Annotated in this window: 52 protein-coding genes, 2 tRNA genes, 1 other RNA gene and 1 pseudogene (2 of these 56 running past the window's edge); 35 read left to right on the top strand and 21 right to left on the bottom strand. The window is 71.3% G+C overall.

What is annotated here, in order from left to right; all coding sequences use genetic code 11:
* On the bottom strand, nucleotides 1-112 hold the beginning of the coding sequence (locus AC3DE3_RS10875; RefSeq protein ID WP_488369961.1) for an aspartate-semialdehyde dehydrogenase. It extends 923 nt beyond the left edge of the window; only the first 112 of its 1,035 coding nucleotides appear in the window; it begins with the start codon at nucleotides 110-112; the stop codon falls past the left edge of the window.
* A 280-nt stretch (nucleotides 113-392) separates the two neighbouring features.
* On the opposite strand from AC3DE3_RS10875, the gene AC3DE3_RS10870 reads away from it, so the two are divergent.
* Entirely contained in the window at nucleotides 393-1,298 is a 906-nt protein-coding gene (locus AC3DE3_RS10870) for an endonuclease domain-containing protein (RefSeq protein WP_488369960.1), read from the top strand.
* 154 nt (nucleotides 1,299-1,452) lie between these two features.
* On the opposite strand, the gene AC3DE3_RS10865 is transcribed toward AC3DE3_RS10870, so the two are convergent.
* Nucleotides 1,453-2,715 carry an aspartate kinase gene (locus AC3DE3_RS10865; RefSeq protein ID WP_260486491.1) on the bottom strand — a complete coding sequence of 421 codons (1,263 nt, stop codon included), beginning with the start codon at nucleotides 2,713-2,715 and terminating at the stop codon, nucleotides 1,453-1,455.
* 71 nt (nucleotides 2,716-2,786) lie between these two features.
* Here AC3DE3_RS10865 and AC3DE3_RS10860 point away from each other — a divergent pair, with 71 nt between their 5' ends.
* The 5 genes from AC3DE3_RS10860 to AC3DE3_RS10840 all read left to right on the top strand — a co-directional run bounded on the left by AC3DE3_RS10860 (nucleotide 2,787) and on the right by AC3DE3_RS10840 (nucleotide 8,666).
* A complete protein-coding gene (locus AC3DE3_RS10860; RefSeq protein WP_260486490.1) occupies nucleotides 2,787-3,665 on the top strand; it encodes a DMT family transporter in 879 nt (292 codons plus the stop codon).
* Between the two features lie 160 nt (nucleotides 3,666-3,825).
* On the top strand, nucleotides 3,826-4,683 hold the full coding sequence (locus AC3DE3_RS10855; RefSeq protein ID WP_488369959.1) for a trypsin-like serine protease: 858 nt from the start codon (nucleotides 3,826-3,828) through the stop codon (nucleotides 4,681-4,683).
* Nucleotides 4,684-4,735: 52 nt separating this feature from the next.
* Nucleotides 4,736-5,167, top strand: a complete 432-nt coding sequence (locus AC3DE3_RS10850) for a GNAT family N-acetyltransferase (RefSeq protein WP_488369958.1) — start codon at nucleotides 4,736-4,738, stop codon at nucleotides 5,165-5,167.
* A 159-nt stretch (nucleotides 5,168-5,326) separates the two neighbouring features.
* Nucleotides 5,327-7,186: a 2-isopropylmalate synthase gene (leuA, locus tag AC3DE3_RS10845; RefSeq protein WP_488369957.1), complete on the top strand. Its 1,860-nt coding sequence runs from the start codon at nucleotides 5,327-5,329 to the stop codon at nucleotides 7,184-7,186.
* Nucleotides 7,187-7,565: 379 nt separating this feature from the next.
* Nucleotides 7,566-8,666 carry a peptidoglycan recognition protein family protein gene (locus AC3DE3_RS10840; RefSeq protein WP_488369956.1) on the top strand — a complete coding sequence of 367 codons (1,101 nt, stop codon included), beginning with the start codon at nucleotides 7,566-7,568 and terminating at the stop codon, nucleotides 8,664-8,666.
* 156 nt (nucleotides 8,667-8,822) lie between these two features.
* Here AC3DE3_RS10840 and AC3DE3_RS10835 read toward each other — a convergent pair whose 3' ends face one another.
* Together AC3DE3_RS10835 and AC3DE3_RS10830 are read right to left on the bottom strand one after the other, a co-directional pair.
* Complete coding sequence (locus tag AC3DE3_RS10835; protein ID WP_488369955.1) at nucleotides 8,823-9,254, bottom strand: phage holin family protein; 432 nt, start codon at nucleotides 9,252-9,254, stop codon at nucleotides 8,823-8,825.
* Nucleotides 9,255-9,261: 7 nt separating this feature from the next.
* The gene (locus AC3DE3_RS10830) at nucleotides 9,262-10,665 is read right to left on the bottom strand and encodes an aminotransferase class III-fold pyridoxal phosphate-dependent enzyme (RefSeq protein WP_488370043.1); all 1,404 of its coding nucleotides are present in this window, start codon (nucleotides 10,663-10,665) and stop codon (nucleotides 9,262-9,264) included.
* Between the two features lie 93 nt (nucleotides 10,666-10,758).
* On the opposite strand from AC3DE3_RS10830, the gene AC3DE3_RS10825 reads away from it, so the two are divergent.
* Nucleotides 10,759-12,153: an APC family permease gene (locus AC3DE3_RS10825; RefSeq protein ID WP_260486483.1), complete on the top strand. Its 1,395-nt coding sequence runs from the start codon at nucleotides 10,759-10,761 to the stop codon at nucleotides 12,151-12,153.
* Between the two features lie 24 nt (nucleotides 12,154-12,177).
* On the opposite strand, the gene AC3DE3_RS10820 is transcribed toward AC3DE3_RS10825, so the two are convergent.
* Nucleotides 12,178-13,119, bottom strand: coding sequence for an exonuclease domain-containing protein (locus AC3DE3_RS10820; RefSeq protein WP_488369954.1), 942 nt, complete (start codon nucleotides 13,117-13,119; stop codon nucleotides 12,178-12,180).
* A 156-nt stretch (nucleotides 13,120-13,275) separates the two neighbouring features.
* Between AC3DE3_RS10820 and AC3DE3_RS10815 the strand changes: the two genes are divergently transcribed.
* The 4 genes from AC3DE3_RS10815 (at nucleotide 13,276) to AC3DE3_RS10800 (ending at nucleotide 17,803) form a co-directional block, all read left to right on the top strand.
* A complete protein-coding gene (locus tag AC3DE3_RS10815; protein ID WP_488369953.1) occupies nucleotides 13,276-14,349 on the top strand; it encodes a serine hydrolase in 1,074 nt (357 codons plus the stop codon).
* 28 nt (nucleotides 14,350-14,377) lie between these two features.
* Nucleotides 14,378-15,688 (top strand): MurT ligase domain-containing protein, encoded by a 1,311-nt coding sequence (locus AC3DE3_RS10810; RefSeq protein WP_488369952.1) that lies wholly within the window; start codon nucleotides 14,378-14,380, stop codon nucleotides 15,686-15,688.
* Nucleotides 15,685-16,545 carry a type 1 glutamine amidotransferase gene (locus AC3DE3_RS10805; RefSeq protein WP_488369951.1) on the top strand — a complete coding sequence of 287 codons (861 nt, stop codon included), beginning with the start codon at nucleotides 15,685-15,687 and terminating at the stop codon, nucleotides 16,543-16,545. Before AC3DE3_RS10810 ends, AC3DE3_RS10805 begins: the two co-directional genes overlap by 4 nt.
* A gap of 328 nt (nucleotides 16,546-16,873) precedes the next feature.
* Nucleotides 16,874-17,803 carry an amidohydrolase family protein gene (locus tag AC3DE3_RS10800; protein ID WP_488369950.1) on the top strand — a complete coding sequence of 310 codons (930 nt, stop codon included), beginning with the start codon at nucleotides 16,874-16,876 and terminating at the stop codon, nucleotides 17,801-17,803.
* Nucleotides 17,804-17,998: 195 nt separating this feature from the next.
* Here the strand turns inward: AC3DE3_RS10800 and recR are convergent.
* From recR to ffs, 5 genes and pseudogenes are all read right to left on the bottom strand, one after another.
* Nucleotides 17,999-18,604, bottom strand: a pseudogene (gene recR, locus AC3DE3_RS10795) (recombination mediator RecR); the annotation flags it as partial.
* Nucleotides 18,605-18,716: 112 nt separating this feature from the next.
* Nucleotides 18,717-19,052 carry a YbaB/EbfC family nucleoid-associated protein gene (locus AC3DE3_RS10790; protein ID WP_260486477.1) on the bottom strand — a complete coding sequence of 112 codons (336 nt, stop codon included), beginning with the start codon at nucleotides 19,050-19,052 and terminating at the stop codon, nucleotides 18,717-18,719.
* 168 nt (nucleotides 19,053-19,220) lie between these two features.
* Nucleotides 19,221-21,899 (bottom strand): DNA polymerase III subunit gamma and tau, encoded by a 2,679-nt coding sequence (locus AC3DE3_RS10785; RefSeq protein ID WP_488369949.1) that lies wholly within the window; start codon nucleotides 21,897-21,899, stop codon nucleotides 19,221-19,223.
* A 524-nt stretch (nucleotides 21,900-22,423) separates the two neighbouring features.
* Entirely contained in the window at nucleotides 22,424-23,698 is a 1,275-nt protein-coding gene (locus AC3DE3_RS10780) for an aspartate aminotransferase type Ic (RefSeq protein ID WP_488369948.1), read from the bottom strand.
* Nucleotides 23,699-23,757: 59 nt separating this feature from the next.
* Nucleotides 23,758-23,852: signal recognition particle sRNA small type (ffs, locus tag AC3DE3_RS10775), an RNA gene on the bottom strand.
* A 119-nt stretch (nucleotides 23,853-23,971) separates the two neighbouring features.
* Here ffs and AC3DE3_RS10770 point away from each other — a divergent pair.
* The 16 genes from AC3DE3_RS10770 (at nucleotide 23,972) to nuoN (ending at nucleotide 41,275) form a co-directional block, all read left to right on the top strand.
* Nucleotides 23,972-24,059 (top strand) — tRNA-Ser (locus AC3DE3_RS10770).
* Between the two features lie 239 nt (nucleotides 24,060-24,298).
* Nucleotides 24,299-24,703, top strand: coding sequence for an Rv3143 family two-component system response regulator (locus AC3DE3_RS10765; protein WP_260486473.1), 405 nt, complete (start codon nucleotides 24,299-24,301; stop codon nucleotides 24,701-24,703).
* Between the two features lie 228 nt (nucleotides 24,704-24,931).
* Nucleotides 24,932-25,291, top strand: coding sequence for an NADH-quinone oxidoreductase subunit A (locus AC3DE3_RS10760; protein WP_067714630.1), 360 nt, complete (start codon nucleotides 24,932-24,934; stop codon nucleotides 25,289-25,291).
* Nucleotides 25,292-25,318: 27 nt separating this feature from the next.
* The gene (locus AC3DE3_RS10755) at nucleotides 25,319-25,873 is read left to right on the top strand and encodes a NuoB/complex I 20 kDa subunit family protein (protein ID WP_067714633.1); all 555 of its coding nucleotides are present in this window, start codon (nucleotides 25,319-25,321) and stop codon (nucleotides 25,871-25,873) included.
* Nucleotides 25,870-26,625, top strand: coding sequence for an NADH-quinone oxidoreductase subunit C (locus AC3DE3_RS10750; protein ID WP_488369947.1), 756 nt, complete (start codon nucleotides 25,870-25,872; stop codon nucleotides 26,623-26,625). The genes AC3DE3_RS10755 and AC3DE3_RS10750 overlap by 4 nt, the downstream gene beginning before the upstream one ends.
* On the top strand, nucleotides 26,622-27,932 hold the full coding sequence (gene nuoD, locus AC3DE3_RS10745; protein ID WP_260486471.1) for an NADH dehydrogenase (quinone) subunit D: 1,311 nt from the start codon (nucleotides 26,622-26,624) through the stop codon (nucleotides 27,930-27,932). The genes AC3DE3_RS10750 and nuoD overlap by 4 nt, the downstream gene beginning before the upstream one ends.
* Nucleotides 27,929-28,741 (top strand): NADH-quinone oxidoreductase subunit NuoE, encoded by an 813-nt coding sequence (gene nuoE / locus AC3DE3_RS10740; protein ID WP_488369946.1) that lies wholly within the window; start codon nucleotides 27,929-27,931, stop codon nucleotides 28,739-28,741. The genes nuoD and nuoE overlap by 4 nt, the downstream gene beginning before the upstream one ends.
* A 1-nt stretch (nucleotide 28,742) precedes the next feature.
* Nucleotides 28,743-30,158 (top strand): NADH-quinone oxidoreductase subunit NuoF, encoded by a 1,416-nt coding sequence (nuoF, locus tag AC3DE3_RS10735; protein WP_488369945.1) that lies wholly within the window; start codon nucleotides 28,743-28,745, stop codon nucleotides 30,156-30,158.
* Nucleotides 30,155-32,917, top strand: coding sequence for an NADH-quinone oxidoreductase subunit G (locus AC3DE3_RS10730; RefSeq protein WP_488369944.1), 2,763 nt, complete (start codon nucleotides 30,155-30,157; stop codon nucleotides 32,915-32,917). Before nuoF ends, AC3DE3_RS10730 begins: the two co-directional genes overlap by 4 nt.
* Nucleotides 32,918-32,976: 59 nt before the next feature.
* A complete protein-coding gene (nuoH, locus tag AC3DE3_RS10725) occupies nucleotides 32,977-34,353 on the top strand; it encodes an NADH-quinone oxidoreductase subunit NuoH (protein ID WP_488370042.1) in 1,377 nt (458 codons plus the stop codon).
* A gap of 16 nt (nucleotides 34,354-34,369) precedes the next feature.
* Entirely contained in the window at nucleotides 34,370-34,924 is a 555-nt protein-coding gene (nuoI, locus tag AC3DE3_RS10720) for an NADH-quinone oxidoreductase subunit NuoI (RefSeq protein ID WP_488370041.1), read from the top strand.
* Nucleotides 34,921-35,700 (top strand): NADH-quinone oxidoreductase subunit J, encoded by a 780-nt coding sequence (locus AC3DE3_RS10715; protein ID WP_488369943.1) that lies wholly within the window; start codon nucleotides 34,921-34,923, stop codon nucleotides 35,698-35,700. The genes nuoI and AC3DE3_RS10715 overlap by 4 nt, the downstream gene beginning before the upstream one ends.
* Nucleotides 35,697-35,996 carry an NADH-quinone oxidoreductase subunit NuoK gene (gene nuoK, locus AC3DE3_RS10710; protein WP_260486464.1) on the top strand — a complete coding sequence of 100 codons (300 nt, stop codon included), beginning with the start codon at nucleotides 35,697-35,699 and terminating at the stop codon, nucleotides 35,994-35,996. The genes AC3DE3_RS10715 and nuoK overlap by 4 nt, the downstream gene beginning before the upstream one ends.
* A 16-nt stretch (nucleotides 35,997-36,012) precedes the next feature.
* Nucleotides 36,013-38,007 carry an NADH-quinone oxidoreductase subunit L gene (gene nuoL / locus AC3DE3_RS10705; RefSeq protein ID WP_488369942.1) on the top strand — a complete coding sequence of 665 codons (1,995 nt, stop codon included), beginning with the start codon at nucleotides 36,013-36,015 and terminating at the stop codon, nucleotides 38,005-38,007.
* A complete protein-coding gene (locus AC3DE3_RS10700) occupies nucleotides 38,004-39,557 on the top strand; it encodes an NADH-quinone oxidoreductase subunit M (protein WP_488369941.1) in 1,554 nt (517 codons plus the stop codon). Before nuoL ends, AC3DE3_RS10700 begins: the two co-directional genes overlap by 4 nt.
* Entirely contained in the window at nucleotides 39,554-41,275 is a 1,722-nt protein-coding gene (nuoN, locus tag AC3DE3_RS10695; protein WP_488369940.1) for an NADH-quinone oxidoreductase subunit NuoN, read from the top strand. Before AC3DE3_RS10700 ends, nuoN begins: the two co-directional genes overlap by 4 nt.
* 179 nt (nucleotides 41,276-41,454) lie before the next feature.
* Here nuoN and AC3DE3_RS10690 read toward each other — a convergent pair whose 3' ends face one another.
* Nucleotides 41,455-41,811, bottom strand: coding sequence for a 4a-hydroxytetrahydrobiopterin dehydratase (locus AC3DE3_RS10690; RefSeq protein WP_260486459.1), 357 nt, complete (start codon nucleotides 41,809-41,811; stop codon nucleotides 41,455-41,457).
* A 95-nt stretch (nucleotides 41,812-41,906) separates the two neighbouring features.
* On the opposite strand from AC3DE3_RS10690, the gene gluQRS reads away from it, so the two are divergent.
* From gluQRS to AC3DE3_RS10675, 3 genes are all read left to right on the top strand, one after another.
* Nucleotides 41,907-42,830: a tRNA glutamyl-Q(34) synthetase GluQRS gene (gene gluQRS, locus AC3DE3_RS10685; RefSeq protein WP_488369939.1), complete on the top strand. Its 924-nt coding sequence runs from the start codon at nucleotides 41,907-41,909 to the stop codon at nucleotides 42,828-42,830.
* A 179-nt stretch (nucleotides 42,831-43,009) separates the two neighbouring features.
* Nucleotides 43,010-43,852: a queuosine precursor transporter gene (locus AC3DE3_RS10680; protein WP_488369938.1), complete on the top strand. Its 843-nt coding sequence runs from the start codon at nucleotides 43,010-43,012 to the stop codon at nucleotides 43,850-43,852.
* Entirely contained in the window at nucleotides 43,849-44,214 is a 366-nt protein-coding gene (locus AC3DE3_RS10675; RefSeq protein WP_488369937.1) for a CHY zinc finger protein, read from the top strand. Before AC3DE3_RS10680 ends, AC3DE3_RS10675 begins: the two co-directional genes overlap by 4 nt.
* A 37-nt stretch (nucleotides 44,215-44,251) precedes the next feature.
* Here AC3DE3_RS10675 and AC3DE3_RS10670 read toward each other — a convergent pair whose 3' ends face one another.
* Together AC3DE3_RS10670 and tgt are read right to left on the bottom strand one after the other, a co-directional pair.
* Nucleotides 44,252-44,902, bottom strand: coding sequence for a hypothetical protein (locus AC3DE3_RS10670; RefSeq protein ID WP_488369936.1), 651 nt, complete (start codon nucleotides 44,900-44,902; stop codon nucleotides 44,252-44,254).
* 37 nt (nucleotides 44,903-44,939) lie between these two features.
* Complete coding sequence (tgt, locus tag AC3DE3_RS10665; protein WP_488369935.1) at nucleotides 44,940-46,217, bottom strand: tRNA guanosine(34) transglycosylase Tgt; 1,278 nt, start codon at nucleotides 46,215-46,217, stop codon at nucleotides 44,940-44,942.
* Nucleotides 46,218-46,367: 150 nt separating this feature from the next.
* Between tgt and AC3DE3_RS10660 the strand changes: the two genes are divergently transcribed.
* Entirely contained in the window at nucleotides 46,368-46,973 is a 606-nt protein-coding gene (locus AC3DE3_RS10660) for a TetR/AcrR family transcriptional regulator (RefSeq protein WP_488369934.1), read from the top strand.
* A 278-nt stretch (nucleotides 46,974-47,251) separates the two neighbouring features.
* On the opposite strand, the gene AC3DE3_RS10655 is transcribed toward AC3DE3_RS10660, so the two are convergent.
* The 4 genes from AC3DE3_RS10655 to AC3DE3_RS10640 form a co-directional block, all read right to left on the bottom strand.
* A tRNA-Ser gene (locus tag AC3DE3_RS10655) sits at nucleotides 47,252-47,342 on the bottom strand.
* 73 nt (nucleotides 47,343-47,415) lie between these two features.
* Nucleotides 47,416-47,616 carry a CsbD family protein gene (locus AC3DE3_RS10650; RefSeq protein WP_260486453.1) on the bottom strand — a complete coding sequence of 67 codons (201 nt, stop codon included), beginning with the start codon at nucleotides 47,614-47,616 and terminating at the stop codon, nucleotides 47,416-47,418.
* A gap of 142 nt (nucleotides 47,617-47,758) precedes the next feature.
* Complete coding sequence (locus AC3DE3_RS10645; RefSeq protein WP_488370040.1) at nucleotides 47,759-48,238, bottom strand: nucleoside deaminase; 480 nt, start codon at nucleotides 48,236-48,238, stop codon at nucleotides 47,759-47,761.
* Between the two features lie 65 nt (nucleotides 48,239-48,303).
* Nucleotides 48,304-48,831, bottom strand: coding sequence for a tRNA adenosine deaminase-associated protein (locus AC3DE3_RS10640; protein ID WP_488369933.1), 528 nt, complete (start codon nucleotides 48,829-48,831; stop codon nucleotides 48,304-48,306).
* Between the two features lie 36 nt (nucleotides 48,832-48,867).
* Between AC3DE3_RS10640 and AC3DE3_RS10635 the strand changes: the two genes are divergently transcribed.
* On the top strand, nucleotides 48,868-49,824 hold the full coding sequence (locus AC3DE3_RS10635; protein WP_260486451.1) for a prephenate dehydrogenase: 957 nt from the start codon (nucleotides 48,868-48,870) through the stop codon (nucleotides 49,822-49,824).
* A 51-nt stretch (nucleotides 49,825-49,875) separates the two neighbouring features.
* Here the strand turns inward: AC3DE3_RS10635 and AC3DE3_RS10630 are convergent, their stop codons facing one another.
* The 3 genes from AC3DE3_RS10630 to AC3DE3_RS10620 all read right to left on the bottom strand — a co-directional run bounded on the left by AC3DE3_RS10630 (nucleotide 49,876) and on the right by AC3DE3_RS10620 (nucleotide 52,119).
* Complete coding sequence (locus tag AC3DE3_RS10630) at nucleotides 49,876-50,487, bottom strand: putative glycolipid-binding domain-containing protein (RefSeq protein WP_260486450.1); 612 nt, start codon at nucleotides 50,485-50,487, stop codon at nucleotides 49,876-49,878.
* Between the two features lie 95 nt (nucleotides 50,488-50,582).
* On the bottom strand, nucleotides 50,583-51,968 hold the full coding sequence (locus AC3DE3_RS10625) for a cytochrome P450 (RefSeq protein WP_488369932.1): 1,386 nt from the start codon (nucleotides 51,966-51,968) through the stop codon (nucleotides 50,583-50,585).
* Nucleotides 51,958-52,119: a hypothetical protein gene (locus AC3DE3_RS10620; protein WP_488369931.1), complete on the bottom strand. Its 162-nt coding sequence runs from the start codon at nucleotides 52,117-52,119 to the stop codon at nucleotides 51,958-51,960. Before AC3DE3_RS10620 ends, AC3DE3_RS10625 begins: the two co-directional genes overlap by 11 nt.
* Between AC3DE3_RS10620 and AC3DE3_RS10615 the strand changes: the two genes are divergently transcribed.
* The 3 genes from AC3DE3_RS10615 (at nucleotide 52,118) to AC3DE3_RS10605 (ending at nucleotide 54,184) form a co-directional block, all read left to right on the top strand.
* On the top strand, nucleotides 52,118-52,747 hold the full coding sequence (locus AC3DE3_RS10615; protein ID WP_488369929.1) for a hypothetical protein: 630 nt from the start codon (nucleotides 52,118-52,120) through the stop codon (nucleotides 52,745-52,747). The genes AC3DE3_RS10620 and AC3DE3_RS10615 overlap by 2 nt on opposite strands.
* Nucleotides 52,748-52,838: 91 nt before the next feature.
* Entirely contained in the window at nucleotides 52,839-53,561 is a 723-nt protein-coding gene (locus AC3DE3_RS10610) for a VIT1/CCC1 transporter family protein (RefSeq protein WP_488369928.1), read from the top strand.
* A gap of 83 nt (nucleotides 53,562-53,644) precedes the next feature.
* Nucleotides 53,645-54,184, top strand: coding sequence for a PGPGW domain-containing protein (locus tag AC3DE3_RS10605; protein WP_260486446.1), 540 nt, complete (start codon nucleotides 53,645-53,647; stop codon nucleotides 54,182-54,184).
* On the opposite strand, the gene AC3DE3_RS10600 is transcribed toward AC3DE3_RS10605, so the two are convergent.
* Nucleotides 54,171-56,242: the 3' portion of a glycoside hydrolase family 65 protein gene (locus tag AC3DE3_RS10600; RefSeq protein ID WP_260486445.1), read on the bottom strand. It continues 370 nt past the right edge of the window; 2,072 of the gene's 2,442 nt are visible here — the last part of the coding sequence; its start codon lies beyond the right edge, outside the window — the gene reads right to left on this strand; it ends in the stop codon at nucleotides 54,171-54,173. The genes AC3DE3_RS10605 and AC3DE3_RS10600 overlap by 14 nt on opposite strands.

Raw genomic sequence — 56,242 nt, 5'->3', positions numbered from 1 at the left:
GGGCGGACGCGAAGAAACGGACCTTGTCGGCCGGGAAGTCCCGCTCCTCCAGCAGGGCACGCATGACACGCCCCACCTGGCCCGTGGCTCCGACTACGGCGACAGTGGTCATCTCTGAGGTCAACTCCTGAAAGTCTTGTCCCGGCCCGCCGCGGACGGGTTCTCCGCCCTGCGCTCGACCGACCGGTGTGGGGACCCACTCTACCGAGGCCGACGGCGATGGACAGCGGCCCGCGTCACAGTGCGGGGAGCGGCCGGTCCCACTCTCGCCGACCAACGAGAAGTCTGTTCGGCTCACATCGGCCGAAAGGGAGGTGTGCGAAACACTCTTCTCGATGGGCCGGCGGGCCCGATGTTCCACAGGGCCGTCCGTCTCCACAGGCGACGTCGCGATGGCGGGATCGACGGCCGAGGTGGCCCTCGTCGTCGTCGACGCTTGGACCATGCGCCCCGACCAGACCCCGCGCCGCACGCGCGACCTCGTCCCGGAACGCGGGCGGCGTCTGCACTCCAGCGGCCTCGTCCGGCACCACCGCGGACTGTGGTTGCCCCGGACCGCCGATCGCAGCCACCCGCTCACCCGGATCACCGCGATCTCCGCGCTGTACCCGGACGCCGTCGCGACCGGCTGGCTGGCGGCAGACGCCCACGGCCACCCCTTCCCGCCGCGCGACTACCCCGACGAGTTCGCCGCCGGATCGACCCGGGTGCGGCGGACCGGGATGATCGGCCGCCAGTACCGGGTCCCGCCGGAACACGTGTGGCACCTGACCGGGACCGCGGGCGCCGGCCTGGCCGCGAGCCCCGCGTGGGCGTTGTTCGACATCGCGCGGCGAAGCACCCTGACAGACGCCGTCTGCGCACTGGATGCGGGTCCGTCGATCGGCGTCGACCCGGAGCGCGATGTCCGGCCACTCGCGATGGACCCCCGACGGATCCCCGGCAAACGGCAGGTCCTGGCCGCGCTCGACCTCTGCGACACCGGAGCCGCGTCGCCGTGGGAGACCCGGACCCGACTGTTTATGCTGGACCACGGTCTGACGGGATTCGAGACGCAGGTGCCCGCACCCGGGCTGCCGTACGTCCTCGACCTGGCGCGCCGTGAGCTGAAGATCGGTGTCGAGTACGACGGCGAGCACCACCGCGACCCGGCGCAGCACGCCAAGGACCTCACCCGCTGGAACCGACTCCGTCGCGCGGGATGGCTGGTCTACCCCCTCACCACGACCATGGTCACCAGCGACGCGCACGCGACCGCCGCGGACATCCGGGCCGGGGTCCGAGAGCGTGGAGGGTGAGCGCCCGGGGCAGAAGGGGCAGGCGGGGCGGGCGGTGCGCCGGGGCGGGCAGGACGCCGACGAAAAGACAGTTCCGCACCCACCGCTCTCGGGCGATGGGTGCGGAACTGTCTGATCGATGTGGGCGCCGGGGCGGGGCGCCCGAGGGGTCAGGTCAGCGGCCGGAGCCGGCGTAGACCTGCGCCTCCTCGTCGCCACCCAGCTCGAACGCCTTGTGGAGCGCGCGGACGCTGTCGGGCAGCTCCTCCTCGCGGACCAGCGCCGAGATGCGGATCTCGGAGGTGGAGATCAGCTCGATGTTGATGCCGGCCTCGGACAGCGACTCGCAGAACGTCGCGGTGACGCCCGGGTGGGACTTCATGCCGGCGCCGACGAGGGAGACCTTGCCGACGTTGTCGTCGTAGAGGACCTGGTCGATGCCCAGCTCGGCCTTCGCCTTGGACAGCACCTCGACCGCCTTCGCACCCACCTCACGGGGGCAGGTGAAGGTGATGTCGGTCTTGCCCTCGGCCTTGGAGACGTTCTGCAGGACCATGTCGATGTTGATCTCGGCGTCGGCCACCACGCGGAAGATCTTGGCCGCGTATCCGGGCTGGTCGGGGATGCCGACGACCGTGATCTTGGCCTCCGAGGCGTCGTGAGCGACTCCGGTCAGGACTGCGTCTTCCACGGGGATGTCCTCCACTTTTCCGGCCACGAGCGTGCCCGGGTTGGTCGAATACGAAGAGCGGACGCGCAGCGGCACGTGGTAGCGGCGTGCGAACTCCACACTGCGCAGGTTGAGGATCTTGGAGCCGACGGCCGCCATCTCCAGCATCTCCTCGTACGAGATGGTGTCGAGCTTGCGGGCGTCGGGCACGATCCGCGGATCGGCGGTGTAGATGCCGTCGACGTCCGAGTAGATCTCGCACACGTCCGCACCGAGCGCGGACGCCATCGCGACAGCCGTGGTGTCGGACCCACCGCGGCCGAGAGTCGTCACGTCGCGGGTCTCACGGGACACGCCCTGGAAGCCCGCGACGAGCGCGATCTTGCCCTGGTCCAGCGCCTCGCGGACGCGGCCCGGGGTGATGTCGATGATCCGGCTGTTGCCGTGCCGGGTCGTGGTGATGATGCCGGCCTGGGATCCGGTGAAGGAGTAGGCCTCCATCCCGAAGGAACTGATGGCCATCGCGAGCAGCGCGTTGGAGATGCGCTCACCCGAGGTGAGGAGCATGTCCATCTCACGCTGCGGAGGCGAGGGACAGACCTGATCGGCCAGATCGAGGAGCTCGTCGGTCGTGTCGCCCATGGCGGAGGCCACGACCACGACGTCGTTTCCCGCCTTCTTGGTCTCCACGATCCGTTCGGCCACCCGACGGATACGTTCTGCGGACTCCACGGAGGAGCCGCCGTACTTCTGCACTACGAGTGCCACGCGGTCACACCCTTCCGGTGTTGATCGGCTTAACGCAGACCTACTTTACGGGAGGTGTTTACTCATCAGTGATGAGTGAAACCTGGGCGGCAGTGATCCTCGCCCTCGCATCCGCCCTCAGCCAGGCTTTCGGAACCGTCATGCGGCACCGCTCGCCCCAGCGCGCGAAGGGTCGACACGAGGGCAACTTCAACGTGCTCGCCAGCCGGTACTGGTGGACCGGCATGCTCATCAGCCTCGCCGGATTCGCGTTCCAGGGATTCGCCCTCGCGTTCGGATCACTCATCCTCGTCCAGACGATCACCGTTCTCTCACTGACCTTCGCCCTCCCCCTCGGCGCCTGGGTCACCGGGCGTCGCGTCACCAAGACCGAACTCTTCTGGGGATACGTCCTCGCGGGATGCGTGATCGTGCTCGTCATCTACGGACGGCCCACCGGAGGAGACGCCCATCCGCCCTGGTGGCAATGGGCCCTGGCGTGCGCGGGAGGACTCCTCGTCGTCGTCGTCCTCCTCGGTCTCTCCCGTAACCGCAGCTCCAACGGCAACCGTGCCCTCCTGTTGGGCGTGGCCGGCGGCACCGCGTTCGCCTACGTCGCGCTCCTCACCAAGGGCGTCGCCGAGCGGTTCCACGACGGCGGGCTGCTCACCGTGGCCACGACCGGCGAGGTGTACGGCCTGGGCGTCGCCGCGGTCGCCGCACTGACCCTGCAACAGATGTCGTTCTCCGCCGGCGCCGTCCACCAGGCGGTGCCCGCGTCGACGGTCACCACCCCGGTCGTCTCGCTCGCGCTGGGCGTGGTGGTGCTGGGCGAGTGGTTCTCCGTCGACGGCGCCGAACAGACGATCCTGGGCGTGGCCCTGACCGTGATGGTGCTCGCCACGGTGCGGCTCGCGCACAAGGACTTCGACCCGGCGTCGTCGCCCCCGACCCCGACGGCCCGGGAGTAGCCCGCCGGGCGTCACGCGCCCGGGAGTAGCCCGCCGGGCGTCACGCGCCCGGGAGTGGCCCACGCGGCGTAACGCGCCCGGGCCCCGCCGCGACGTCCTCGGCATGAGGACCCATGCCGAGCGGCCCGAGAACTCGACCCCATCCCCTACGCTGAGCCCCATGCGTCTCACGCGCCACAACGGCACCAGCGGCCCCGCCTCTCCGGCCGGACCCTCCCGCCGACCGCGCCGCGGGCGTCCCGGCCGGCTCGCCGCAGCGCTCGGCGCGGCCGTGGGGACGGTCGCGGCCTCGCTCGCGGTCGCGGCCCCCACAGCGGGCGCGGTCGTGAACGGTGCCCCCTCCGGCCCCGCCCCGTGGGCCGTGCAGATCACCACCTTCGGCGGAGTGCTCGGCGCACCGTGCTCGGGCGTCGTCGTCCACCCGCGCTGGGTGGCCACCGCCGCCCACTGCGGCCCGACCAACCCCAACTCCTACACCCTCGGATTCGGGAACTGGGCCACCGTCCCCGGGGGGTTCACCGCGACCGCCTCCCTGGCGAGCCCGCCCGTCGTCGGCGCGTTCGGCTCACTCGACACCGGCAGCTTCGGCCGCCACACACCCGAGGCGGTGTACAAGGCCCCCGCCGGGGACTTCATGCTCCTCAAGCTCCGCCACCCCGCACCCTCGCCGTCCGTGCTGCGCGCCGGCGTCGACCCCGCCCCGGGAACCGTCCTGCGCTTCCACGGATTCGGCGAGACCACCCCCCGTGGCCTGCGCTCCCCGGAGTTGCGCACCGGCCTGACCCGCCTCGAGCGGATGGAGCCCCGCGCCGGCTCGCGCATCGGCCGCTCCCACACCACCCAGGGCGGATACGGACTCGGCGACTCCGGCGGACCCGTCTTCCAGGGCGACCGTCTGGTGGGCATCCACTCCGGCTCCGACCACGACCGCCGGCGACCCGACGGGACCAACCCGGCGCGGTACGAATCGATCCCCGCGCAGAACGGCTGGATCGACTGGATGATCGCCAACCGATGACCCGGGGCACGTGGCAGTGCCGAACCCCCGGGGTTTTTGCCACACTGGACAGATGACCCCGCCGGAGCTCGTCATCCGCCGCGCTTCGCGCGCAGATGTGAAGCTCGTGCTGTCCGCGGGAGACCTGCTCGCCAACCCGCCCACCGCGGAGTGGACCCAGGACTTCCTCGACCGCGGCTCCAACCTGCTCGTGCTGGCGCTGGACGGTGAGGTCCCGGTGGGGATGCTCGTGGCGGTCGAGACCGGACACCTCGGCGCCAGCCCCGACCTCTTCGTCTACGGCATCCGGGTCCGCGAGGACCTGCGCGGCATGGGCATCGCCCACCGGCTGGTGAGCAAGGCCGTGGAAGTGGCCGAGGAAGCCGGCTGCAGCAGGGTGTGGGGATCCATGCAGCTGCCCGAGGACCTCGAGCACGACCCACCGGTCGCGCCGCCCGAGGGCACCCCGGCCGAACCCTCCACCTTCGTCATTCCGATTCCGTGACGGCCCGCGGCGATGTGTATGATGGCCCGCATGCAGCGCGTGCTCCTTCTTGGGTGCCGCGGCGGGGCCCGCTGAGGCGGACCGGCTCCCCGTCGCGGGATCTCGTCGCGCCGGTCCGATCCCAGCCGATCGCCCCCCTAGGAAGTTGAGCCCCCCGCAATGAATCCCGCTGATGCCTTCGTCTCGTCGTCGTCGACCCTGACTCCCCCCTCCAAGCCCGGCCGTGCGGACCAGCCGTCGTGGAACAAACAGCGCGGCTCCTCGATGCCCGCGCACCGGTACCGGCCCTTCGCCGAGGAGGTCGAGGACGTCTCCCTGCCCGACCGCACCTGGCCGGACAAGACCATCACCCACGCCCCCCAGTGGTGCGCCGTGGACCTGCGCGACGGCAACCAGGCGCTGATCGACCCCATGAGCCCCGCGCGCAAGCGCCGCATGTTCGACCTGCTCGTCCGCATGGGCTACAAGGAGATCGAGGTTGGCTTCCCGTCCGCCTCACAGACGGACTACGACTTCGTCCGCGAGATCATCGAGGACGACGCGATCCCGGAAGACGTCACCATCCAGGTGCTGGTCCAGTGCCGCGAGGACCTCATCCGTCGCACGTTCGAGGCGTGCGAGGGCGCGTCCGACGTGATCGTGCACTTCTACAACTCCACGTCGATCCTGCAGCGCAAGGTGGTCTTCCGTAAGGACCGCGACGCCATCAAGAAGATCGCCACCGACGCCGCGGAGCTGGTCACCACCATCGCCAAGGACTACCCCGACACCAACTGGCGCTGGGAGTACTCGCCCGAGTCGTTCACCGGCACCGAGCTGGCGTTCTCCAAGGAGGTCTGCGACGCGGTCACCGACGTCGTGGGCGCCACCCCGGAGAACCCGATCATCCTCAACCTGCCGGCGACCGTCGAGATGGCCACGCCCAACGTGTACGCCGACCAGATCGAGTGGATGCACCGCAACCTGGCGCGGCGCGACTCGATCATCCTGTCGCTGCACCCGCACAACGACCGCGGCACCGGCGTGGCCGCCGCCGAGCTGGGTTACCAGGCCGGCGCCGACCGCATCGAGGGCTGCCTGTTCGGCAACGGCGAGCGCACCGGCAACGTCTGCCTGGTGACGCTGGGCATGAACATGCTCACCCGCGGCATCGACCCGCAGATCAACTTCTCGGACATGGACGAGATCCGCCGCACCGTCGAGTACGCCAACCAGCTGCGCGTCCCCGAGCGGCACCCCTACGGCGGCGACCTGGTCTTCACCGCGTTCTCCGGGTCGCACCAGGACGCCATCAACAAGGGCTTCGACGCCCTGCAGGCCGAGGCCGACGCCCGCGGCGAGGACATCACCGACATCACGTGGGAGGTCCCCTACCTGCCCGTCGACCCCAAGGACGAGGGCCGCACCTACGAGGCCGTCATCCGCGTGAACTCGCAGTCCGGCAAGGGCGGCGTCGCCTACATCATGAAGAGCGACTACGGCCTGCAGCTGCCCCGGCGCCTGCAGATGGAGTTCTCCGCCCTGGTCCAGTCGGTCACCGACTCCGAGGGCGGCGAGGTCACCCCCAAGGCGATGTGGGACATCTTCTCGACGGAGTACCTGGACCGCGTCTCGCCCATGGAGCGCATGTCGCAGCACCTCGTGCCCGCTGAGACCGACGACGGCGAGGACGCCATCGAGGCCGTCATCAAGTGGAAGGGCGAGACCCGCGAACTGTCGGGGTCCGGGAACGGACCCCTCGCCGCGTTCGTCACCGCCCTGAACGAGATGTTCGACGACGAGGTACGCATCCTCGACTACTCGGAGCACGCGATGACTTCCGGGGATGACGCGACCGCAGCCGCGTACGTCGAGGTGCAGTTCGGCAACCGGGTGTTCTGGGGTGTCGGCCGGGCCGGTTCCATCACCACCGCCTCCCTGCGGGCCGTGGTGTCCGCCGTGAACCGCGCGTACGCCGACGAGGCCGAGGGCGCCGAGGCCATCGGCTCGGTGGAGGGCGCCCGCACCTGGGCCCCCTGACGGCCGAGCCGGCCGGCTGACCGCCGAGTCGGCTGACCGCCGAGTCGGCTGGCTGACGGCCGAGTCGGCTGGCTGACGGCCATCGGTGGGCGCCCGGGTGGGCGACCACGACAGACGACGACAAGAGCGTTCCGCACACATCGCCCGAGAGGCGGGTGCGCGGAACGCTCTTCTCGTCGTGCCCGGGCCCGAATCGTGGCGCGGGACAGGGGCTCTGGGACGATCCGGCCCCCGAATCCCACCTCATCTGTCACATGTTCCCCAGGTATCACTCCGGTAACGATGGTCTCGATTCGGTTACGTCAAGCGCGTAATGTGGCGGCGGGCCGCGCCGATAGGTATGGCGTCTGCCTTTTCGCAACCTCAGTCTGGAGCCCATATGTCCGTGACCCGCCGTGGATTTCTCACTGCCGCCTCGGTCGGCGTGGGCGCCGCCGTCGCCTCCACCGTCCGGGGCCCCGTCGCCGGGGCCAACCCGTTCGCGACCGGCTCGCTCGGTGTAGCCCAGGACCTCATGCAGTCGATCTCCACCGGCAGCGGCATGATCCAGCCCAACGGCCCGCTCGGCTACGTGGGCGTGACGTTCCCCAGCGCCGAGGAGATCGCGGGCCGTATCCGGTTCGCGTTCCCCGACGGCTCGGTCGGCGACTGGCTCCCACTCGAGCGCCTGGACTCCGCCCCTGATGCCGGCAGCACGCCCGCGTCCGAGCTCGTGGCCGCGCCCGAGGGCGCCGTCGGATACGAGGTCGATGCCCCCGCGGGTGCGGAGTCGACCGTGTTCGACGACGGCCGCGGCACCCCGCGCAACTACAGCCTCGGCAGCGTGGGCAACTTCGGCCTGCCCATCATCCCGCGCGCGGCATGGGGTGCCGGTGACGTCGCGGGCTTCCGCTGGGCGCCCACCTACTTCCCGGCGCAGTCCATCACGATCCACCACACGGCCTCGGCGGTCGGCCCGGACCGTGCGGCCAGCGTCCGGGCGATCTACAACTACCACGCCAACACCCTGGGCTGGGGCGATGTCGGCTACCACCTGCTCATCGACCCCGAGGGCCGGATCTACCAGGGTCGCGGCGGCACGCCCGTCGGCAACCCGGTCTTCCAGGTCCCGCCGGTCGCCGGGATCGCTCCCCCGGTCGTCACCGGTGGCCACGTGGGCGGATTCAACAACGGCAACATCGGTATCAGCCTTCTCGGCGACTTCACCGGCGCCCCGCCGACCGCCCGCGCCGTGGGCGCGACCATCGACTGCGTCCGCGCGCTGTGCAATGCCACCGGCATCAACCCGCGTGGTGGCGTCACCTACCGCAACCCGCAGGGTGGGGCCACCCGGCCGATGATGGCCGTCTCCGGCCACCGCGACTGGGGCGGGACCGCCTGCCCGGGCAACTCGTTCTACCCGCAGATGCAGTTCATCCGCGACCAGGCCGCGCGGGGTTGGGCCCCGACCGCCGTCTCCTCGGCGGCCTTCGGCTCCTGACCCGAGCGGCCCGGCCGCCCCTCGGAGGCCTGCGCAGTCGCCGCGCCGCCGTCATCGAAAAGACCGTTCCGCACACCCGCCCTCGGGCGATGTGTGCGGAACGGTCTTTTCGACGTGCGGGGCGGGGCGGCTAGGAGCGGCCCGGGGCGCCGCCGGTCAGTCGCGGGCGCGGGACGGGACGAGCATCCCCAGCACCCAGTTCACCAGGCCGATCACGATCGCGCCGAAGAAGGCCGCCCAGAACCCGCTGACCACGTATTCGGCGCCGAACGGCTGGAACGTGGTGGTGATCCAGCCCGTGAGCATGAGCATCAGCGCGTTGACCACCAGCAGGAACAGGCCGAGGGTGAGGATCGTCAGCGGCAGCGACAGCAGCTGCACGATCGGTTTGATCACCGCGTTGACCAGCGTGAACACCACGGCGACGACGAGCAGCGCCGTGATGGTGGGAACGTTCACCTCGTTCTCGATGGCGCCGGCACCGGGGGCGGCGGCCCCGGAGATCTCGTGCAGGGTGATCCCCGGCACGATCAGCGTCGCCACCCACAGGGCGACGGCGTTGACGACCAGCCTCAGTACCAGCGCCATCGGCAGGTCAGCTCCTCACGTACGAGTCGGCCACGTCGAGCGCGCGGTCGAAGATGTCGAGGCCCTCGTTGGCCTCGTCCGGCGTGATGATGCACGGCGGCACCACGTGGAAACGGTTGTAGTTCATGAACAGCAGCAGACCGTCCTTCTTGGCCGCGGCGAACGTGCGCGCCATGGCCTCTGAGGACCCACCGTAGGGGGCGAGGGGCTCGCGTGTCTCGCGGTCGGCCACCATCTCGACGGCCCAGAACACGCCGAGGCCGCGGACCTCGCCGATCGACGGGTGCTTCTCCGCCAACTCCCGCAGGCGCGGGCCGATGACGTCCTCGCCGATCATGCGCGCGTTCTCGACGATCTTCTCGTCGCGCATGAGATTGATCGTCGCGACGACGGAGGCGCAGGCCAGCGGGTGCCCGGCGTAGGTGAGGCCACCGGTGTAGGGCGTCGTCTCGAAGGACGCGGCGATCCGGTCGTGCAGGATGACGCCGCCGAGCGGGACGTAGCCGGAGTTGGAGCCCTTGGCGAAGGTGATGAGGTCGGGCGCCCAGTCGTCGTCTCCGGAGCGGAAGTGGTCCAGCGCGAGCCACTCGCCGGTGCGGCCGAAGCCGGACATGACCTCGTCGCAGATCATGACGATCCCGTACTTGTCGCAGATCTCGCGCACGCCGCGCAGGTAGTCCGCGGGCGGCACCATGATGCCGACGGTGCCGGGCACCGACTCGATGATCAGGGCCGCGAAGTGGTCCGGGCCCTCGAGCCCGATGAGCGAGTCGAGGTGCTCGAGCGCCCGGTCGCATTCCTGCTTGTCATTCTCGGCGTAGAACTGCGAGCGGTAGAGGAACGGGGCGTGGAAGTGCACGGCGCCGGTGTTGCCCATGTCGTTGGCCCAGCGGCGGGTGTCACCGGTGAGGTTCATCGAGGTGGTGGTGGCGCCGTGGTAGCTGCGGAACGCCGAGAGGGTCTTGTGGCGGCCCGTGTGGCGGCGGGCCATGCGGATGGCGTGCTCCACGGCCTCGGTGCCGGCGTTGGTGAAGAAGACGCGGTTCATCCCGGCGGGCGCGACCTCGGCGACCAGGCGGGCGGCCTCGGCGCGGGCGGCGTTGGCGTGCGCCGGGTTGATGGTGCACAGCTCGGCGGCCTGGTCCTGGATGGCCTTCACGACCACGGGGTGCTGGTGACCGATGTTGGTGTTGACCAGCTGCGAGGTGAAGTCGAGCAGTCGGTTGTCGTCACCGTCGGTGAGGTAGCAGCCCTCGGCCGCGGTGACGACCATCGGGTCGGTCGAACCCCACGCGGACCACGGGGTCAGGACGTGGGCGCGTTCCTTCTCGTAGACCTCACGGGCTGCAGCGTTCTGGGGTGCGGGCACGGGGCGATACTCCTGTGGTCGACGGGCGATGGCCGCGCCCATCATCCCACGCACGCCTCTTCCCTCCGCGCCCACGCGGTGGGATGCTCATCACCTGCGTGAGGCGCCTCACGCGTCCCGGTGAAGGGGGCACGTATGTCCACCTCGTCAGAAGCCACAGGCCCGTCGGGCGTCCCGGCCGTCACCGGCCCGGACCGGACCACCGGTCAGCCGCCGCTGAAGCGGGTGCTGGGTCCCGGACTGCTGCTGTTGTTCATCGTCGGCGACATCCTCGGCACCGGCATCTACGCCCTCACCGGGAAGGTGGCCGGAGAGGTCGGCGGGGCCGTGTGGCTGCCGTTCCTCGTCGCGTTCGCCGTGGCGCTGCTCACCGCGGGCAGCTACCTCGAACTCGTCACCAAGTACCCGCGGGCCGGTGGCGCGGCCGTGTACACCCACCGCGCCTTCAGGGTGCACTTCCTCACCTTCCTCGTCACGTTCACGGTCATGGCCTCGGGTCTGACCTCGGCGTCGTCGGCGGCCATCGCGTTCGCGGGCAATCTCAACGAGGCGTTCGGCCTCGACATGGCGTCCGGGACCTGGCCGTTGATCGGCATCGCCCTGCTGTTCATGACCGCCCTCGCCGTCGTCAACCTCCGCGGCGTCGCCGAATCCGTGCGCCTCAACGTGGTGTTGACCTGTGTGGAGCTGTCCGGACTGCTCATCATCATCGCGATCGGCGCGTGGGCGATCAGCCAGGGTCAGGGCGACTTCTCCCGCGCCGGTCAGCTCACCGTGGGCGAGGGCCAGAGCCCGTTCCGCGCCGTCACCGCCGCCACCGCGTTGGCGTTCTTCGCGCTGGTCGGCTTCGAGGACTCGGTGAACATGGCCGAGGAGACCAGGAACCCGGTGAAGATCTTCCCCAGGGTCATGCTCATCGGGCTCACGCTCACCGGGGTGGTCTACATCCTCGTGGCGATCGCCTCGGTGACCCTGGTCAGCCCGGAGGACCTCGGCGAGGGCGAGACCCCCCTGCTCAAGGTGGTCGCGGCGGGCGCGCCCGCGTTCCCGGTGTGGGTCTTCGCGTTCATCACCATGTTCGCCGTGGCCAACTCCGCGCTGATCAACATGCTCATGGCCTCGCGCCTGCTGTACGGCATGGCCCACGAGCAGGTACTGCCCCCGGTCCTGGGCCGGGTACTGCGCGAACGCCGGACCCCCTGGGTGGCGATCCTGTTCACCACCGTGATCGCGTTCGGCCTCATCGCGTTCGCCGACCTCGCCACCCTGGGCGGGACCACCTCACTGCTGCTGCTCGCGGTGTTCACGGTGACCAACGTGGCGGTGCTGGTCCTGCGCCGCGACACCGCCGGGCACCGCCACTTCCGGGTGCCCACGGTGATCCCGGTCCTGGGGGCGGTGTGCTGCGCGTTCCTGGTCTCACCGCTGTCCGGGCGGGCGAGCGAGGACTACCGGGTCGCGGGCGTCCTGCTGGTGGTGGGCGTGGGGCTGTGGGCCGTGTACTGGGTCGTCCGCCGCGCACTCGACTGAGTCACCGCGCCCGGCGGCCCGCACCTAGAAGAGGGCCTCCTGGGCGCTGTCCACGGCCTGGGCTCCGGCGACGGGCCGACCGGGGGCGACGTCGGCGAGCATCTCCTCGAACCGCGCGTACGGCACCAACTCGAGACCCTTCTTGCGGGCGAACGCGGTCCGGCCGCGCACCGCGCCGGGCGCGTCGCACACCGCCAGGGACGTACGGGACGAGATGCGATCGGCCACGTAGAGGCCGGCGTCGACGACGAGGCCTACGATCTCCTCCGGGTCGCGGTCCACGTCCTGCGTGAAGACCACCTCCATGCCCTGCACCAGACCACCACCGCGCTTCAGACGTCCCGCCGGCCGCCACAGCCTCGGGGCGGCGAGCGCCTCGGCCCACACCGCGGGGACCAGGTAACCGGTCTCGGGATGGGCCACCATCGCGTCGAGTTCGCGCACCCTGGGCCGGACGTCCTTGCCCCGGGCCACCTCGAGCAGCCCGGCGAACACCCCGGCCAGCACCAGCGCGTCGTCGTGGGCGTCGTGCGCGGCCCGCTGCTCCACCCCGAAGTGCGCGGCGAGCGTCGAGAGCTTGAGGTCGGCGGTGGACAGGTGCAGCCGACCGGCGAAGTCCAGGGTGCACAGGAACCGCTCGAGCGGGGCGGCGAGTCCTGCGCGGCGGGCCTCGGCCGCGAGGAACGACGCGTCGAAGGCGGCGTTGTGGGCGACCACTGTCCGCCCGTCGAGCACCCGGTCCAACTCGGCGGCCACGTCCGGGAAGCGTGGTTTGCCCGCCAGCAGCGCCGGGGTGAGACCGTGCACGTGGACCGGCCCCGGGTCCACCCCCGGATTGAGCAGGGTCGCGAGCTCCTCGACCACCTCGCCGTCGTCGTCGATCACCACCGCCGCCACCGACAACACGCGGTCGACCGCCGGCGTCATCCCCGACGTCTCGACGTCCACAACCACCCACCCTGTCATGCCCACCATCGTCCCAGACCCCTCCGACAACCCGGCCGTCACCGTCGCAGGTCACGGTGTTCACACCGCCGATTCCCCCCACCCGGCCCGGAGGGTTAATGTCTACGCCGATCAACCAGTCCCGGCCGCGAGGTCCGGTCCGACCCAGGAGGCGACGTGCGGCGGTACCGGTCCGACACGCCTGCGGCGCGGCTGCGCGACGCCCCGGTCCGCGCGCGGCGCCGCACCCGCCGCCGGATCCGCGTGGCAGTCGGGTCCTACCTGGCGTTGTGCCTCGCCGCGCTGCTCGGGGTGGCCGTGACCGCGCCCGGCGCCACCGTCCGCCCCTCCGCCGCGGACGCGCCGGCACCCCGCGGCGCCACCGTGGCACCCACCACCGCCTCCGCACCGGACGGCCGGGTCGGGGACCCACTGCGGCTCGTCCGGCCCCTCCCGCGGGGGTGGGTCGAGATCGGTCCCCTGCTGGCCACGGCGGTGGACGACGCCGCCGACGCCGGCCTCGAGCTCGGGGTCTGCGTGCGGGCGATCGACTCCCCCGACGAGCGCGAGGTGTGTGCGGGCGACGGCGAGCCGCGTTACGCCGCGTCGGTGATCAAGATCGCCTACGCGGTGGGCGCGCTCGAGGCGTGGGAGGCGGACCCGTCGGCGCAGACCCCCTACGGCGACCTCGACGACCTGCTCGACGCTGCGCTCACCGTCTCGGACAACGACGCGGCCAACCTCCTGTACGACCTGTCGGTGGACGGCCCCGCGGCGCCCGAGGACACCGACCCCATCACCGCGCTCAACGACATCGCCGAGCGCGTGGGCCTGGCCGAGCAGTTCCACACCGGCGGCGCGTTCCGCTACGAGTGGACCGGCGACTGGAGCCGCGTCAGCGCCCGCGGCAGCGTCCGCTACCTGGCCGAACTCGTCCGCGCCGCCGACGGACGGGCACCCGAGGGCGAGGCGCTGACCTCGCCCGCCGTCGCCCGGATCGTGCTGGACACGCTGCTCGAGCAGGAACGACAGTGGAAGCTGCCCGACCGCCTGCCGTCGGGGACGGTCGCCAACAAGACCGGCGAGACCGACACCGAGTCGCACGACATCGCCGTGGTGAACACCGCCAGCGGCCGCTACGCGATCGCCGCGATCGGCACCTCGTCCGGGATGTTCAACGGCCCCGACGAGGTGATGGCCGAGCTCGGCCACGACGTGGTGACCGCCCTCGGCGGTGCGGCGCGGTTCTGAGGAGGCCGCGCTGCCTAGACTCTGCGACATGAGTTCCCGCGCGATCACCGCACTCACCCCCCGCGGCCGGGCCGCCGTGGCCGTCTCCCGCCTGGCGACCTGGGCGTCGCGGGTCTCGGGGCGCGGGTCGGGCGGGATGATCGGCGGTCTGGTGGCGCTGAAGCTCGACCCGGGTCTCATGCGCCAACTCGCGGCGGGCCGCCGGACCGTGCTCGTCACGGGGACCAACGGGAAGTCGACGACGACGAGGATGGTCGCCTCCGCCCTGTCGACCGTGGGCCGGGTCGCCTCGAACACCGGTGGCGACAACATGGACGCCGGGATCGTCTCCGCACTCGGGGCCGACCGGGTGGCCGGGTTGGCCGCCATCGAGGTGGACGAGCTCCACACCCCGGCGGTCGCGGAGAACACGGATCCCGAGGCGATCGTGCTGCTCAACCTCAGCCGCGATCAGCTGGACCGGGTCGGGGAGATCAACTCGATCGAGCGCCGGCTGCGCGCCGGGGTGGCCGCGCAGCCGCAGGCCACGGTGATCGCGAACTGCGACGATGTGATGATCACCTCCGTCGCCTACGACAACCCCCACGTGGTGTGGGTGGCCGCCGGATCGGCGTGGGCGGGCGACTCGGTGAGCTGCCCGCGCACCGGCGAGCCCATCTCCCGGACGGTCGACTCCACCGGGGCCGTGCGGTGGCGGTCGGAGGGCACGCTGCCCGACGGCCGGACGTTCGAACGCCCCGAGCCGGACTGGTGGGTCGACGACGAGGCCATCCACGGACCAGACGGGTTCACCGCCCCCATGCACCTGGCGATCCCCGGGCGGGCCAACCGGGGCAACGCCGCCCAGGCCGTCGCCGCCGCTGTGGCGATGGGCGCCGACCCCGCCGCCACCGTCCGGGCGGTCGAGCAGGTCGACGACGTGGCCGGCCGCTACTCGACCGTCGACGTGGACGGGCGGGCCGCGCATCTACTGCTGGCCAAGAACCCGGCGGGCTGGCAGGAGGCGCTGGGGATGATCGACACCTCCGCCGACGGCCTGGTGATCGCGGTCAACGGGCAGGTCGCCGACGGTGTGGACCTGTCGTGGTTGTGGGACGTCCGCTTCGAGAGCTTCGAGGGGGTGTCCGTGTACGCCGCGGGCGAGCGCGCCGCCGATCTCTCGGTGCGGCTGAGCTACGCCGGGGTCGAGCACCAGCTGGAGCCGGACCCGCTGGCCGCGATCCGGCGCTGCCCACCCGGACGCGTGGAGGTACTGGCCAACTACACCGCGTTCCGTGACCTCGGGCGCGCGATCGCCGCCGCCGGGCACCGTCCTGCGGCGGCCCTGAAGGAGCAGTGACGATGAGCGAGCAGCACGCCGGCGAGGGCAATCCGGATCCCCGCGACGCGGGTGCACGGCGCGAGGGTGCGTCGGCGTCCCCGCTCGACACGGTCGCGCCCGACTCGGCGCGGCCCACCGAGTCGACGGTGCGGATCGGCCTCGTCCTGCCGGACGTCATGGGTACCTACGGCGACGACGGCAACTCGTTGGTCCTGCGGCAGCGCCTGAGGTGGCGCGGATACGACGCCGAGATCGTGCGGATCACCCTCGAGGACGAGGTCCCCGACTCGTGCGACCTCTACACCGTGGGCGGCGGTGAGGACGCGGCCCAGAAGTTGGCGTCCCGGCACCTGTCCGGGTCGCCGGGGCTGCAGCGCGCGGTGGAGCGCGGCGCTCCGGTGCTCGCGATCTGCGCCGGGATGCAGGTGTTCGGCGAGTGGTTCGTCGTCTCCGACGGCTCCCGCGCGCCCGGCCTCGGCCTGCTGGACGTGACCACCACGCCGCAGGCCTCCCGCTCGATCGGCGAATTGGTGGTGTCGCCGCAGGTACCGGGCCTGACGCAGCCGCTGACCGGCTTCGAGAACCACATGGGCGCCACCGTGCTGGGCCCGGACGCCGCTCCCCTGGGCCGCGTGACCTCCGGGGTCGGCAACGGCGTCCCGGCCGGTCAACAGGTTCCGACCGGTGGGCTGGTCGAGGGCGTGGTGCAGGGGTCGATCATCGCCACCTACATGCACGGGCCGGCGCTGGCCCGCAATCCCGAGCTGGCCGACCTCCTGCTGTGCCGTGCGCTCGGTGTGGACTCGCTGCCGCCCGTCGACGTCCCGGCGGTCGAGCAGCTGCGCCGCGATCGGATCGCGGCCGCCCGGCGCTGAGCTGGCCCCACTCCCCTCGCCGCCGCCCGGCGTTGAGCCGACGCGCTCGGCACTGAGCCGGCCCCTCTGCCCTCGCCGACCCACCCTTCAACCCTCGATCCGCCCCTCGGATCGCGATCTGCCCTCGAGCTGCTCACGGACCGCCTCGACCTTCCTCGGTCCGACTCGATCCGCCCTCCGATTATTGATTCGCGCTGCGGGGCCCGAGGGCGGATCGCATACCGAGGGGCCGGTCTGTGGCCGCGAGGGCATTGAGCCCGGGGGTGGACGCGACCGGGGGCGCCCGTATCGTCCGGCTGCTCGACCCCGCTGACATACCCTCGGTCACATGTGTGAACACCACGGCACCGCCACCCTCACCGGGTCCGTGTCCCCTCCCGATCCCGCCATCGAGGCCGCGCAGGTCCGTGCCCTCTGGGAGCCCCTGGGACTACCGGGGATCCTCGACGTCCACACCCACTTCATGCCCTCGCGAGTGCTGGACAAGGTGTGGAACTACTTCGACGCCGCCGGCCCCAAGATCGGGCGCCCCTGGCCCATCACGTACCGGGAGGCCGAGGACGAGCGGGTCGAGCGCCTGCGCTCGTACGGGGTGTTGGCGTTCTCCTCGATGCTGTATCCGCATAAGCCCGAGATGGGCGCCTGGCTCAACGCGTGGGCCGCGGAGTTCGCCTCCCGACACCCGGATTGCCTGCACACGGCGACGTTCTACCCCGAGCCGACGGCGGGCGACTACGTACGCGACGCTGTCGAGGCCGGCGCGCAGGTGTTCAAGTCGCACATCCAGGTGGGCGAGTACGACCCGGGCGATCCCCTGCTCGACCCGGTGTGGGGGGCGCTCACCGAGGCGCAGGTGCCGACGGTGATCCACTGTGGGTCCGGCCCGGTGGCGGGCGAGTTCACCGGGCCCGAGCCGGTGGCCGCGGTGCTCGAGAGGTTCCCGGAGCTGCCGCTGATCGTCGCCCACATGGGCATGGGCGAGTACTCGGAGTTCCTCGACCTGGCCGAGCGATACGAGAACGTCTACCTCGACACGACGATGGCGTTCACCGACTTCGTCGAGGAGACGATGCCGTTCCCTCAGGGTGAGCGCGGGAGGCTGGCAGACCTGGGACACAAGGTCCTGTTGGGGACCGATTTCCCCAACATCCCGTACCCGTACGCCCATCAGCTCGAGGCCCTGGTCGGGCTCGGGATGGGCGACGACTGGCTACGGGCGGTGTGGCACGGAAACGCCGCGAGGCTGTTCGGCCTCTGACTCGGTACCCGGGTAGCCGATCTCCGGGGCCGGGGGCCCCGCATCCCGAGCGGGTGCGGCCAGCTCGGCCGCCTCAGCCGCCACCGTGGGCTCGGCGGTCACCGGGGGCTCAGCTGGCACCGCGGGCTCGGCGGGGTCGATCTGCTCGGGTCGCAGCACGCCGCCCGAGCGCGGGACCTGAGTGGTCCCGCCGGAGAGGATGCGGCGCCCGGACAAGGCACTGCCGAGGGTGAGCTCGTCGGCGAACTCCAGGTCCGCGCCCATGGGCAGACCGGAGGCCAGTCGGCTCACCACGAGGTCGGGGAACGGCCGCAGCAGGCGGGCCAGGTACGTGCTGGTGGCCTCGCCGGTGGTGTTGGGGTCGGTCGCGATGATGATCTCTGCAACCTCCTCGCCCTCGAAGTCGGCGCCCACGCGTCGCATCAGGCCGGCGATGCGCAGCTCGTTGGGCCCGATGCCGTTGATGGGGTCGAGAGCCCCTCCGAGAACGTGGTAGAGCCCGCGGAACTCGCGGGTGCGCTCGATCGCCTCGATGTCCTTGGGTTCCTCGACCACGCAGATGAGCGTGGGATCGCGGCGCGGGTCCGAGCAGATGCGGCAGCGCTCGGCGGCGGCGACGGTGCCGCAGACCTCGCAGTAGGTGACACCGTCGACGACTGCCTGAAGCGCGGAGCGGAGCCGTTCAACCGACTCGGGTTCTGCCTGCAGCAGGTGGAACGCCAGGCGCTGCGCAGACTTCGGACCGATGCCCGGCAGCTTGCCGAACTCGTCGATCAGGTTCTGAACCGGTCCCTCGTACATCGCGCTTTCCTGTGCTCTTGCTGGCCCGACGACGGCTGCGTCGACGGGTGGCGGGTCTCCGAGGTGAGCGGAACCCGGTGGCGGGACCCGGGGCGTGCCGGGTCCCGCGGGCTCACATGCCGAGGCCGCCCATCATGTCGCCGAGGCCGCCACCGGAGGCCAGAGGGCCGAGGCGGGACTCGGCGAGTTCCTGCACCTTGGTGTGGGCGTCGCCGAACGCTCCGACGATGAGGTCCTGCAGCGTCTCGATGTCCTCGGGGTCGACGACCTTCGGGTCGATCGTGACGCCGGTGACCTCACCGGTGCCGCGCATGGAGACGGTGACGAGGCCGCCGCCCGCCTGACCGTCGACGGTGCTCGCGGCGATCTGCTGCTGCGCCTCGGCGAGCTGTGCCTGCATCTGCTGTGCCTGCTGGAGCAGGGCGTTCATGTCGGGTCCGGGCTGCATGGCGGGGTCCTTTCGGCGGTGTGCGGGGCAGTGCTGAGTTCATCCTCGTTGTACGGGGTTCATACTCGTTGAACGGGCCTGAACCTGCCGGGGCGGCCCCGGTCGGTCACATCCCAGCGTAACCGTCCGGTAGGACACCGTGCCCCGGCGCGCGGCGGGCCGGGTGGGTCAGCGCTCGAGCGGACGGGCCCCGAGGTGCTCCTTGAGCAGGGCCAACGCGATGTCCTCACCGGTCCGGTGGTCGAGGTTCTGTGGACCGCTGCGTGCCTCGTCCACCATCTCCTCCTCGCTGACGGGCGGCGGGGGCGGGCTGTTCGGCTCGCCCGGTTCCGGCCCGGGCTCCTCCGGCGGGGGCGGGATGTCGTCGTCCCCACCGCCCGCGCGACCGCCGGCCCTGCCCTGCCCGACATCTGTCCCGCGGAGTCGGCGCTCCCAGCCCCGCGGCTCGCCCTGCTGGGGCGCGCCGGGGGCGTCAGTAGGGCCCGCGGCGGGCCCCCGACCGGGTGCCGGAGGTGCCCCGTCGGCGGGGTCCGGAGCGCCGCCCGCCGCAGCGGGCGCGCTGCCGGAGGTGCAGCGGATGGTCCAGTCACCGCCCACAACTTCGGCGATCGAGTCGGTGATCGCGGTGGCGTTGTGTGGCTGCGAGAGTCGCTTGGCCAGCGGCGCGTAGTCGTGCACCAGGTGGATCACCCGGCCGTCCACTCCCGCGACCGTCGCGCCGGCGAGCATGACCTCCACCGTGCGGGTGCGGGTGCGCACCGCGTCGCGGATGGCCGGCCAGGCACGGCGGATGTCCTCGGCCTCGATGCCGGGCGCTCCCGCCGCGGGGGCGGAGGCCGACCCGGGCTGCGGCGCCGGATCCAGCTCGGACGTCGCCTGCTCCGGAGCCGACGCCACCGGCGTGGGTGAGCGCTCGTCGCGCCAGGGGTCGTCGGTCTCCGCAGGTACCGACGCCGCCGGTGTAGACGGAGCCGGTGTAGAGGGAGCCGGTGTTGACGGAGCCGGTGTGGAGGCCGCCGGCCCCGGCTCGGTGGGAGCGGACGCGGCGGCGGGGCCCGCAGCGGGAGCGGACACAGGAGTGGCCGAATCGCCACTCGCCGGCCGCTGCTCTGACGCCGGCGGCTGACCCGGCCGGACTGGCTGCGGGTCCCGGGGGGCCTGGTCCGTCTGCGGAGACTGTCCTGCCTGCGGTGCCTGTCCCGCCTGCGGAGCCAATTCCTCCTGTGGAGGCTGTGTTGTCTGCCACGAACCCGACTCGGGAGTCCGGTTGGCCGCGATCTGCTCCGCGACGGACTGCGCGGGCACGGCCGGGGCCGCGGGGTCGGCCGCCACGGCGGGGCGGTTCGGTGCGGGCTGATCGGGCTGTGTGGGCTGATCGAGCTGCGCGGGCTGATCGGGCTGTGCGGGCCGCTCGGGCTGATCGGGCTGTGCGGGCCGCTCGGGCTGATCGGACTGTGCGGGCGCGCTCGGTACAGCAGGAGAGGGCTCGGGAGCCTGCGGCGTCGGCTGCTCTGCGGCCGGCGCGGACTGCTGCTGCGACCGGCGCACGAACTTCGGACGCCGGTCGGCCTGTCCCGGGTCCTGCGGTGCCGGTCCGCCGGCGGGGCCGGGGCGGGACTCGTCGTCGTCACCCTGGGGTGTTCCCCCCGGCGCGGCTCCACCATCGCCGACGGCGCCCGTCACGGCGGCCGGACGCACCGCGCCCGACTCGAGCGACTCGACCCGCTGCAGCAGCGCGATCATGGAGTCGTCGGCCGAAGGCAGCAGCAGTTTGGCGCAGAGGATCTCCAGCAGCAGCCGCGGCGAGGTCGCCCCCCGCATCGACCCCATGCCCTCGTGCACCATGTCGGCGCATCGTGCGAGCGTCGCGGGCCCGATGTTCTCGGCCTGGCGGCGCATGGTCTCGGCCTGCTCCACCGGCGCGTCGACGAGCCCACGCTCGATCGCCTGCGGGACGGACTGCACCATGATGAGGTCCCGCAGGCGCTGCAGCAGATCGGCGGCGAACCGGCGCGGATCGTGCCCCGCCTCGACCACCTTGTCGACGGTCCGGAACAGCGTGGCCCCGTCGCCGGCGGCCAGCGCGTCCACCGTGTCGTCGATGAGCGCGACCTCGGTGGCCCCGAGCAGGCTCACCGCGCGCGGATAGGTGATGCCCTCGTCGCCGGCGCCGGCCATGAGCTGGTCCAGCACACTGAGCGTGTCGCGCGGAGATCCCCCACCGGACCGGATGACCAGCGGGAACACGGTCGGCTCGACCTGCACACCCTCCTGCACACAGATCCGCTCGAGCAGCCCCCTCATCGACGTGGGCGTGAGCAGCCGGAACGGGTAGTGGTGCGTGCGCGAGCGGATGGTCGGCAGGACCTTCTCCGGCTCGGTGGTCGCGAAGATGAAGATGAGATGCTCCGGCGGCTCCTCCACGATCTTGAGCAGCGCGTTGAAGCCCGCGTTGGTGACCATGTGGGCCTCGTCGATGATGAGCACCCGATACCGCGACGACGCTGGCGCGAAGAAGGCCCGCTCGCGCAGGTCACGCGTGTCGTCGACGCCGCCGTGGCTGGCCGCGTCGAGCTCGGTGACGTCGAGGGTCCCGTTGCCGCCTGGCGCGAGCGCCACGCACGAGTCGCACTCCCCGCACGGGGTGGCGGTGGGGCCGTGCACGCAGTTGAGCGACCGGGCCAGGATGCGGGCGGACGAGGTCTTGCCGCAGCCGCGCGGGCCGGAGAAGAGGTAGGCGTGGTTGATACGACCGGAGGACAGCGCCACCGAGAGCGGGTCGGTGACGTGCTCCTGGCCCACGACCTCGGCGAAGGAGGCGGGGCGATACTTCCGATAGAGGGCCACGCCTAGAGGGTACCCAGGGGGTACGACGACGAGGACTTCCGCTCGCGTCCCGATCGCGCACGATCCGGGATGTGCCGAAATGACCGGAGGGGCCGCGGCATGCGCAGCCCCTCCCGACGTCCCTCGCACGCGGATCGGGCCCCCTCAGACCCCCGCAGCACGGTTCCCGAACCGATACCAGACACCGGCCCCTCACAGCCCCTCAGCTGTATCCGGTGTCCGCATCCCTCTGGCTCGGACATAAGGAATACAACCAGATGGCCCCGCCCCGGACAAGGCCGTTCTCATGTTGACACGTGCTCAACACACGGACTGAATTACATTTCTGCAGGTGGCAGGCATACCTAAGCTGCGGACGCGGAGAATCACATTATGAGAATGTGGCGGAGATCACGTCGCCACTGACCCGCAGGTCACCCGACGATTCCCGGACCAGCGTAGCCCGGACCGGAGCGCACTCCGTTAAGCGCTCAACTTAACGGGATCGGCGCAGTTGTTACACGTCGTGCGGGCCGGACGGGGCGTCAGCCGGCGAGCGCCGCCCGGCAGGCCGCCAGGAGGGCGCACAGACCCACGACGTCCATGGCGGTCTCGACCTCCGCCAGCGGCGGCAGCGTGGGCGCCAGCCGGATGTGACGGTCGTCGGGATCCTTGCCGTACGGGTACGCGGACCCGGCCGGGGTGAGGGCCACCCCGGCCTCCTTGGCCAGGCGGACGGTCTCGGTGGCGGTGCCGTCGACCACCTCGAGGTCGATGAAGTATCCGCCCTCGGGCCGGGTCCACCCGGCCACGTCGTACTCGCCCAGCCGGCGGGTCAGGGCGACGGCCGCGGCCTCGAACTTCGGCGCGATGACCTTGCGGTGGCGGAGCATGTGCTCGCGCACCCCGTCGGCATCACCGAAGAACCGCGCGTGCGCGAGCTGGTTGACCTTGTTCGGTCCGATGGAGCGCACGGAGGTGTGGCCGAGGTACCAGTCGAGATTGGCCCGCGAGGCCGAGAAGAACGACACGCCCGCCCCGGCGAAGGTGATCTTGGAGGTCGAGCAGACCTGCCAGAAGCGGTTGGGGTGCCCCGCCTCGGCGGCCAGTGTGTCCACGTCCGGGACCTTGGGGAAGTCCTCGGTGAGCGTGTGGACGACGTAGGCGTTGTCCCAGACGATCCGGAAGTCCGGGGCCGCGGTCGCCATGCGCGCGAGCCGGGACACGGTGTGGTCGTCGTACACCGCGCCGGTCGGGTTGGCGAAGATCGGGACGCACCACATGCCCTTGATGGACGGGTCGTTCGACACGAGACGCTCGACCTCGTCCATGTCCGGACCGGTCGGGCCCAACGGGACCGGGATCATCTCGATCCCCAGCGTCTCGGTGATGTTGAAGTGGCGGTCGTAACCGGGCACGGGGCACAGCCAGCGAAGGACGGGCTCGTCCTTCCACGGTCGCTGGGAATCGGGCGTGCCGAACAGCATGGAGAACGTCAGCAGGTCGTACATGATCGACAGGCTCGCGTTGTCCTGGGCGATCACGCGGTCGGCCTCGACGCCCAGCAGGTCGGCGACGATCGACCGCAGCTCGGGCAGGCCGGCGCCACCGCCGTAGTTGCGCACGTCGGTCTTGCCCGCCGTGTAGTCGCCCTCCCCCGGCAGCGACAGCAGTCGCTCGGACAGGTCCAACTGCTCGGGCGAGGGCTTTCCGCGGGTCAGGTCCAGGGCCAGACCCTTGTCGGCCAGCGCGTCGTACTCGGCGGCCAGTTGCGACTCGAGTCGGGCGAGTTCGTCGGCGGGGAGATCGGACAGCGCCACTGTGGCCTCCGGCGGGATCGACAACTTCGGTGTTGGTGCCCTAAGACATGTCCCAAGACATAAGGGGACCCCGCGCACCCGCCAGAGCCCGCTGACCCTTGCTGCCTTCCGGCCCTGGGGGAGTTCACAGGATGGACGCCGCGCGGGGTCCGGTTACGAGTCTAGCCGTGCCACCGCTCACGCCGCACCCCACCCACCGCCCGGACCCCCGACGCGGTCGCCCACGGCCCCGCGGTTTGCCTCCGCTTGCGCGTCCTGGGTATTCTCCTCCACGGAGGATTCGCCTAGTGGCCTATGGCGCTCGCCTGGAACGCGGGTTGGGGTTTATAGCCCCTCAGGGGTTCAAATCCCCTATCCTCCGCCGCAGACGCGGCCCGGAGCTCTCGAGCCCGGGCCGCGTCGCTCATTTCGGGCCAGCCTCGCCCGGAAACGCAGCCCCGCTCGGCGCCCCCGGCTTACGCGCCTCCTGTGTACGCCAGACGCCCACGTACGCGCCCTCTTTGGTCCATTCCGGCAGCGCAAGCCGGGCACCGCCGCGCAACCTCCGATTCTCGCCCATCCCGCCTCCTGCGGCCACCCGCCCTCGGTAGCATCGCGATCGTGACCGAGACCACAGGCCACGACGTCGCCCTGCGGGTGCTCGTCTACAGCCACGACGCCGCCACCCGCAGCCGCGTGGTGTCCGCTCTCGGCACCCGCCCGCACCCGGACCTGCCCCGGCTGACGTACCTCGAGGTCGCCACGGCCCCGGTCGCCCTCGAACACCTCGACGCCGGCGGGGTCGACCTGGCGATCCTCGACGGCGAGGCGACGCCCACCGGCGGACTCGGCATGGCCAAGCAGCTGCGGGACGAGCTCGACCACTGCCCACCGGTGCTGGTGCTCATCGGCCGGGCGGACGACCGCTGGCTCGCCGACTGGTCCCGCGCGGACGCCTCGGTTCCCCATCCGATCGATCCGCTGCGCCTGCGCGACGCCGTCACCGGACTCCTCGCCCCCGCCTGACGCCGACCCGACGCCTCACGAGCTGGACGGACACGCCGACTGCTCGAACCCCCGACATACGTCAACATGGTGTGAGTAGAGTCACACTCGCGGGCCGCACAATGAACGGCCCGCCGGGGAGGCGGTCGACCGGCACCCCACCAACGCCGGTCGCTCGAACCCCCTGCGGTTGCAGCAGAGGCCCGCCCACAGGCGGCTTCTCATCACAAGCGCGAGGAGTGACGCGTCGTGAACGAATACGTGCCGATCCTGGTCCTCGGGGCCCTGGCCGTCGCCTTCGCCGTCTTCTCCTCGGGCGTGTCCTCCTTCGCCGGGCCCAGCCGGTTCAACCGCGCCAAACTCGAGGCCTACGAGTGCGGCATCCAGCCCACGCCGCAGCCGGCGGGGGGCGGCCGTTTCCCGGTGAAGTACTACCTCACCGCGATGCTGTTCATCATCTTCGGCATCGAGATCCTCTTCCTCTATCCGTGGGCCGTCCACTTCGATCAGCTCGGCGTCTTCGGGCTGGCCGCGATGGCCCTGTTCGTGTTCAACGTCTCCGTCGCCTACGCCTACGAGTGGCGCCGCGGCGGACTGAGCTGGGACTGACCCGGAACGCCGGAAAGGAGCGCCGAGATGGGACTCGAGGAGAAGGTGCCGGCCGGTTTCCTGCTGACCACGGTCGAGCAGCTGGCGGGCTACATGCGCAAGGGGTCGCTGTGGCCGGCGACGTTCGGGCTGGCGTGCTGCGCGATCGAGATGATGTCCACCAGCGGCGGCCGCTACGACCTGGCCCGCTTCGGCACGGAGGTCTTCCGCGCCTCCCCCCGGCAGGCCGATCTCATGATCGTGGCGGGCCGGGTGTCGCAGAAGATGGCACCGGTCCTGCGGCAGGTGTACGACCAGATGGCCGAACCCAAGTGGGTGCTGTCGATGGGCGTGTGCGCGTCGTCGGGCGGGATGTTCAACAACTACGCGATCGTGCAGGGCGTCGACCACATCGTGCCCGTCGACATCTACCTGCCCGGATGTCCGCCGCGGCCGGAGATGCTCATGCACGCGATCATCACGCTGCACGACAAGATCCAGAACATGCCGCTGGGCGCCAACCGGGCCGAGGCGATCCGGGCCGCCGAGCAAGCCGCGCTCGACCAGCGTCCGCTCATCCCCGTCGAGGGGATGTTCCGGTGACAGACACGACCCCTGATCGCGACCGCACCCCCGACCCCGGCCGCACACCCGACGCGCCGAACACCCCCGACCGCACGGACAGCCCTGACGCGGACACCATCGGCGTGCGCCACGGCATGTTCGGGGTGCGGGGCTCCGGGGACACCTCCGGGTTCGGCGGCCTGGTGCGCCCGACGGAGATGCCCGGCAGCACCCCACCGCCCTATGAGGACGACGACGACGAGCTCCTCCGCGCGCTCGCCGCGGCCCTGCAGCAGCGGGGCGGACCGAGTTTTCAGGAGGCGGTGGAGAAGGTCGTGGTCCACTGCGGGCAACTCACCCTGCACGTGGGGCGGGAGCACCTACCGGCGGTGGCCCTGACCCTCCGGGATACCCCCGACCTGCGGTTCGAGATGTCGTTGGGCGCGAGCGGGGTGCACTACCCCGACGCCGCGGGCCGGGAGCTGCACGTGGTCTACCCGCTGCAGTCGATCACCCACAACCGACGCGTGATGCTCGAGACGTGGGCCCCGGACGCGGATCCGCACATCCCCACCCTGACCCGCGTGTATCCCACGACGGACTGGCACGAGCGGGAGACCTACGACTTCTTCGGCGTGATCTTCGACGGCCACCCGTCGCTGACGCGGATCGAGATGCCGGACGACTGGGAGGGCCACCCGCAGCGCAAGGACTACCCGCTGGGCGGGATCCCCGTGCAGTACAAGGGCGCCACCATCGCACCCCCGGACCAGCGGAGGGCGTACTCGTGAGCAGCCACCACGCGAACGGGGACCGCACGATCCTCACCGCCTCCGGGCAGGACTGGGACGCGATCAGCGAGGCCGCGCGCAACGCCGATGACGATCGCATCGTGGTCAACATGGGCCCGCAGCACCCGTCCACGCACGGTGTCCTGCGGCTGATCCTCGAGATCGAGGGCGAGACCGTCACGAAGGCCCAGTGCGGGATCGGTTACCTGCACACGGGGATCGAGAAGAACCTGGAATACCGCTACTGGACGCAGGGCGTCACGTTCGTCACCCGCATGGACTACCTGTCTCCGTTCTACAACGAGGTCGCCTTCTGCCTGGGCGTCGAGAAGCTGCTCGGGATCTCGGACCAGGTGCCGCCGAGGGCGTCGGTCATCCGGGTGATGCTCATGGAGCTCAACCGGATCTCCTCGCACATGGTGGCCCTCGCGACCGGCGCCCTGGAGCTGGGCGCGAGCACCCCGATGCTCTTCGGGTTCCGGGAGCGCGAGCTGGTCCTGGACGTGTTCGAGGTCATCACCGGCCTGCGGATGAACCACGCCTACATCCGGCCCGGAGGCGTGGTCCAGGACCTGCCCGACGACGCGGTGCCGAAGGTGCGCGAACTGCTCGAGGTGATGCCCGGGCGGATCCGCGAGATGGAGTTGCTGCTGCGCGAGAACCCCATCTGGAAGATGCGGCTGCAGGATGTGGGCTACCTGGACCTCACCGGGTGCATGGCCCTCGGCGTGACCGGCCCTGTCCTACGGGCGACGGGCCTGCCACACGACGTGCGCCGGTCCGACCCGTACTGCGGGTACGAGGACTACGAGTTCGACGTCATCACCGGCTCGGCGAGCGACTGCTACGACCGGTTCGTCATCCGGGTCGACGAGATGAAGGAGTCGCTGAAGATCGTCGAACAGTGCCTGGACCGGCTCGAACCCGGGCCGGTGATGGTCGACGACCCCAAGATCGCCTGGCCCGCCCAGCTCAAGGTGGGACCAGACGGACTGGGAAACTCCGCCGAGCACATCCGCAGGATCATGGACAGCTCCATGGAGGCGCTGATCCACCACTTCAAGCTCGTCACCGAGGGCTTTCCGGTCCCGCCGGGCCAGGTGTACGTGCCGGTTGAATCCCCGCGCGGCGAGCTGGGGGTGCACATGGTCTCCGACGGCGGGACCCGCCCGTACCGGGTGCACTACCGCGACCCGTCGTTCACCAATCTGCAGGCCGTGGCCGCGATGTGCGAGGGCGGGATGCTCTCCGATGTCATCGCCGCGGTCGCGAGCATCGACCCCGTGATGGGAGGGGTGGACCGATGAGCAGCGAGCCGGTGTTCCTGGAGTTCGGGCAGAAGCCCGACGAGCCGGGGGTGATCGTCCGGCCCGGGGCCCGGCGGCACTATCCCGACGCCGTCCTGGCGAGGCTGCGGGCCGACGCCGAGGTGATCATCGCCCGCTACCCGCAGGCCCGGTCGGCGTTGCTGCCACTCCTCCACCTCGTCCAGGCGGAGGACGGGCACCTCACGCCCGCCGGCATCGAGTTCTGCGCCCTCGCCGTCGGACTCACCTCCGCCGAGGTCATGGCCGTCGCCACGTTCTACTCGATGTACCGGCGCACGCCCACGGGCGACTACCTGGTCGGGGTGTGCACCAACACGCTGTGCGCGGTGATGGGCGGCGACGAGATCTACGCCGACCTGTGCGACCACCTGGGACTCGACGGGCCCGGCACCACCGACGACGGCCGCGTGACGCTGGAGCACATCGAGTGCAACGCGGCCTGCGACTACGCACCGGTGATGATGGTCAACTGGGAGTTCTTCGACGACCAGACCCCCGCCTCCGCCCGTCAGGTGGTGGACGACCTGCGGGCCGGCCGGACGGTGACCCCGACCCGCGGCGCACCGCTGTGCACGTTCCGCGAGACCTCCCGCATCCTCGCCGGTTTCCCCGATACCCGCCCCGGCGCGAACGACGGTGCCCCCGGCGACGCGACGCTGGTCGGGCTGCGGATCGCCCGCGACCACGACATGCACGCCCCCGCGGGGCCGGACGACTCCACCGAACCGGCCACCACTGAACCGGCCACCACTGAGCCGCCCACCACCTCACCGGACGAGGAGGCCTGACATGCCGCTCGCGCCGTACCTCAGCCGCTACTGGGACGCCCCCGGGAGCTGGACCCTCGAGACCTACCTGGAGAACGACGGCTACGTCGGGCTGCGCAACGCCCTGGCCACCGGGCCGGACGAGGTCATCTCCACCGTGCTCGACGCCGGCCTGCGCGGCCGCGGCGGCGCCGGGTTCCCCACCGGCCGCAAGTGGGGCTTCATCCCGCAGGAGACCGGCGCCGAGGGCGAGGCCGCCTCCGGCACCGAGGCCTCCGCGGCCGCCAAACCCCACTACCTGGTGGTCAACGCCGACGAGTCCGAGCCCGGGACCTGCAAGGACATGCCGCTCATGCTGGCCACCCCGCACGTGCTCATCGAGGGCATCATCATCGCCGCCTACGCCATCCGCGCCTCGCACGCGTTCATCTACCTGCGCGGTGAGGTCGTGCCCGTCCTGCGTCGATTGCAGACGGCGGTGGCCGAGGCGTACGAAGCCGGATACCTCGGTCGCGACATCCTCGGCAGCGGGGTCGACCTCGAACTGGTGGTCCACGCGGGCGCCGGCGCGTACATCTGCGGCGAGGAGACGGCCCTGCTCGACTCACTCGAGGGCCGCCGCGGCCAGCCGCGCCTGCGGCCGCCGTTCCCCGCCGTCGCCGGCCTCTACGCCTGTCCGACGGTGGTGAACAACGTCGAATCCATCGCCAGTGTCCCGTCGATCCTCCAGCACGGTCCCGAGTGGTTCCGGTCGATGGGCTCGGAGAAGTCCCCCGGCTTCACGCTCTACTCGTTGTCCGGGCACGTCACCCGGCCCGGCCAGTACGAGGCGCCGCTCGGCATCACCCTGCGCGAACTGCTCGACCTGGCCGGCGGGATCCGGGAGGGCCACACCCTCAAGTTCTGGACCCCCGGTGGTTCCTCGACCCCGCTGCTCACCGACGCCCAACTCGACATGCCGCTCGACTACGAGGGCTGCGCCGCCGAGGGCACCATGCTCGGCACCAAGGCGCTGCAGATCTTCGACGACACCACCTGCGTCGTGCGGGCGGTGCTGCGGTGGACGGAGTTCTACGCGCACGAGTCGTGCGGCAAGTGCACCCCCTGCCGCGAGGGCACGTTCTGGCTCGAACAGATCATGAGGCGGCTCGAGGACGGCACGGCGACCTCCGGCGACCTGGACCGACTGCTCGACATCTCCGACAACATCTTCGGCAAGTCGTTCTGCGCCCTCGGCGACGCCGCGGCGACCCCGATCATCTCGTCGATCCGACTCTTCCGCGACGAGTACCTGGCACACATCCCCGACGGCTGCCCGTTCGACCACAGCCGCTCCACCATCTTCGCGCGCACCGACCGTGCGGGGGCCGGCTCCCGGCGCCCGCCCGTGCGGCCGGCCCGCGGACCCTCATCGCGACCCGAGGAGGTGGCCCGATGACCTCGGCCCAGTCAGGCGTGCCCCGCGACGCCCGCGGCCCCGCCCAGGACCCGGAACACGACCGCGCCGATTCAGACCGCGCCAGTTCAGACCGCGCCGACGACCTCGTCACGCTCACCGTCGACGGCGTCGAGGTCTCCGTGCCGCCGGGCACGCTCATCATCCGCGCAGCCGAACGGATGGGCGTGCAGATCCCCCGCTTCTGCGACCATCCGCTGCTCGAGCCGGCCGGGGCGTGCCGCCAGTGCATCGTCGAGGTCGAGGGCGCCCCCAAACCCGTCACCTCGTGCACCACCCCGGTCACCCAGGACATGCAGGTGCGGACGCAGTTCACCTCCGCGGTCGCGGACAAGGCCCAGCGCGGGGTGATGGAGTTGCTGCTCATCAACCACCCGCTGGACTGCCCGGTGTGCGACAAGGGCGGCGAATGCCCGCTGCAGAACCAGGCCCTGTCCAGTGGCCACGGGCGCTCGCGGTTCACCGAGGTCAAGCGCACGTTCCCCAAACCGATCGCCATCTCATCGCAGGTACTGCTCGACCGCGAACGCTGCGTCATGTGCGCCCGGTGCACCCGCTTCTCCGAGCAGATCGCCGGGGACCCGTTCATCGACCTCTTCGAGCGCGGCGCCCAGCAGCAGGTAGGCGTCTACGGCGACGAGCCCTTCGAGTCCTACTTCTCCGGAAACACGGTCCAGATCTGCCCGGTCGGCGCCCTCACCGGTGCGCAGTACCGCTTCCGGGCCCGTCCCTTCGACCTGGTCTCCAGTCCGGCGGTCTGCGAGCACTGCGCAAGCGGTTGCGGGCAGCGCACCGACCACCGACGCGGGAAGGTCCTGCGCCGCCTCGCCGGCGACGACCCCGAGGTCAACGAGGAGTGGAACTGCGACAAGGGCCGGTGGGCGTTCACCTACGCGACCCAGCGCGACCGCATCACCACCCCGATGGTCCGCGGCGAGGGCGGCGGGCTTGTCCCGGTCGCGTGGTCCACAGCCCTGGCGACTGCTGCCCAGGGGCTGGCCGCGGCGCGCGGACGGGCCGGGGTCCTCACCGGGGGCAGGCTTACCGCCGAGGACGCCTACGCGTACGCCAAGTTCGCCCGCACGGTGCTCGGCACGAACGACGTCGACTTCCGCGCCCGCCGCCATTCGGCCGAGGAGGCGGATTTCCTGGCCGACCGGGTCGCCAGGCGCGGCCCGGGCGGAGGGTCGGAGCAGGGATCCGGCGGCGGGCCGGGTCAGGACAGCGTGCCGGGCCAGGGCGGCGAGGCCGTCACCTACGCCGATCTCGAGACCGCACCCGCGGTGCTTCTCGTGGGCTTCGACCCGGAGGAGGAGTCGCCGATCGTCTTCCTCCGCCTGCGGCGGGCCGCGCGCGACCACGGGCTGAAGGTCTTCTCGATCGCGCCCTTCGCCACCCCGGCCGTCCGCAAGACCCGCGCCGCCCTGCTGCCGACCGTCCCCGGGGCGGAGCCCGAGGTGCTGAACGCCCTCGCCGTCGTCCCTTCCGACCCCGGCGGCCCAGATCCCGGCGGCGCAGATCCCGACGGCGCAGACCCCGGCGGCGACGCGACTGCCAGCGGAACCGGGCCCTGCGCGACCATCGACCCCACCCGCGGCGCCCTGCCCTCGCTGCTGCGCGAGCCCGGCGCGATCATCCTCGTGGGCGAACGGCTCGGCGCGATCCCGGGCGGCCTGTCCGCCCTATGTGCGCTCGCGGACGCGACCGGCGCACGGCTGGCGTGGATTCCCCGGCGCGCGGGAGAGCGCGGGGCGCTCGAGACCGGGTGCCTGCCGGGACTGCTGCCCGGCGGCGCTCCCGTCACGGATGACGACGCCCGGCGGACCCTCGCCGAGCTGTGGCGCTGCGACGATCTGCCCACGACGCCCGGCCGGAGCACCGACGAGCAGCTGGCCGCGGCCGGATCGGGCGAGCTCGCGGCCCTGCTCATCGCCGGGGTCGAGGCCGCCGACCTGCCCGACCCGCGGGCCGCCCTGGCTGCGATCGACGCCGCCGGCTTCGTCGTGAGCCTCGAACTGCGGCGCAGCGAGATCACCGACCGCGCCGACGTCGTCCTGCCGGTCGCTGCAGTCGCCGAGAAGGCGGGCATGTTCGTGAACTGGGAGGGCCGGACCCGCCCCTTCGCCGCGGCCCTGACCGGTACCGACGCGCTGCCCGACCACCGGATCCTCAATGCCCTGGCGGAGGAGACCGGAGCATGGTTCGGCTTGGCGGACGTGGAGTCGGTGCGCCGCGAGATGCAGGCCGTCGGCCACGCACTCCGCCCCGCATCCGCGCACGCCGGCCCGCAGCCGCACGCCGGGATGGCGTCTCGCACCGACCGAAGCGCAGGCGAGACGCCCTCGTCAGGGGCGGCTGCGGATGGGAGGGCCTCGGCGGGGGCGGGCACGGGTGCGGCTGCGGGTCCGGAGCCCGGCGCCGGGCAGGCGGTCCTGGCCACGTGGCGGATGCTGCTCGACGACGGCCGAATGCAGGACGGGGAGCCGCACCTCGCCGGCACCGCCCGCCGCCCCGTGGCCCGCCTGTCGCCGGCGACCGCCCACGAACTCGGAGCCGTCGACGGCGACCCGGTGACCGTCTCCACCGACCGCGGGGCGATCTCCCTGCCGCTGGCCGTCACCGAGATGCCCGACCGCGTGGTGTGGGTGCCGCAGAACTCGCCCGGGTCCGCCGTGAACGCGACTCTCGCCGCCGGCGCGGGCGACGTCGTGTCCCTTGCGGCCGCGGAGGTGGCGTCATGACCGGGGTCGCGGTGACCGGAGTCGCGGCGAACGGACCCGCCGTGCTCGCCGCCGCGGACCTGTCGATTACCGGTGCCGACCTCGCGGCCTTCGGCACGGACCCGTGGTGGCTGGTCTTGGCCAAGGTCCTCGCCGTCTTCGTGTTCCTCGTGGTGACGGTGCTCGCGGCCATCTACCTCGAACGCAAGGTCCTCGCGTGGATGCAGATGCGCATCGGACCCAATCGCGTCGGCCCCGCGGGGATCCTGCAGAGCCTGGCCGACGGCGTGAAGATCGCGCTCAAGGAGGGACTCATCCCGGCGGGGGTCGACAAGCCGATCTTCCTGCTCGCGCCGGTCATCGCGGTGATCCCGGCGTTCATGGCGTTCGCGGTCATCCCCTTCGGCCCCGTGGTCTCCGTCTTCGGCCACTCCACGCCACTGCAGCTCACGGACCTGAACGTCGGCGTGCTCTACATCCTCGCCGTCACCTCGATCGGGGTGTACGGGATAGTGCTGGCCGGCTGGTCCTCCGGCTCGACCTACCCGCTGCTCGGTGGCCTGCGCTCCACCGCCCAGGTGATCAGCTACGAGATCGCCATGGCGCTGTCGTTCGTCGGGGTGTTCCTCTTCGCCGGCACCATGTCGACGTCGGGGATCGTCGCCGCCCAGTCCCGGGTGTGGTTCGTGTTCCTGCTGCTGCCCTCGTTCGTCATCTACGTCATCTCCATGGTCGGCGAGACCAACCGCGCCCCCTTCGACCTGCCCGAGGCCGAGGGCGAACTGGTGGGCGGGTTCCACACCGAGTACTCCTCGCTGCGCTTCGCGATGTTCATGCTGGCCGAGTACGTCAACATGACCACCGTCTCCGCGCTGGCGGCGACGCTGTTCCTCGGCGGCTGGCAGGCTCCGCTGCCGTTCTCGCTGATCGACGGCGCGGACTCCGGGTGGTGGGCGCTGCTGTGGTTCGTCGCCAAGGTGTGGACCTTCATGTTCCTGTTCATGTGGCTACGGGCGACCCTCCCGCGACTGCGCTACGACCAGTTCATGGCCTTCGGCTGGAAGGTGCTCATCCCCGTCTCCCTGGCCTGGGTGATGGCTGTGGCCACCATCCGGGTGATCGTGGGACCCGATTCGACGCTCCTCACGCCCGCCATGGTGATCGCGGGACTGGCCGCGGTGGCGGTCATCGTCGTCGTCCACCGGACCCGATCCCGGCGCGGCGGCCGGGCCACGCCCACCGACGGCGGCCCCCGTCCCGCGTCCGTCACTCGGGGCGCGCCCGTCGGCCCCACGTCCGTCGACCATGCGCCCTCCGACTCCGCTTCCTTCGACGCCGCGCCCTTCGACCCCACGGCCGGCGGGTTCCCCGTCCCGCCGCTCCCCCACCAGCGCGCCGCGCTGAGCCGCTCCACTTCTGCAGACTCGCCCCCGAGTCAGGAGGCCCGCCATGCCTAGGAAGTCACGGTCCCGGGTGCCCGGGTTCCTCGAACCACTCGCCGGGTTCGGCGTGACGTTCTCCACCATGTTCCGCAAGGCCCACACCGAGCAGTATCCGGAGGAGAAGGTCCCCACCGCGCCCCGCTACCACGGGCGACACCAACTCAACCGCTACGCCGACGGGCTGGAGAAGTGCATCGGCTGCGAACTGTGCGCATGGGCGTGCCCGGCGGACGCGATCTACGTCGAGGGCGCCGACAACACCGCCGAGGAGCGCTTCTCCCCCGGCGAACGCTACGGGCGGATCTACCAGATCAACTACCTGCGCTGCATCGGCTGCGGCCTGTGCGTGGAGGCCTGCCCGACCCGCGCGCTCACCATGACGAACGACTACGAGATGGCCGACGACAACCGCGCCGACTTCATCTACGAGAAGCACGATCTGCTGGGTCCGATGCTCGCCGGGATGGTGCCCGCCCCGCACGACATGTACCCGGGCGCCGACCACGCCGACTACTACCGCGGCGAGATCACCGGATCCGCGCCCGAGCAGGGTCGGCCGTACGAGCCCGGGGCGGGGGCCTCGTGAGCACCGGGGAATCCGTTCTGTTCTGGGTGCTGGCCATCATCGCCGTGGCGGGTGCTCTCGGCGTGGTCTCGGCGACCAAGGCCGTCTACTCGGCGCTGTGCCTGGCCGCGACCATGGTCTCGCTCGCCGTGCTGTACATCGCGCAGGGCGCCGTGTTCCTGGGCGTGGGCCAGATCGTCGTCTACACCGGCGCCGTGATGATGCTGTTCCTTTTCGTGGTGATGCTCATCGGCGTCGAGTCCTCGGACTCGCTGGTCGAGCGCATCCGCGGGCACCGGGTGGCGGCGATCGTCGCGGGTCTGGGGTTCGGCATCCTGCTGGCCACCGGGCTGGCCCGGGCGCAGCTGCCGCCGTTCGCCGGGTTCGCGCCGGGCTACTCCGACGTGCCGGCGCTGGCCGAGCTGCTGTTCTCCCGGCACGTGTGGGCGTTCGAGCTCACCGGGGTGCTGCTCATCATCGCCACCCTCGGCGCGATGGTCCTGGCGCACCGCGAGCGGTTCACCGGACGCCTCACCCAGCGGCAGATGTCGCAGCAGCGCTTCCTCGACTGGCAGGCCGACGACGCCGCCCGCGTGACCCCGCTGCCCAGCTCCGGCGTGTACGCGCGCCGCAACTCCGCCGACATGCCCGCCCGACTCCCCGACGGCACCGACGCCCCCGACTCCGTGAGCGAGGTGCTGCGTCGCCACGCCCGCGACACCGCAGCCCGCGACGCCGCAGCCAGGGACGAGCTAGAGGCCGGCGAGGGGCGCGGCGCGGACGGGAGGCGGTCATGAACCCGGAGTACTACCTGTACCTCTCGGCCGTGCTGTTCACCATCGGTGCGGCCGGGTTCCTGCTGCGGCGCAACGCGATCGTCGTGTTCATGTGCATCGAACTCATGCTCAACGCGACCAACCTCGCGCTGGTGGCGTTCGCGAGGATGCACGGCGACGTCACCGGCCAGCTCTTCGCCTTCTTCATCATGGTGGTGGCCGCCGCCGAGGTCGTGATCGGTCTCGCGATCATCATGGCCATCTACCGCTCCCGCCGATCGGCGTCCGTGGACGACGCCAGCCTGCTCAGGTATTAGGGGGACGACGACCGTGATGACGACGACGACAACGACCGCGGCCGCCCTCGCCCCCGCCGTCGCCGGGTCCGCGCTCTGGCTCATCCCCGCTCTGCCGCTGTTCGGCGCGGCGGTCCTGCTGCTGCTCGGTCGCCGCGCGGACGGGTGGGGCCACCTGCTCGGCTGCGCGACCGCGCTGGGCTCGTTCGCCGTGGCGGCATGGCAATTCGTCGCCATGACCGGCCGCGAGGCCGGGGACCGCGCCGCCGCCCAGACCCTGTTCACGTGGGTCTCGGTTGGCGATCTCACCGTGGACTTCGGTCTGCGTCTGGACGAGCTGTCCCTGGTGTTCGTCCTGCTCGTCACGGGCGTCGGCCTGCTCATCCACGTGTACTCGATCGGCTACATGGCGGCCGACCCGGCACGGCGGAAGTTCTTCGCGTACCTCAATCTGTTCCTCGCGGCGATGCTGGTGCTGGTGCTGGCGGACAACTTCCTGGGCCTCTACCTGGGCTGGGAGGGCGTGGGCCTGGTCTCGTACCTGCTCATCGGGTTCTGGCAGCACAAACCGTCCGCCGCCACCGCCGCCAAGAAGGCGTTCCTCGTCAACCGCGTCGGCGACATCGGGCTGGGCGTGGCGCTCATGGTCATGGTCACCCAGCTGGGCACACTGTCCTACGAGGGTGTGTTCTCCGCGATCGGAGGCGGGGCGGCCGGGGCCGGGTCCGGGGCCGACGGCGCGGCCGTGAGCCCCGGGCTCGTCACCGCGCTCGGCCTGCTGTTGCTGCTGGGCGCGTGCGCCAAGTCCGCCCAGGTGCCGCTGCAGTCCTGGCTCGGTGACGCGATGGAGGGCCCCACCCCGGTGTCGGCCCTCATCCACGCGGCCACCATGGTCACCGCGGGCGTGTACCTCATCACCCGTTCCAACCCCGTCTTCGACGCCGCCCCGGTGGCGCGGGCGGCGGTGATCGCGGTCGGCGCGGTGACGCTGCTGTTCGGCGCGGTGATCGGCTGCGCCAAGGACGACATCAAGAAGGTGCTCGCCGCCTCCACCATGAGTCAGGTCGGCTACATGGTCATGGCCGCCGGGTTCGGTCCCGCCGGATACGCGCTGGCGATCATGCACCTGCTCACCCACGGCTTCTTCAAGGCCGGGCTGTTCCTCGGCGCGGGCTCGGTGATGCACGGGATGAACGGCGAGGTCGACATGCGACGCTACGGCGCCCTACGCGCGGTCATGCCGATCACCTTTGCCACCTTCGGCCTCGGCTATCTGGCCATCATCGGCGTCCCGCCCTTCGCGGGTTTCTACTCCAAGGAGGGCATCATCTCCGCCGCCTTCGACGTGGGGAGCACCGCGGGTGCGGGTTCGGTCTCGGGGTCGCCGGTCGGCTACCTCCTGGGGGCGGTGGCCCTGCTCGGCGCGGGCCTGACCGCCTTCTACATGACCCGCGTGATGATCCTGACCTTCTTCGGGCCCGGACGCTGGGCCGACGACGCCCACCCCCACGAGTCGCCGGCGATCATGACGGCGCCGATGATCGCGATCGCCGTGGGATCGGTGTTCTCGGGCCTGCTGCTCGCCCTCGGCGGGCGCCTTCAGGACTGGCTCGCCCCGGTCGTCGGCGACCACCACCCGGACCACGTCCTGCCGGTGTGGCTGGTCACCGCCGCCTCACTCGTCGTGGTGGCCGCCGGCATCGCCCTCGCCGTGCACCGCTACGCCCGTAGCGAGATCCCGACCACCGCCCCCGACGGCTCCGCACTCACCAGGGCCGCCCGGCGCGACCTCTACGCCGACGACCTCAACGAGAGGGTGTTCATGAGGCCCGGCCGGGCCCTGGTGGCCGGCACCGAGGTGCTCGACAGGCGGGTCGTGGCCGGCGCCGCGACGGGCGTCGGCACCACCCTCGGGGAACTGTCCGCCCGGACGAGACTCCTGCAGTCCGGACTCACCCGCTCCTACGCGCTCTACATGCTGATCGGCGCCGTTCTGGTGCTGGCCGCGATGTTGGGTGGTGGCGCGCTGTGACCGGCCCCGGACTGCTCACCGCGCTGTGGCTCGTGCCCCTGGTCGGGGCCCTTCTCGTCGTCGTCCTCCCCACCAGCGCGCGCCGCGCGGCGAGACCCCTCGCACTGGGCACCTCGCTGATCGTCCTGGGGGTGGCGGTCGCACTGGCAGTCGGGTTCGACCCGGGCGGCGACACCCACCAGTTCGTCGAGTCGCGGCAGTGGATCCCCGCGTTCGGCGCGACGTACACGCTCGGGATCGACGGCGTGGCTCTCGTGCTGATGCTGCTCACCGCCGCACTCATGCCGCTGCTGCTGCTCGCCGGATGGCGCGACGCCGACGACTCCAGCGGCGCCACCTCGGACGGCCGGCGCGCACAGGCGTACCCCGCGCTCATGCTCGCGACGCAGGGCCTGGCGCTGGTGGCGTTCACCAGCCTCGACGTGCTGCTGTTCTACGTCGCGTTCGAGGCGATGCTCATCCCGCTGTACTTCCTCATCGGCGCGTTCGGGGACAGCGGCGCGGACCGGGCGCGGTCGGCCGTCCGGTTCCTTCTCTACAACCTGCTCGGCGGGCTGGTCATGCTCGCCGCGGTGCTCGGGCTCTACATGTACACCGACCGGGCCGGACTCGGGCCCGACGGCCGCGGCACGTTCGACTACCGCCTCATCACCGACGCCGTCGCCGACGGGCGACTGCAGATCCCGCCCGGCGCGATGCTGCTGCTGTTCGCCGGGTTCACACTCGCGTTCGCGATAAAGGCCCCCCTGTGGCCGTTCCACACGTGGCTGCCCGGCGCCGCCGTCACCGCGACCCCCGCCTCCGCCGTGCTCATGATGGCCGTGGTCGACAAGGTCGGCACCTTCGCTATGCTGCGCTACAGCCTGCCGCTGTTCCCCGAGGCCGCGGCCACCGCGACACCCGTGATGGTGACGCTGGCGGTGATCAGCATCGTCTACGGCGGCATCATGGCGATCGCGCAGACCGACCTGCTGCGGCTCATCGCGTACGCGTCCATCTCCCACTTCGGGTTCATCGTGCTGGGCGTCTTCGCGGCGACCGAGCAGTCCGCGGCGGGGTCGACGCTGTACATGGTCAACCACGGCATCGCCACAGCCGCGCTGTTCCTCGTGGCCGGTTTCCTCGTCCGACGACACCGGATCCGGGAGATCGGCTACTACGGCGGCGTGCAACAGGTGGCGCCCGTGCTCGCCGGGGTGTTCCTCATCGCCGGGCTCGCGACGCTCTCCCTTCCCGGTCTGGCCCCGTTCATCAGCGAGTTCCTGGTGTTCGTCGGCACCTTCGCGGTGTACCCGGTCGCGGCCGTGCTCTCCACGGCGACGTTCGTCCTGGCCGCCGTCTACATCCTGTGGACGTACCAGCGCGTCATGGGCGGGCCCGTCGCGCCGGGCCTGCGGCCCACGCCCGACCTGTCGACGCGCGAACGCGTGGTGCTGGCCCCGCTGATCCTGGCGCTGATCGTGCTGGGCTTCTACCCGCAGCCGGCGCTCGACGTGATCGACCCGGCGGTCGCCGCGACCGTCGCCCACGTGGAAGGTGCCACCCGATGAGCCCGGACATCGCCTACTCCTCGCTCCTGCCGCTGCTCCTCGTGCTCGGCACGGCGATCGTCTCCGTCCTGGTCGAGGCGTTCGCCCCCGCCCGGCACCGCTACGTCGTGCAGATGGTGCTGTACCTCGGCGGGCTCGTCGCGGCGCTGGTGACGGTGGTCCTGCTCGCCGGGACGCGGATCATCACCGCCGGCGGCGCCGTGGCCGTGGACGGTCCCACGCTGTTCCTGCAGGGGGCGACTGTCCTCGTGGCGATCGGGGCCGGACTGCTCATCAGTGAGCGCTCGCGAGCGGACACGGTGGCAGGCTCGGCCGGTGCGCGCGCGGGTGCTGGCGGGGCGGGCGCGGGCGGCGCCGGCTCGGCCGGTGCGCGCGCGGGTGCGTCCGGGGCATCGACTGCGTCGACCGAATCGGGCGCGGCGCCCGCTGCCCGTCGCCCCGTCCTCGCGGGCTTCGCCCCGCAGGCCGCGCTGGCCCCGGGCGGCGACGCCGAACGCGAGGCCGAGCGCGCCGGGGTCTCCCAGACCGAGGTGTTCCCGCTGGCCCTGTTCGCCACCGGCGGGCTCATGCTGTTCCCGGCGGCGAACGACCTCATCACCCTGTTCATCGCGCTCGAGGTGCTGTCCCTGCCGCTCTACGTGTTGTGCGGCATGGCGCGCCGTCGGCGGCTCCTCTCGCAGGAGGCCGCGGTGAAGTACTTCCTGCTCGGGTCGTTCTCCTCCGCGTTCTTCGCCTACGGGGCGGCGCTGATCTACGGCTACGCCGGGACCGTGGAGTTCCGCGGCATCGCGGCGGTCGTCGCTGCCGAGGGCGGCAGCTCGCTCGCGATGATCGGCGTGGCGATGATGTCGGTGGGCCTGCTGTTCAAGATCGGGGCGGTGCCGTTCCACACCTGGACCCCGGACGTCTACCAGGGCGCGCCCACCTCGATCACCGCGTTCATGGCCGCCGGGACCAAGCTCGCCGCGTTCGGTGCGATCCTGCGCTTCTTCCACACCGCCGTACCCCGCCTCGAAGCGGACTGGTCGCCCGTCCTCTGGGTGGTCGCGGCGCTGACGATGATCGTCGGCACGGTCGTCGGGGTCACCCAGAACGACGTCAAGCGCCTGCTGGCCTACTCCTCCGTCGCACACGCCGGATTCCTGCTCACCGGGGTGCTCGGCCCGCCGGGCGCAGGATCCGCCGCGGTGCTGTTCTACCTCGCGGCGTATGCCGTGAGCACCGTCGGCGTCTTCGCCGTGGCGGGGATGGTCCGTGCCCCGGACGGTGCCGAGGTGACCGACCTGCGGGCCTGGACCGGGCTCGGTCGTCGCCAGCCGCTCGTGGCGGGCGCGTTCGCGCTCCTGCTGCTCGCACTGGCTGGCATCCCGCTGACCAGCGGGTTCATCGCCAAATTCGCGGTGTTCTCCGCGGCGGTGGCCGGCGGCGCGGTGACCCTGGTGGTGATCGGCGTGCTCACGAGTGCGATCGCGGCCTCGTTCTACGTCCGCGTGATCGTGGTGATGTTCTTCCGCGACGCCGACCCCGTCGACGCCTCGGGGGCCGCGAGCTCGGGCGGGGTGGCCTTCGCCCACCGGCCCGTCACCTACGGCGTGGTGGCGGTGGCAGCCGTCGTGACCGTCCTGCTGGGGATCATGCCGCAGCCACTGCTGGATCTGGCCACCGCGGCGACCGCGTTCGCGGGCGTCGAGTTCGCGGGCGTCGAGTTCGTGGGGTAGCAGCCAATCGGCCGCCAGCCGGCCGCCAGCCTCCCCATCGAAAAGAGCGTTCCGCACATATCGAGCGAGAGCGCGCGTGCGGAAGTGTCTTCTCGATGCCTGCCTACCCGGCCACCCGGCCACCTACCTGGCCACCTGCCCACCCGGCCAGCCGAGCCGAACCGACCGGCGTGGGCCGTCTACTCCCCCAGCCCCAGCGGGGTGGCGTCGAACTCGCCGGACAGCGCCGAGACCGACCGTGCCAGTCGGAGGTCGCGCCGGGTGACTCCGTCGACGTCGTGGCTGCGCAGGTCGAGGGTGACCTCGTCGTAGCTCCACAGCAGGTCGGGATGATGGTTCTGCGAGTTGGCGGCCTGCCCGATCGCGGCGACCAGGTCGATGGCGGCCTGCGGCGTCTCGCACACGGCGGTGTAGGTCAGCGACCCCTCCGACAGGGCCCAGCCGGGCAGGTCGGCCAGACCTTCGGCGATCTGCTCCTCGGTCAGGCGGGTGGTGTCGTCGGCGTCGGGGCGTGCGTTGTCGGCATCTGCGCTCATGCCGTCCAGTCTGGCACCTCCCACCGCGGCCGGCACACGCCGCGCGCGACACGCGCGGCCGACGAGTCCTCCCGCCAGCGTCCTACCCTGGTGTGGTGGACACCCCCGCCAGTTCCCTCCCCCCCGGCGCCGGCCGGTACGCGCCCAGCCCGTCAGGTGACCTGCACCTGGGCAATCTGCGCACCGCGGTGGCGGCGTGGGTCCTGGCCCGCGATTCGGGTCGGGCGTTCCGGATGCGCGTGGACGACCTCGACACCGCCCGCGCCCGCCCCGGTGTGGCCGAGCGTCAACTCTCAGACCTGGCGGCGATCGGTATCGACTGGGACGGCGAGATCATGTGGGAGTCCGCTCGCGCGCACGCCTATGCCGCGGCGGCCGACCGGCTCGACGATCAGAGTCTGGTCTACGAGTGCTTCTGCTCGCGCCGAGAGATCGCGGAGGCCCCGCGCGCGCCGCACTCCCCGCCCGGGTCGTACCCGGGCACCTGCCGTGACCTGTCCGAGGCAGAGCGCGCGCGTCGTCGTGCGGCGCTCGGTCCGGGGCGGGTGCCGGCGCTGCGACTGCGCGCGACGGTCGACGAGTTGACGATCACCGACCGGGTCCACGGGCCGTACACGGGCGTCGTGGACGATGTGGTCCTGCGACGCGGCGACGGCGTGTGGGCGTACAACCTCGCCGTCGTCGTCGATGATGCCGAGCAGGGCGTCGACCAGGTCGTGCGCGGGGAGGACCTGCTGTCCTCCACTCCCCGCCAGGCACACCTCGCCGAGCTGCTGGGCCTGCCGCATCCGGAGTACGTGCACGTCCCGCTCGCGGTGAACGCCGCCGGTGAGCGCCTGGCCAAGCGGGACGGCGCGGTGACCCTGGCCGATCTGGCGCGGGAGGGGACGACGACGAGGGCCGCCGTCACCCGCATTGTGGCCTCGCTCGGTGGACCGGAGGACGCGGACTCGATCGAGGCGCTGCGTGGGGTGGTCACCACCGAGTCCCTGCGGTCCGGCCCCTGGGTGGTGGCCTGATCGGCCGACGCGCGCCCAGACCGGCCCGACCGCCTCATCGAAAAGAGCGTTCCGCGCAGACCCACTCGCACAACGCGTGCGAAAGCGACTTGTCGATCAACGGTGACGCGGCGCGACGCGGCCTATTCGGCAGGTAGGGATTCGGCATCGCCACGGGCGGGCGCGGATAATCGTCGCTCATGACCACGTCATCGCAGAATTCCGACCCGCTCGGGACTGGGCGGCCGGACGGGATCACTCCCGAGCCGGCGCGCAGCACCCCCTCCACCGCCTCCGCCGGTCTCCCTGGCCGCGCCGTCTTCGCCACGATCGCCAGCCCGTTCTACGGCTATCTCATCGCCTTGTTCGTCGGCGTGATGCTCATCAGCAACGTCACCGGGACCAAGGGCGTCCTCCTCTTCCCCGACCTGAGCTTCGAGCTCGGGTTCCTCTCGATGGACGGGCTCGTCACCGACGGCGCCTTCCTGCTCTTCCCGCTGGCCTACGTGCTCGGCGACGTGATCAGCGAGGTGTACGGGTTCCGGGCGATGCGCCGCGTCGTGCTCTCCGGTTTCGCCGTGTTGGCGCTGGCCGCACTGAGTTTCACCCTGACCGTGCAGTTGCCGCCGGCCGACTTCTACGAGAACCAGGACGCGTTCGAGGCCGTCGCCGGGGTCATCCCGCAGTTCTTCCTCGCCGGCCTGGTCGGGTACGTCGTGGGCGAGCTCCTCAACTCCTACGTCCTGGTGTGGATGAAGCGCCGCACCGGTGAGCGGAGCCTGTGGGCGCGGCTCCTGGGGTCGACCGTGGTCGGCCAGCTCGCGGACACGCTGGTGTTCTGCACGATCGCGGCTCCGGCGCTGGGCATGGTGCTCGGCTCGGGCGACTACTGGAACTACGTCGTCATCGGCTTCGTCTGGAAGACCCTCGTCGAGGCGGTCCTGCTGCCCGTCACCTATCTGGTGATCGCGTGGATCAAGAAGCGGGAGCCCAGCTATCAGGCCGCGCTGGCCGGCTCGTCCCTGCGACAATCGGCGGTATGACCTCCGCTGACCGGGGCGCAGACGACGGACGCGCCGCAGATCGACCCGCCGCGGTGACGGTGCGCGGCGCGACCGTCGACGACCAGACCCGGTGCGTGCACTACCGCGGCCCGCTGGACATCGTCGCGATCCGATTCCGCTGCTGCGGCGAGTTCTATCCCTGCTTCCGCTGCCACGCCGAGACCGTCGATCACCCGATCTCGGCGTGGCCGGCGGGCCGTTTCGACGAGCACGCCATCCTGTGCGGGGCCTGCCGTTCGACGCTCTCGATCAGCGATTACCTCGACGCCGACGCCTGCCCGTCGTGCGCCTCGCCGTTCAATCCGGGTTGCTCGCTGCACCATTCGATCTATTTCGAGTGACGAGCCCCGGTTCTTCGTCCCGCCGCGGCCCGGGTCCCTACAACGATGCGCCCGGGAATCCGTCGGCTTCATTCATGGTCTTGATCACCGTGAGCAACACGCCGAGAACCAGCCGGGTGAGATCCTCCCGCTGGGCGAGATCCGCATCACGGCCGAGCTTGAGCGCGCGTTCCGCCGGCTCGGGGTCGGGAAGATCCCTGACCGCTGCCGCCAGGGCCTCCGACTCCGCGCGGCTGACCCCGAGAATCACCGAATCGGACACGATCGTCTCGACGATGTCCCGCAGGACCGGGCCCTCCCTGTCGTCGAGCTGCGGGACGACGCGGACGATGTCGTCGTAGAGCCCTTCGACGTAGTCGTGGTCGTCCGGGTCTTGCTGGTCAAGGGAGGCGTCTTCGGCGACAGAACAGAGGAAGTCGAACAACATCTGGTCGGCTGTGTAGGGCCCCGGCCAGAGGCCGAGGTGCTCGTCGAACGGTAGAGCGGCCGCGCGGGAGATCAGCTTTCCGGCCATCTCTTCCGCCCCGTCGGCCATTCTGGCCAACGCCTTGTCCAGGAGATTGAACGCTGCCTCCATCGCCGCTTCGCTGACCGGCGCCAGCGCCCCGGTCTTGGAATCCGGGTGGAGCCCGTAGGCCGTTCGACGTGCCAGGTTCTCTTCGGACGCCGGCCTGCGGTCGTGTGCCATGCGCTCAGTTTGTCATCCGGGGCGGCTCGGCGTTACGTCACCGCCCGGCGTAGTACCGCCCCAAGAACTGTTCCTTGTAGGCCACGTACTCGTCGGGCCCGGCCGCCATCGCGGCGCGCACCTCGTCGACCAGCCGCACCACGAACGCCAGGTTGTGCAGGGTGAGCAGGGTCGAGCCGAGGAACTCCTTGGCCTTGAACAGGTGATGCAGGTAGGCGCGGCTGTACTCGCGCGACACCTCGGACGGGCCCTCGGGGTCGAGCGGGGTGTGGTCGTGGCGGAACTGGGCGCGGGTGATGTTGACCCGCCCGTCGAGGGTGTAGATCCCGCCGTGGCGGGCGAGTCGGGTCGGCGCGACGCAGTCGAAGGTGTCGGCGCCGTTCTCCACGGCGGTGAAGATGTCGTCGGGCTCGCTGATCCCCAGCAGGTGCCGCGGCCGGTCCTCGGGCAACTCCTCGGTGCACCAGCCGACGATCGTGCCGAGGTTCTCCTTCTCCAGCGCACCGCCGATGCCGTAGCCGCCGAACCCCCGGCGCCCCTCGGCCTCGGCTCGCTCGCTCATCTCCACGAGCCCGCGCACGGCCTGCCGCCGCAGGTCCTCGAACTGCGCGCCCTGCACCACGCCCCACAGTGACTGTCCCGGCCGGTGGGTGCGCTCGGTCGACAGCCGCTCGTGCTCGTCGAGGCAGCGCAGCGCCCAGCGACGGGTCCGCTCCACCGAACGCTCCTGGTACGTCCGCGTGTTCATCAGCGTGGTGAGCTCGTCGAAGGCGAACAGGATGTCGGCGCCCAGCGAGTGCTGGATCCGCATCGACACCTCGGGCGAGAAGCGGTGTCGCGAGCCGTCGAGGTGCGAGGTGAAGGTGACGCCGTCCTCATCGACCTTGGCCAGCCGGCCCTGCCCCTTGTTGGTGGCCGAGTCGTCGGGCGTGGCGCTCGCCGACATCTCGATGACCTTCTTGAACCCCACGCCCAGGCTCATCACCTGGAAGCCGCCCGAGTCGGTGTAGGTCGGTCCGGGCCAGCGCATGAACTCGCCCAGTCCGCCAGCGGCGTCGACGATCTCGTGGCCGGGTTGCAGGTACAGGTGGTACGCGTTGGCCAGCACCGCCTGGGCACCGGTCGAGCGGACCTGCTCGGGCGTGAGCGTCTTGACGGTGGCCTTGGTCCCCACCGGGATGAACGCGGGAGTGGCGATGTCACCGTGCGGGGTGTGGATGACACCCGTCCGTCCACCGGCGGTTCCGTCGAGGACCATCCGCTCGCCCACGTCGAACGTGGTGGGGCGGAGGGTGGGCGAGCTGTTGTCCGGCATCGGTCCATCGTGGCATGGCGGTCGCGGATTGCGGACGTGACCCTAAGATGGAGGGGTACGTCGGCACGGGGGGCGTGATCGTCGGCGTCGGGGGCGCGACGAGCGCAGCTGAGTGAACAACGAGCGGGATGACGACGACGAGGTGGGGCGATGACCACATCAGGTGGCCGGAGGCTCTCCAAACACGAGCGCCGTTCGCAGCTGATCGTGTTGGGGATCCGTTTGCTGGAGACCGTGCCTTTCCATGCTCTGTCATTGGATGACGTGGCCGAGCGGGCCGGGGTGTCCCGCAGCCTGCTGTTCCATTACTTCCCCACCAAGCTGGACTACCTCACGGCGGTCGTGCGGGCGGCGGCCGACCACGTGCTGTCCCTGACCGAGATCCCGGAGGGGGCGCACGCCGCGGACAGTACTCGCGCGATCATCACGGCGCTGGTGCGCTACATCCAGCGGCGGCGGGACAACTACGTGGCGGTCCTGCGCTCCGGCAGGGCGGTGGATCCGGTGTTGGAGAAGGTCGTGGACGGCATGCACCGGACGATCAGCCTGCGGATCCTCGACAGCCTCGGGATGGCCGAACCGGGTCCGTTGGCGCTCGTGCTGACGCGGGCATGGCTGGCCGGCGTCGAGGAGTTGGCCCTGCTCGGCGAGGAGTCGGGTCTGCCGCAGGACGCGGTGGTCGAGTCCGCGCTGGCAACGCTGAACGCGGTCGTCACGCTCCCGAACTTCGTCGCGGACTTCGCCGACCGCTCCTGACCGGCGGCCCCGTCCCCGCAGCCGCCTCCCCACCCCCCGCAGCCGCGCGCTCCGGAATCATCCGGACGGTATATATCGCACACGGATGACTCTGAGTCGCGCGGCTGCGGGGATGGCGCGGCAAGGGGCGGGATGGCGCGGCTGAGGGGATGGGGCGGGATGGCGCGGCTGCGGGGATGGCGCAGCTGCGGGGATGGGGCGGGAGGGGGCGGGGACTGCCCGCCTGTGACGAAAGAGCGAGAGCCCCGGACCTCTCTCGAGATCCGGGGCTCTCCCCGTGGCGGTGGCGGTGGGATTTGAACCCACGGTTGGGGGTTACCCAACACAGCATTTCGAGTGCTGCACCTTCGGCCGCTCGGACACGCCACCGCCGATCAGGCTACTTCACCAGTGGCCCCAGACGAAAATCGCCAGGCCAGCGGCGGGAATCCGCCTGTCCGGGTCAGTTGTTGCCGGTGAGCTTGCTCGCGGCCTCGTTGGCCTTGTCCTTGAGCTTCTCTGCGCCCTGCTTGACGTTGGCCGAACCCTGGTCCGCCTGGCCTTCGGCCTGCAGATCACGGTCACCCGTGGCGGCTCCGGCCGACTCCTTGGCGCGGCCACCCAGCTCCTCGGCCTTGTTCGAGAACTTGTCTCCCACTCCCATGTGGTGCTCCTCTCGATCGCGGCACCGGGACCCGGCGCCTCCTGACCTCCACCGTACGGAGACGCGGACAGGGCCTCCACCGCGCGCGGGTCACGATCGGGTCACCGCGGAGGCCCCGCATCGCGGCGGAACGCCCCCGCGGTCACCGCCGGGCGCGGAAGAACCCCTCGAGGATCGCGGCGCACTCGTCCTCGAACACCCCGCCCCGCACCTCTGGACGGTGGACCAGGCGCCGGTCGCGGACCACGTCCCACAACGACCCGCACGCCCCGGTACGCGGCTCCCAGGCGCCGAAGACGATCCGTCCGACCCTCGCCGCGACCGCCGCGCCCGCGCACATCGTGCAGGGCTCCAGGGTGACCACGAGGGTGCAGTCCTCGAGACGCCACCCGTCGCCCAGCACCCCTGCGGCCTCGCGCAGGGCGAGGATCTCGGCGTGGGCGAACGGATCGCCGTCCGTCTCCCGGCGATTGGTGGCGGCGGACAGCTCCCGACCGTCCGGCCCCAGGACGATGGCGCCGACGGGGACGTCCGCGTCAGGGGTGGCGGCGGCGACGTCGAGCGCGCGCCGGACCAGCTCCTCGTCGGCCGCACGTGCGACTCCCCGGTGCGCGGGATCCACCGGCCCGGACGAACTCACGGGCACGGCGGCGTCACCACCACGACGAGCTCACGCACTCGGCGACCTCACGAGTCGGGCTGGTGCTGCTCGAACTCCTCGCCGAAGCCCATCCGCTCGGCCACCGACTGCAGCTGCTCATCGGCGTAGAGGTCGGTCTCGGAGACGATGATCTCCAGCACCCCGGCGGGCAGGCCCATGTCCTCGAGGATCGCCATGTCGCCCTCGCCCCACGGATCGGTCTCCTCGAGCTCCTCGTCGGTCATGTCGGGCACGTCCACGTTGAGCTCGTCCAGCACGTCCGCCGCGAGGTCGTAGTCCAGCGACGCGGTGGCGTCCGAGACCATGAGCCGCATCCCCGACGGGCCCGGGCGCAGGATGACGAAGAACTCGTGGTCCACGTCGATCATCCCGAACGACGGCCCCTCCGCTCGTAGCGACCGGACCTGCCGGGCCGCGTCGTCGAGGCTGGTGAGGGCGGCGTCGTCCAGTCGGGTGACCTGCCAGGATCCGCCGTCCTGGACCACCCCGAGTGCGATGCCGGTGACGGTGTCGTCGTCGGAGTCGCGGGCGATTCGGTCGGAGCTGCTGGGCATGGGCTCAACCGTAGTCTGCTGTGAGAACCTTGTCAGGTGACGGTGACGGCGGACGTGTGCGTACTCGGGGTCGGTCTGATCGGCGGTTCACTCATGCGGGCCCTCGGCCCGGACCGCACCTTCGGATGGAACCGCTCCGCCGCAGGCGCCGGGTCCGCCACCGCCGCCGGTTTCGACGTCACCACGGATCTGCCCACCACACTCCGCCGGGCCGCGGAGACGGATGCCCTCGTCGTCGTCGGCGTCCCGCTCCCCGCCCTGGACGCGGTCCTGGGCGCGGTGGCCGAGCACGCCCCCACGGTCGCCCTCACCGACGTGATCAGCGTCAAGGGACCCGTCCTGGACGCGGTGCGACGCCGCGGACTGGACGGGCGGTTCGTCGGCGGGCACCCCATGGCCGGAACCGCGCACTCCGGCTGGGACGCCACCGACCCCGACCTCTTCCGCGGTGCCACGTGGCTCGTCGCGGCCGACGACGACGCCGACCCCGACACCTGGGGCCGGGTGGCGCGACTCGCCCTCGACTGCGGCGCGCGGGTGACCTCGGCGACCTCCGCCGACCACGACGGGGCGGTCGCCCGGATCTCGCACCTGGGGCACGTCCTGGCGGAGGCGTTGGCGCTGGCCGGCAGCCGCGGTGGAGACCTCGCGCTCGCCCTCGCGGCGGGGTCGTTCCGTGACGGCACCCGCGTCGCCGGGACCGCGCCCGACCTGGTGCGGGCGATCTGCGAACCCAACCGGGACGCACTGGTGGAGGTGCTGGACGAGTGCCTCGTCGACCTCGGGGCGGCGCGCGCGTCGCTGGCCGAGCGGGGAACGCTGGGACCGCTCGTCGACGACGGGAACCGTGCACGGCGCGCCTACGAGGACGCGCAGACCGACCGCGCCGGCCGGGAGTCACGGCCCGTGGAGGTCAGGCCGGGTGAGGCAGGGTGGCTCGAGGTGCTCCGGGAGGCGGGCGCCGCGGGTCGGGAGGTCACGCCCGCGGGCTGAGGCCGCTCAGGCCGGAGAGGCCGTCCAGGCCGTCCAGGCCGGAGAGACCGCTCAGGCCCGTCGACTGAGCCCGGGGACGTCGACGATCATGCCGTCGGAGTCGACCGTCGCGCTGGTCGACGCAGTGGCGGTGATGCCGTGGACCTGCTCGTCATCGCTGGACAGCGTGACGGAGTCCTCGGTGACCTCGAGCGTCATGGAGTCCACCGAGAGCACCCGCACGTCGGCCGAGTCCGGCTGCGCGTGCAGGCCCAGACGCCGGATCATGACGCTGGCGAAGAACACACTGTAGGTGACGTCCACGTCCACCACGCCGTCGCCGCCCACGCGCGAACGCGTTCCGGAGGTGTCCTCGAGCAGCCAGGCGCCCTCGTCGTCACAGACCAGGTCGATGCTGCGCTCGAACTCCTCGGTGGTGAGGGTCAGCCACACCCGGCGCAGGGTCGCGTCCGAGCCGATGACCGCCTCGTACTCGGCCGTGAAGGCGGGCTGTTCCGGGTGCGAGGCGGAGACGATCCGGCCGCGGGCGCGCGCGGAATCGCCCTTGGGAACGACGCGGACCTGCTCGATCAGTCTCCCGGTCTCGGAGATCCACGTGTACATACTGGCGACCGAGGCGCGCGGCGCTTCGGACTGCGGCGAGGGAGACGGAGAAGCGTTCACACCCTCCACGGTAGGAAAATCTCCACCGAAAAGCACATCTGAGTCCCGTTAACCACCTGATCACCACCCGTCACACGCCCGGGACGGCCCCCGGCTCAGCGCGGCCGCAGGTCCACCCGGGCACGGCGCCACGGGTACAGGGTGACGTTGCGGGACCTCGGCCACTCACGACCGCTGCCCACCGGCTCCAGCCGGTAGCGCTCCAGCACCTGCCGCAGGATGACCTGGCCCTCCATCATGGCGAACGACGCTCCGATGCAGCGTCGCGCGCCGCCGCCGAAGGGCAGCCACTCGGTGGGCGTGGGCACCTCGCCCAGGAACCGCGCCGGGTCGAAGTCACCGGGCCCCGGATAGGTGGCGGCGGCGCGGTGGGCCAGGACGATCGACGGCGAGAGGGTCACCCCGCGCGGGTAGGTGCGCCCGCCGACGGTGGCGGGTTCCTGCAGCTCCCGCATCACCATCGGCACCACCGGATGGAGCCGCAGGACCTCCTTGAGCACGGCGTCGAGGAACTCCGACCCGCGCTCGGCGATCTCGGCGACGCACCGGTCCTGGATGTGCGGGTGGCGGGCCAGTTCCAGCATCGACCACGCCATCGCCGTGGCCGTGGTCTCGTGCCCGGCCGCCACGAGGGTCATGAGCTGGTCGCGCAGCTCCTGGTCGGACAGCCCCTGCGCGTCGGCCGCCGAGGCGCGGACCAGCAACGCCAGGAGGTCCCGCCGCTCGGACAGCGCCGGGTCGAGGCGGGCCGCGGCGATCTCCTCCCCGAGGAACTCGTGGATGGTCTCCAGGTCCCGCACCTCCCGGCTCCACGGCCGGAACCTGCGCAGCGCCGGGATCCCCAGGCCGATCATCACCACCGGGCCGGCATCGACCGCCCGGGCGACGATCGGCCGCATGCGGTCCAGGCGCGCCGAGTCGGTCACCCCGAACACCACCCGCAGGATCACCTCGAGGGTGAGCTGGTTGAGCAGCACGTGGGCGCGGACGCGACCCGACCGCGGCCAGTGGTCCAGCTGCTCGCGGGTGACCTCCTCGACGAGGGTGCGGTAGCCGTCGATCTCGCGCCGCCCGAACGCCGGCGCGAGCAACCGCCGGGCGCGCGCGTGCTCGTCGCCGTCCTGGAGGAGGAGGGAGTGCTCCCCCAGGAGGGGACGGAGCAGGTCGTTGCCCTTGCCGGCGTGGAAGACCGACGGCGAGCCGGCGAACACGTCCTTGATCTGCGCGGGCTCGGACACCGCGACGACCTTGCGCCCGGCAGGCATGAGATCGAGCGTGAACGGCACCCCGTAGCGCCGGGCCGCCGCCGGGAAGACGACGGCGGGCGCGGACAGGGCGAGCACCGCCTGCAGGATCCGCGGGAGCCGGGGGCCGGGCGGGAGCCCGTCCCGCCCGATCGCACCCTGCGTGGTCGGGCCGGGGCCCGCGTGACCGCGTGCCGGGCCGGGGCCCGCCTGATCGTGTGTCGCCTCACTGCGCATGGCCTTCACCGTACGAGCGGCACGACCCCGCCGCAGCGGGATCGTCCATGATCGGCGCCCGTCCCCGCACCCCTGTGTCACCCGCGGGTCGCCGGACGTTCACCGCGATCGTCGCCTCGTCGTCGTCGATCGGGTCTAGCGTGGTCCCCATGGCCGTGCTGCCCGTGGACCTGGACTCGACGCCCGACGACATCGCCTCACTCCTCGCCGTGGACGCCGCCGTGCGCGCGGCGGTGGGTCTCGACCCCCATCCGCCCGCCGCCGGCGCCCTGCACTGGACCGGCGCCGACGGGATGTGGATGGCGCTGCTGCGCCCGGGCGAGGGCCGCGCACTCCTGGCCGGTTGGCACCACGAGTTCTCCCTCACCGAGGGCAGCGGCAACACCGGGGAGGCCGGTACAGACCTCGTGGGGGACGCTCCCGGGTGGTGGCGCCGAGGAGTCGAGCACGCCCGCGCCCACGACGCCCACCTGGGCTTCCTGTACGGCTGGGACGGGTCCGGGTGGTGGCGGCTGGACCAGCCCGCCGACGACGGCTTCGACCCCGAACTGTTCCCCGTGACCCGCGCCGCCCTGCGGGACATCGTCGACGAGCTGGCCGACGACACCCTCCTCGACCCACCCGATCCCGACGCCGTCGAGGCGCTGCTCACCGTCGGGTCCGGTCTCACCGCGGCCGATCTGGGGGCGGTGCTCCACGCCCCCGACGGCTGGCCCGAGGTCGACCTCGACGCCGGTGCCCGGGCCGCCCACGAGTATCGCTCCGCGGTCACCGCCTAAGCCCCCGCGGTCGCGCCAGACGCGGAGAAATTGCAGGTAAGGATAGGCTTCGACGCTTGTCGCCGGCTCGGGAGAGTTCTACCGTGGGACCATGAACGCCCCGGGCCCGACTCCGCACAGCGCGGTGGAACCCCATCGCCCGGAGATCGGCGACAAGCTCAACTGGCTCCGCGCCGCCGTCCTCGGCGCGAATGACGGACTCCTGTCGACCGCGGGACTCGTCCTGGGTGTGGCAGCGGCCACCACCGATCGGCCCGCGATCCTCATCGCGGGCGTGGCCAGCCTGGTCGCCGGCGCAGGCTCCATGGCGATCGGCGAGTACGTTTCCGTGAGCACCCAACGCGACACCGAGAAGGCACTCATCGTCAAGGAGGCCCGAGAACTCGAGGAGACGCCCGAGGCGGAGCTCGACGAGCTCGTCGGCCTGTACACCGCCAAGGGGTTGAGTGAGGAGACCGCCCGTCGGGTGGCCGAGGAACTCCACGCGGTCGATCCGCTGGCGGCCCACCTCGAGGCCGAACTCGGTATCGACGCCGAGGCGCTGACCAACCCCGTCAGTGCCGCCGTCTCCTCGGCGATCTCCTTCGCGCTCGGGGCCGTCATCCCCCTGCTGGCGATCTTCGCCCCGGCCACGCTCCGGGTGCCGGTGATCGGCGTCCTCACGGTGGTGGGCCTGATCCTCGCCGGGTTCATCTCGGCCCGGCTCGGGGGCGCGGATCCCCGCCCGGCGGTGCGCCGACTCGTGGTGGGGGGCGTCGCGGCCATGGTGGTGACCTACGGAATCGGGCTGCTCCTGGGGACCAGTGTCACCTGACCCCTCCGCTCCCCGCCCACTCCCAGTGCGGGACGCGGGGGGTTCGCCTGCATCGACGCCGCGAACTCTGTAACCATGGTCCGGTGAAACGACTCGGCTACGTGGCGGTGCGGCGCCTCGCGCTCGAGACCCTCGGGTGGACGCTCATCGTTCTGGGGATCGCCGCGCTGTTCCTCCCGGGCCCCGGGCTCCTCATGTTGTTCGCCGGGACCGTCGTGCTCTCGCGTCAGTACGAGTGGTTCGACAGGCGCCTCCTGTCGATCAAGCGCGTGGCGATGGAGGGCGCCTCCCGCGGGGTCCAGTCGTGGCCCAAGATCGCGGGATCGCTGCTCGGCGTGGCGTGGTTGCTGGGGCTCGGGATCTTCTGGGGCATCGGCTCGGCGGTGCCGACGTGGTGGCCGCTCCCGGTCGACCTGTGGCTGATCGGCGGCTGGGGCACCGGCGGCACGCTCATCTTCTCCGGCCTCGTCGGGTTCGCCCTGCTCGTGTACGCGTTCCGCCGGTTCCGCGGCAACCCCTACGACCACGAGGCCGAGGTCGTGCACGACCGGCAGCGCCGCGAGGAACGTCGCCGGGCGCGGGCCGCACGCCGTCGGGCCCGCACCGGCCTCACCCCAGGCTGAACTTCTCCTCGCCGCCCACCTCGACCAACCGCTGCTCCCCGCGCACGCACACGCGCACCGGGGTCGCGTCGATCACCCCGTCGCGGTGGCGGACCACCACCTCGTCGCGCATCACCGTCACGGTCAGCGGCGAGCGCAGGTAGGTCATGTGGAACGAGACCCCGTCGATGCCGCCGGGCAGGTTCGGGTCGAACTGCAGCATCCCGCTCTCGACCCGCATCCCGGCGTAGAAGCGCTGCACCAGGTCGACGGTGCCGGACATGACCCCCATGTGGATGCCCTCGCGGGTCGTCCCGCCCTGGATGTCGTGCACGTCGCTGCCCAGTGCGACCTTGAACCGCTCCCAGGAACTGTCCGGGTCGAAGCGGGCGAGGACGCCGGCGTGGGTGACGTAGGACAGGGTCGACCCGTGGGAGGTGCGGCGGTCGTAGTAGTTGATCGTGCGCTGCGCGGAGTCGTCGGGGAACTCGTACCCGAGTCGCTTGAACACCCGGCGCAGCTCGTCGTCGCTGAACAGGAAGAACAGCATCACCGCGTCGGCCTGCTTGGCCAGCTTGTACCGGTCCGGGGTGTCACCCTCGGCCTTGAGGATCCGGTCGAGCCGCTGGATGTTGCCGTACGTGGCGCGGTATCCCTCCCAGTCCAGCTCCTCCAGCTCCTCGTAGCCCTCGAACTGACTGATGATCCCGTCGTGGAACGGGACGAACATCTTGTGACTCATGTCCTTCCACCGGACGATCTCCTCGTCGCGCAGTTCGAGCCGGGCGCGGACGGCGCCGGCCTGGGGTGCCGGCAGCAGGTCGAGCAGGTGCGCGGCGATGTCGCAGATCCACGCCACGAAGACGTTGGTGTAGGCGTTGTTGCGCAGCCCGCCCTCGGACGCGCCCGGGTACTTCTCGTGGTATTCGTCCGGGCCCATCACGCCGTGGATCTCGTACCGCCCGCGTTCCGCGTTGAAGTGCGCGATGGACGACCAGAACCGCGCGATGCCGAGCATCATCTCCGCGGCCCGGAACTCGAGGAACATCGTGTCCTCGGTGACGGTGACGTACTGCCAGAGGTTGTAGAAGATCGCGGCGCTGACGTGGCGCTGGTTGTGCGACAGGTCGATGTCCCACCGCCCCGACATCGGGTTGAGGTGGAGTTCCTGGGTCTGCTCCGTGCCGAGTGATCCGCTCTGCCACGGGAACATGAACCCCTCGTACCCCGCCGCCACCGCGGCGACCCGCGCCTCGGACTGCCGCCGGTAGCGGTACATGAGCAGACTCCGGGTCACAGCCGGGAGCCGGAAGGTCAGGAACGGGAAGACGAACAGCTCGTCCCAGAACACGTGACCGCGGTAGGCCTCGCCGTTGATCCCCCGCGCGGGCACACCCGCGTCGAGGTCGGAGGTGTTGTGCGAGCACGTCTGCAGGATGTGGCTGATGTGGACCCGCAGCAGGTGCTGGGCGTCGTCGTCGCCGAACACGCGCAGGTCACACGCCTGCCACAACCGCTCCCAGGACTCACGGTGGTGCGCATACGCCGCCCCGAACGGGCGCGAGCGCGACGCCGACCGCGACGCGCGCAGGAGTGTGTCCCCCGTGGCCGGGTCTCGCGAGGTGAACAGGGCGACCGACTTCTCGATCGTGGTGGGGACGTCGCGCTCCAACTCCACGTGGAGGGTCTGTTGGATGTAGTCCGATGTCCGGAAGTCGCGGCGGACCACGTCGCGCTCGCGGCCGCCGCTCGAGACGAGGGTCCGCGCCGCGACGCCGATGTTCACCTCGGACTGCCGGGTGCGCACCTTGAGCGCCATCATCTCGGGTTGCGGGAAGACGGTGCTCCCCGGACGCAGGTGATCGCTCTCGAGCTGCCGGTAGCGGGGTACGCCGTCGTTGATGACGCGCCCGTCGAGTGCGGTCACGATCTCCGCCCGGCCGGACCAGTTCAGCGGGGTGATCGTCCACTCCAGGTAGGCGTGGTGCATGCTCGCCATCGACGCGAACCGTCGGCTCACCAGTTCGGTCTCCCGCCCCTCCCTGTCTCGGAATCGGAGCCGACGGGTGAGCAGCGCCG

The sequence above is a fragment of the Dietzia sp. IBK-p2-16D genome (assembly GCF_057773085.1).
The sequence above is the reverse complement of the archived record's forward strand: the minus strand, read 5'-3'. Positions and strand labels throughout refer to the sequence as shown.

Excerpts from the sequence above, each read along its gene's own strand:
- AC3DE3_RS10870 (WP_488369960.1), top strand. The coding sequence starts at position 393 with ATGGCGGGATCGACGGCCGAGGTGGCCCTCGTCGTCGTCGACGCTTGG.
- AC3DE3_RS10860 (WP_260486490.1), top strand. The coding sequence starts at position 2,787 with ATGAGTGAAACCTGGGCGGCAGTGATCCTCGCCCTCGCATCCGCCCTC.
- AC3DE3_RS10855 (WP_488369959.1), top strand. The coding sequence starts at position 3,826 with ATGCGTCTCACGCGCCACAACGGCACCAGCGGCCCCGCCTCTCCGGCC.
- AC3DE3_RS10850 (WP_488369958.1), top strand. The coding sequence starts at position 4,736 with ATGACCCCGCCGGAGCTCGTCATCCGCCGCGCTTCGCGCGCAGATGTG.
- leuA (WP_488369957.1), top strand. The coding sequence starts at position 5,327 with ATGAATCCCGCTGATGCCTTCGTCTCGTCGTCGTCGACCCTGACTCCC.
- AC3DE3_RS10840 (WP_488369956.1), top strand. The coding sequence starts at position 7,566 with ATGTCCGTGACCCGCCGTGGATTTCTCACTGCCGCCTCGGTCGGCGTG.
- AC3DE3_RS10835 (WP_488369955.1), bottom strand. The coding sequence starts at position 9,254 with ATGGCGCTGGTACTGAGGCTGGTCGTCAACGCCGTCGCCCTGTGGGTG.
- AC3DE3_RS10830 (WP_488370043.1), bottom strand. The coding sequence starts at position 10,665 with ATGGGCGCGGCCATCGCCCGTCGACCACAGGAGTATCGCCCCGTGCCC.
- AC3DE3_RS10825 (WP_260486483.1), top strand. The coding sequence starts at position 10,759 with ATGTCCACCTCGTCAGAAGCCACAGGCCCGTCGGGCGTCCCGGCCGTC.
- AC3DE3_RS10820 (WP_488369954.1), bottom strand. The coding sequence starts at position 13,119 with ATGACAGGGTGGGTGGTTGTGGACGTCGAGACGTCGGGGATGACGCCG.
- AC3DE3_RS10810 (WP_488369952.1), top strand. The coding sequence starts at position 14,378 with ATGAGTTCCCGCGCGATCACCGCACTCACCCCCCGCGGCCGGGCCGCC.
- AC3DE3_RS10800 (WP_488369950.1), top strand. The coding sequence starts at position 16,874 with ATGTGTGAACACCACGGCACCGCCACCCTCACCGGGTCCGTGTCCCCT.
- AC3DE3_RS10790 (WP_260486477.1), bottom strand. The coding sequence starts at position 19,052 with ATGCAGCCCGGACCCGACATGAACGCCCTGCTCCAGCAGGCACAGCAG.
- AC3DE3_RS10755 (WP_067714633.1), top strand. The coding sequence starts at position 25,319 with ATGGGACTCGAGGAGAAGGTGCCGGCCGGTTTCCTGCTGACCACGGTC.
- nuoE (WP_488369946.1), top strand. The coding sequence starts at position 27,929 with ATGAGCAGCGAGCCGGTGTTCCTGGAGTTCGGGCAGAAGCCCGACGAG.
- nuoF (WP_488369945.1), top strand. The coding sequence starts at position 28,743 with ATGCCGCTCGCGCCGTACCTCAGCCGCTACTGGGACGCCCCCGGGAGC.
- AC3DE3_RS10730 (WP_488369944.1), top strand. The coding sequence starts at position 30,155 with ATGACCTCGGCCCAGTCAGGCGTGCCCCGCGACGCCCGCGGCCCCGCC.
- nuoK (WP_260486464.1), top strand. The coding sequence starts at position 35,697 with ATGAACCCGGAGTACTACCTGTACCTCTCGGCCGTGCTGTTCACCATC.
- nuoL (WP_488369942.1), top strand. The coding sequence starts at position 36,013 with ATGACGACGACGACAACGACCGCGGCCGCCCTCGCCCCCGCCGTCGCC.
- nuoN (WP_488369940.1), top strand. The coding sequence starts at position 39,554 with ATGAGCCCGGACATCGCCTACTCCTCGCTCCTGCCGCTGCTCCTCGTG.
- AC3DE3_RS10690 (WP_260486459.1), bottom strand. The coding sequence starts at position 41,811 with ATGAGCGCAGATGCCGACAACGCACGCCCCGACGCCGACGACACCACC.
- AC3DE3_RS10680 (WP_488369938.1), top strand. The coding sequence starts at position 43,010 with ATGACCACGTCATCGCAGAATTCCGACCCGCTCGGGACTGGGCGGCCG.
- AC3DE3_RS10675 (WP_488369937.1), top strand. The coding sequence starts at position 43,849 with ATGACCTCCGCTGACCGGGGCGCAGACGACGGACGCGCCGCAGATCGA.
- AC3DE3_RS10670 (WP_488369936.1), bottom strand. The coding sequence starts at position 44,902 with ATGGCACACGACCGCAGGCCGGCGTCCGAAGAGAACCTGGCACGTCGA.
- tgt (WP_488369935.1), bottom strand. The coding sequence starts at position 46,217 with ATGCCGGACAACAGCTCGCCCACCCTCCGCCCCACCACGTTCGACGTG.
- AC3DE3_RS10660 (WP_488369934.1), top strand. The coding sequence starts at position 46,368 with ATGACCACATCAGGTGGCCGGAGGCTCTCCAAACACGAGCGCCGTTCG.
- AC3DE3_RS10650 (WP_260486453.1), bottom strand. The coding sequence starts at position 47,616 with ATGGGAGTGGGAGACAAGTTCTCGAACAAGGCCGAGGAGCTGGGTGGC.
- AC3DE3_RS10640 (WP_488369933.1), bottom strand. The coding sequence starts at position 48,831 with ATGCCCAGCAGCTCCGACCGAATCGCCCGCGACTCCGACGACGACACC.
- AC3DE3_RS10625 (WP_488369932.1), bottom strand. The coding sequence starts at position 51,968 with ATGCGCAGTGAGGCGACACACGATCAGGCGGGCCCCGGCCCGGCACGC.
- AC3DE3_RS10615 (WP_488369929.1), top strand. The coding sequence starts at position 52,118 with ATGGCCGTGCTGCCCGTGGACCTGGACTCGACGCCCGACGACATCGCC.
- AC3DE3_RS10620 (WP_488369931.1), bottom strand. The coding sequence starts at position 52,119 with ATGGGGACCACGCTAGACCCGATCGACGACGACGAGGCGACGATCGCG.
- AC3DE3_RS10610 (WP_488369928.1), top strand. The coding sequence starts at position 52,839 with ATGAACGCCCCGGGCCCGACTCCGCACAGCGCGGTGGAACCCCATCGC.